This window comes from Rhodococcus sp. S3 (assembly GCF_058211795.1).
Window position 1 is genome coordinate 1,607,357 of record NZ_CM177074.1, and the last position, 57,671, is coordinate 1,665,027.

Below are 57,671 nucleotides of genomic sequence, written 5' to 3' on the forward strand. Positions count from 1 at the left end.
CCGCTGGTCCCCATGCGGCAGTACGGCTCCGATCGGCTGCAGCCGTTGCGCACCACCCTTGTCGAGGACGGTGCCGTCACCGGCCAGAACTCGACGCTGACGAACTATGCCGAGGCGCATGCCCTCGTCGATACGCTCGTGAAGTGCGTCGAGGATCCTGCCTACGACGGCAAGACCTTCGGTGTGGTGGTGCTGCAGGGGCAGCTGCAGGTCGACATCATCCAGAACGAACTGCTGGACCGCCTCACGCCGGAGCAGTGGGAGGAACGCAGGCTCCGCGTCGGCACGCCCCCGGACTTCCAGGGCGACGAACGGAATGTGGTGTTCCTGTCGATGGTCGTGGCGCCCGAACAGAACATCGCGGCGTTGACCCGGACCGAATACCAGCGACGGTTCAACGTGGCGGCGTCGCGTGCCCAGGACCAGCTGTGGTTGTTCCACTCGAGGACCATCGACACGCTGCGCCGCACCGACCTGCGGTACTCGCTGCTCACCCACATGCGGACGACGTCCCCGCGGCCGGCCGAACCGATGCCCGACGGCGTGACGCGCGACGAGCGGCACGAGGTGTTCGACAGCCTCTTCCAGCAGGACGTCTTCCTCGACATCGCCGCCCGCGGCTATCACGTGAACCCGCGCGTCGAGGTGAACGGACACTTCATCGATCTGGTCGTGACCGGGGCGGCAGGCAAGCTGGCCGTCGCCTGCGACGACGAGCAGTGGCACACCAGCCCCGACCGGCAGAGCGCCGATCTGGAGCGGGAGCGTGAACTGCACCGCAGCGGCTGGAAGTTCTGGCGGGTCCGGGAATCGGAGTACTACCTCGACCCGGTCGCGGCCATGGCCGGGCTGTGGGAGGAGTTGGAGCGTCGCGGAATCGCGCCGGGCCGGGTGGATGCAACGGTCGTCGACGACACCGTGGATGCGGGTACACGAACGATGACGGGGATCGACGACTACTGAGACGACTCGGCCGCCCCAGCGTTCGCGGTGGCCATCGGATGGAGAAAGATCCCCGAAGGCAAGGCATCCGGGGATCTTTCGTGTGCAGATCTATGACGGCATCGCGATGAACGTCAGCGGATCCGACTTCTCGAATCGGCCGCTGACATTGCCCGCGAGGCCACCTTCGAGTGCCGTGTCGCCCAGGAGATCGAGCTTGCCCGCCGGTACGCCCTCCGAGAGGTCGAGATCGCTCAGGTCGACCCACACGATGTTGGGGCGCGTCGTCGACTCGAACACGTAGCGCTTCTCGGCGAGGTCGGCCACCGTCTGCCAGATCGTCTGCGAGGCATACGGTTTTCCGGGTTCGGGCACGCGGAACGGCTGCGCGGCATTGCGGATCACGCTGAGAACGCCTGCGATCGCCTGCACCTGGCTCTGCGGTTCCGGCAGACTGCCGACGTAATGCGCTGCGCGAGCGAACCTGTCGGACGCATTGCCGGTGCCGGGGAGTGGTGCGTCACCGCCGAATCCCTTCACCTTCTTCAGCAGTTCCAGCTGTTCACCGTAGGCGGGAGAGTTCGTCATGACGGCGTAGTCGCGGCTGTGCCAGACCGTCGGTGTGCCGTCGAGGTATTCGATGATCGCGGAGTCGCCGGTCGCGTCGTCGAGTGCGAGATGCACGGCGGGTACCTCACCGGTCGCCGGGTCGCCCAGCGGAACGACCTGGACGCCGGTCTTCTCGATCCAGTCGACGGCCTCGGCGACGGTCGCGAAATTGTCGAGGAAGTACTGCATCCACACCGCGACACTGAGCGCGGGTCGGCTCTTGTCGTGGGTGCCGTAGTCCGATTCGGTGAGCCACAGGATGTGTCCGCCGAGGCCGGCCTCGTTGAGTCCGTCGACGGTCATCATGTCGTAGGCGCCCGCGACCACACTGCCGTACTTCGAGGTCCACGAGAGTTGTCCACCGACACCGTCGTCGCGGGTGATGCCCCGGGGGAGCGCCCACAGATTGGTGGCGGTTTCGCGGTGGTAATCCATGTTGCGTCCCACGAGCACTTGACCGGACGGGCCGTTCCACACAACTCGTGTGCACATATGCGCCACCTTCAGGCGGTAGATCCGTGTCGACGAATTATCTCCTCGTGAATCGACGTACTCCGGTTCGCATTCCTGTGTCGATTCACAAGCGATATCGAGGTTGTATCACGAGGTGGTGCGAGAAATCTGGAGAAAACTCGGTTCGCCGGATTAGGCGGGAGGGTGAATTCTCCTCGTCACCCGTCCGACGACAGTGCGTCGAAGACCGCCTTCGCGCGCACCTCGTCCTCGATGCCGAGAATGTCCGCCCAGAAAAACCCCGCCTCGGTCGTGTAGGCGTGGCCGTGCCCGCCGGGGACTTCGGCGGCAAACACCATGTCCAGGGTGACCTGCCAGAACGTCACGAACGGAATCCACGTCATCCCCTTGTCGATGTCGGCGCCGCGTTCCTCGCGCAACCAATCCGGGCGGTGCTGAACAAGCTGGGAGGACCACCACACGATCGGATCGCTGGGATGCTGCCAGTACACGATGCGGGGAGATTCCCAGTCGCGGAGGCCGTCGAGATCGGTGAGGTCGTCGGGAGTCGCAGCGAATCGCACGTTCTGGCCACCGTAGATGACCGGAAGAATTTCGCGACTTCCCGGATCGCGCGAATCGGTGATACGTCGCCACTGCTCCGTGAAATTCGGTGTGCCCACCCACAGTGCGCCGTCGGTTCGGGTGATCATGTCCTGCACGCCGGCGAAGGCCGATTGACCTCCGTACGAGCCCAGCGATTCCCCGAAGACGAGCAACTTCGGCCGGGTTTCCGGATCGAGAACACTCCACCTCGCGTACACCGCCTCGAACAGCGCGCGACCTGCATTGCGCGGTGACACCCGATCGGCGAGAAAAGCCAAGGGGCTGGCCAGGAACGAATACTGCATGGCCGCGATGGCCGAATCTCCGTCGGAGAGGTATTCCAGTGCGGCGGCGACGTCCTGGTTTACCCAGCCACGACCGGTCGTCGTGGCCACCGCGAGGTACTCGCGGTCGAAGGCACCGGTGCGGTCGAGTTCGGCAACGACATGCGAGGCGAGCACCTCCATCTCGTCGTAGTCCGTGTAACCGTCGAGACTGTCCAGGGAGCGGTAACCGGCGTAGACGCGGATCGGCATCATCGCGGGTTCCCCGGTCACCGCGGTGATCTCCTCCGGAGACGGACCGCCTGCGACGAACGTGCGGCCCTCACGGCCCAGCGAATCCCACGGTTCGAGCGACGCGTCCGACCCGGATCGTTCCGGTGCCTGCGGCTGCTCGACCCCGTCTGCAGTGCCTTCGTCCACAGCCATCGCCGATCCGTTGGCGATCCGCGCGATCTCCACCGACAGCAGACCTTCCACCGCCCAGAACACGATCAACCCGACCAGCACGACACTCACGATGCGCGCCAGGGGAGCCGGCAACACGCGGACGACGAGTCCGGTGACCCACTGCGCCACCCGCCGCAGACCGCGACCGATGACGAGCAGGAGCAGCGTCACCACCACGGCGACGAGCAGCACACCCGGATAGTCCCAGCTGCTGCCGGGTTCCATCCCGACGAGTTCGCGGCTGATGTCCTGCCACCACGAACCGAGGACGAGGAAGGTCGGCACCACCACGACGGCGACCACTGCGAGCAGGTACCAACCGACCTTCTTCACGGTCGCCGACCAGTTCGTCTCGAAGCCGCACTTGCGGACGATCCACGCGAGGAGCACGCCGATGCCGTAGCCCGTGATGACGCTGATGCCGGTCGCGACACCCTGCAGGTACCAGGGGCGTGGAAGCAGGGACGGCGACAGCGACCAGCAATAGAACAGCAACGCGACGGCCAACCCGACCGGATGGAACCGTCCCAGCCATCGCAGGATCCCGTCCTTCAGTCGAACCGAGAACGATGGGGATGGCTCGGGAGGTGCGGGCGGTGTATCGAGGGTCGTGGTCATCGGCGGTCGCTTTCGTCGGTATCCGGGCGCAGGAAGGCATGGCGAAGAGACGGAATGCGAAGCCGTAGGGGAGAAGCTAGCAGAGCCTCGGGCGGCGTGCCGTGTTCGACTACTCGTCCGCGGTGTTCAACTGCTCGACGGCCTCGGCGATCCGCTGCGTGTCGGCGAGCGTCCACCCCTCAGGTGACGTCACCGCGGCCCAGCCGTAGGGGATGAGGTCCTCGTAGTTGTGCCCGTGGCCGACGGGTGGCGAGGTGCCGACCATGATGTCGGCTGCGACCTGAGCGAAGGTGACGATCGGATACCACCGCATCGAAGGTGAGCGATCCGAGCCCGGAGGTTCGGCGAGCCAGTCGGGTCGCTCGAACAGCAGTCCCGGTCCCCACCACACCACCGGATCGGACGCGTGCTGCAGATACAGGATCCGCGGGTCGCTCCACGGTCCGCGCTGGTCTTCGAGCGTCTGAACGTCGGAGGCGAACCGCACCGCGACGCCGTCTTCATAGACGGGAAGGACCTCGGGGCTGCCGGGGTCACGATGGTCGACGATACTGCGCCACAGCTGGTTCGAGTTCGGAGGGCCGACGAACAGCGCGCCGTCGATCTTGCTGCGCATGTCGTCGAGGCCGTCGAAGGCCGCCTCGGCGGATTGAGATCCCAGGCTTTCGCCGTAGACCACCAGCTCGGGTCGCTGATCCTCCGGCAGTTCCGACCAGCGTTCGTGGACCCCGTTGATCAGTGCGTTACCGGCGGCCTTGGCAGCGGAACCGTCGACGAGGAAAGAAATCCAGCTCGGCAGGAACGAGTACTGGATCGCGGCGATCGCCGAGTTGCCGTTGTAGATCGCTTCGATCGAGTCGGCGGCGAACGGGTTCACCCACCCGGTTCCGGTGGTGCCGGCGACCACGAGGATCTCGCGCTCCCACGCCTTCGTGCGGTCGAGTTCGTCGAGGATCAGTTGCACCTGCTGGTCGGTGGTGCCGTCGGCTTCGAGCCCGGCATACACCCGTACGGGTTCGAGAGCGGGAGCGTCGTTCAGTTCGGTCAACTGCTCGGCGTCCATCCCACCGGCGACGAACGTGCGTCCCTGACGCCCGAGACTCTCCCACGACGACGTCGACGCCGGGCTGCCCGATCGCTCGGGAACTTGCGGCTGCTCCACGCCGGGGTCGGTGCTGTTGTTGTCGTCGGCGAACACGATCCGCGCGGCCGTCGAGCTGCTGGCGAGCAGAACCTCGTCGACGAACACGACCACCGCGACCGTCAGGATCACCGGCGCGAGAACGTGCGCGGCAGCAACCGGAACCCGCAGCCGTCTGGCGAGGAACTCTGCGAACCGTCGTGCGATCCACCGCAACCCACGCGCGATGTAGAGGACCGCGGCGAAGATCGCGATGCTCACCAGGCCGGTCCGAAGGTACGCGAAACCCGTCGTGTCCTCGATGCCCATGAGGGCACGGATCTCGTTCTGCCAATTGGCCGCGACGAGCAGACTCCCCGCGAGCGTTCCGGCGGCGGCAAGTGCGACCACGCCTTCGGCGATGCGCCGGACGGTGTGGCGTTGCCGCCACCACGTGAGCCGCGGCGCGATCCACCGCCGCGCGGGGAAGGCGACAAGCACGCCGATGCCGTAACCGACGATGCCCGTCACGCCGCTGATCAGACCCTGGAAATACCACTCGCGGGGGATGAGGGAGGGACTCAGGCTCCACGCGAAAAAGAACAGGGCGACGACGAGACCGAGAAAGTCGAGGCCGAAGACGGAGAGGTGGCGCCGACCCGTATTGCCTTCGCGCGGAGTTGTCTCGTCTGTATCGACTTGCGTGCTCACGGGAGCGACCCTAACCCGGTCGGTGACCCACCGCGGGCCGAGCGAAGCCGGCCTCTCGTCGCCTTTGAGCTCAGGTTTGTGCGCTGCTGGGCGCGACGTATCCGGGTCCTGACGCCGCTGCCAGCGCCGTAGTGAAGGCATTCCGGCTCGGTGATGAGGGTCCGTCCGCCGGCTGGGACCCATGGAAAGTAGACGACACTTCCATGCAATCGCTGGGTGAGTCCACGAGGAAGGCGTTCTAGTTGCTAACCTCGATCTTTCTTGAGTCCGGCGTGCCGGCCTGAACAGTTTCGGATTGGGTGTGGAAACCGCGGATCCGGTGTGTGTCCACGATCGACTACCCGACACAGTCGGGTGACGTCGGGGTCCACGGCCCCGAACTGAGTGTCCTTTCGTCTCAATGAGGAAGATATGCGCAGGTCAAGCAGGTGCAGGTAGCGCTGCGAGCCGGTTCAGGCCAGCCACGAGAACCTCGACATCCGGAGCTGTGACAGCCAGTCGCAGCCGGACCCGACGGGCATGCCGGACGACCCGGCCGGCGATCGACAGCAACCGCAGCCGCAGCCGTTTCGGCTCCCACCGCCGGGCCGGAATCGCGGTGAATGCGAGCATCTGCATCCACGCGAGCAGCTCGCATGCCAGTTGCACGAGCGCCAGCCAGATCCGGTTCTGATCGAAACCGTGCAATGGAAGATTCTGCAGCCCGCTGGCTTTCGCTGCCCGGATCCGGTCCTCGCACCGGGCCCGACGCCGGTGCCGTAGCTCCAGGTCAGGCAGTTGCCCGCGTCGGGTGTTGGTGACGAACGCGGTCAGGCGTAGGCCGTCACGGTCGGTGAACCGCAACTGCGCACCCGGATGCGGCCTCTCCTTCCTGACGATCACGCGCATGCCTTTCGGCCACGTCGACAGGTCGAGCAGGTCGGTGATCTCGGTGACCCAGGCGCCGTCGCGGACCTGTCCGTCCGAGTCGTAGGCCGAGGTCCAGGCCTGCTCCGGGACCAGATCGAGGGCGGCGGTCATCGTGTCGGTCAACCCGAATCCGACCGAATACGAGAGCCTGCGTTTGGTCAGGTACTCGATCAGCTGGTGGGTGCCGCCGGCACCGTCGATACGCACCAGCACCTTCTTCCCGACCCGATATCCCGGGTCGAGCGGCAACTGTGCCAGTGCGTCCTGCACCACGGTGACGTGATCGGCGGCGGTATTGGACCCGGAGTTACCCGGCCGCAGCAGCATCGCGACGGGTTCACCGGTACCGCCGGTGCCATGGTCGACGAACGCGCACAACGGATGGAAACCGAAGCCACGCTTGAACGTCGGAGCGGCCTGTTCCTTCTCGGAATGCGCGGTGACCAGGGTGGCATCGATGTCGAGGACCAGCGGATGGGCTTCGTCGATGGCGTGGTCGGGAGCCGATGTGCCGGCAGCGGCCCAGGCGTGGGCTCGGGCGGTGGCACGGGCCCGGCCGATCGCGGCGAGCGCGGTGTCGGCGTCGGCGGCCAACACGCTGATCAGGCGGGAGACGGTGGGATCCGAGGCCACCGCACCGAAGATCTCCGGGTGGGCTCGCAGTTGTGCGATGTCGGCGAGGCAGTCCCCACCGATCGCCAATGCCGTCGCGAGATCGAGCACGATCTTGCCGGGATCGTGTCGGGCCAGCGGTTTTCGATATGGTGCGAGTTCGGTCGTCAATGCCGTGGTGAGGCCGGTCTTCTCCGCGGTGCGCAGCAGCAGAGCCGCGCCGGCATGGGACACGACACCGGTTCCGGTGGCCGATGCGGACACGCGTGGGTAGGGGGACGTAGACTTGCTCACCGGAATGGTGCTCCTCGAACTGCGACGGACATGACCCTAGACAAGTCATATCTTCGCAGTTCAGGGCACCATTCTTTGCATGCGACACTCGGTCGGTTCGCTATCTCCGTGAAAGCCCGAGGCTAATGGTTCAATAGGGATCATTCGACTGATGCGCCGAAATATCGCCGGCGCGTGGTCTCTGATGGGGTAATCAGGAGGATTTGTGAGTGACGGTTCGTGGAGCGGCGACGATTTCGATGCTCGTCTCCGCCGCGAGGCAATGGCATGGTTGACCATCCGCACGAATGACGGTCTCGATCCGATCAGTCGACAGGACCTCCTCGACTTCACGATCGATGGGGAGATGTTCCGGCTCATGGACCCGACGCGCGGGATCCGGAAGCCGAAGGAGCTTTCGTCAGCTCTGTCCATCAGTACGACGTATCGCGCGCCCGGTACGAAGCGTCCGTACGAGGATCAGGTCGGCTCGGACGGACTCTTGCGCTACAAGTGGTCGACGACCGACCCGAACAACATGGACAATCGTGGTTTACGCGCGGCCATGAACGAGGGCGTGCCACTGATCTGGTTCTACGGCGTCGGTCCGAGCTTGTTCCAGCCCATCTATCCGGTGTTCATCATCGGGGAAGAACCTGACGAACACCAGTTCGTCATCGCCACCGAAGTCGCTCGCGATCTTCATCGTCCCGATTCCCGAGCGGAAGAGCAGCTTCGGCGATATGTCGTAGCAGAGACAAAGCGTCGGCTCCATCAGCCGGTTTTTCGTGCAACTGTGATGCGTGCGTACGAAACGCGATGTGCGGTCTGCGCTCTCGGTCATAGTGAGCTGTTGGATGCTGCGCATATTGTGCCTGACTCACACGAGGCAGGTATTGCGTCGGTGACTAACGGGCTCGCTCTGTGCAAGATCCACCACGCTGCGTACGACGTGAACATCCTTGGCATTACGCCGGACTTGGTCGTGGAGATCCGGAGGGCCCTTTTGGACGAGATCGACGGCCCGATGCTTGAGCATGGCTTGAAGGAGCGGCATGGACAGAAGCTGATGGTGGTTCCGCCGTCTCGTAGTGAGCAGCCTGACCGAGAACTCCTGGAAATTAGTTACGTCCGCTTTCTCAGCGCAGGCTGAGAGCTGACAGCAGCAGTCCCGCGTAGACCAGGACGATTGGACCTGGTGCACGACTCGGTGACAGTTTCGATCACGCAGCCTGTGCGGTTGGTGTAGTCATGATGTCTCGAACTCGACAGGCGTCAATCTGCCCAGTGGGAGCTGACGTTTCCAACGGTGATAAGTCCGCGCGATCCTCTTACCGCAAGCGGGTGGTGCCCCAGTGACGATCGCGACGCGCAACTGCTCGCAAGTGACCCAACGCTGCCGGTCGAGGACGTTGCGCTGGAGCAGCGCAAAGAACGATTCCATCGCGGCGTTGTCGCCGGCCGCCCCGACCCGGGCACATCGTCCTGACCAAGCCGTGACAGCCCCAGAACGCGAACGAATGCCGGCTGCGAAATTGCGATCCGCCATCGGGATGCACCACGTACCCGGCGACCGAACCTCGCCGAGCCACTGCGGATTCGAGGGCGGCCACAGCGAGTCGAGACTTCATCCGGTCACCAATCGAGTAGCCGACGATCTGGTTCGAGCAGACGTCCTTGATCACACAGGCGGAGCTTGCCCTCGTCGGTGCGGTGCTCGGCGGGGGTACTTCCCTTCGCGCAGTTCAGCGCTCTCACCGGCGGTGGTGCCGGGTGTGATGCGGTCTTCGACGTCGGCCTTTCGCATCCAGTTGGTCGAGCAGGATGCGCTGATGCCGAAGTCCGCGGCGAACTGCCGCAAGTGCTGGCCTGGTTCGCGGTGGCGGGCCACGCGCACGACGTCGTCGCGGAACTCTTTCGTGTAGGGCTCGGGCACGAGGTCGATCCTTCCAGCAGTGCCTGACGACACCGCAGTTCAGATGTCATCGATCCGTGCAGCAGTCCCGGTGCTCTGGCAACGCTGCCGAGAAATTCAAACCCGCAGTGCGCCGGCATCCATCGCAGAGAGCAGCTTCGAACTCGGGTGCGTAGCGCGGGCAGTCCGTCACGGATATCAGCGACCGTCAGGTCGACGTGCAAGCGCAGCCATCCAGGCCCGATCCGTTGTCGCGGCGGAACCAAGCCCAGGGTCCACGCCGCGAGGTGCGGCTGGCCTTCGAGCCGGCCCACGTCCACCAGCGCCGGTCGTTCCGATCGTCGCGCATGATGACCAACGCGCCGTCGGTGACTTGGTCGGAGCGGTGCACCCGCTGACCGTCAAACGCCGCTACGGCTCGCCGCGTCAACGTCACTCCGGAGGGTATTGCACCCAGCAGGATATCGCGAATGTCGCGCGCGATCTCGAACGATGCACCGTCGGGCAGGGGATCCCACTTGGCGTGGTCTTGGATATGGGTTGGCTCGACGAACACGTGCCGTCGCTTCCAGGCGATGCGGGTGACCTTCTACGACCGTCCGCCGAGTAGCAGTATATGGGGCCCTCGACGTCGTCGGTGAGCACGCTGGTCTCCACAGAATCGATCTCTTGCCGGCCCGGCCTATACCGTGAACTCTGGGGCAGTGGCAAGGCGGTGCGGTGCGCCAACTCGGTCGGTCCCTTGATGAGCTCCACTACAGCAGGCACCGGCGGTGCACTCTTACTGCGACCCGCCGCTGGGCGGAACCGGTAACAGTGCTCGCTTGCATGCCGATTAGTCCAACAAATCCCAGTCGAGAATGGACAAGTGATGAGCACGCAAGCGGGATGGTACGCGGACGGCAATAGCCCGGGCGTCGAGCGGTGGTGGGACGGAAATCAGTGGACAGAGCAGACTCGTCCCATGACGGGGCCGGGATTCGGAGCACCGGCTCCCGTCAATCCGGAGAGGAATGGGATGGGTCTGGCCTCGCTGATTCTGGGGATCGTTGGTCTCCTGTTCTGCCTGATGCCGATCACCGGGTTCATCGGCTTCATTCTCGGCATCATCGGGCTCGCTCTGGGTCTGGCGGGTATCAGCCGTTGCCGTAAGAACAAGGCGACGAACAAGATGACCGCGATCTCGGGCACCATCCTCAGTGCCCTTGCCGTGATCTTCGGAATTGTTGGCATCGTCATATTCTTCACCGCCGTCGACCAGCTCGGGAGCGATCTCGACCAGATCGGAACCGACCTGCAGGATTACAGCGATTGCATCAGTGAGGCAGAGAATCTCGACGAAATGAACCTGTGCGAGTAGCCGCGGTTTCGGCTCTTCACGCTGCCTGAGCAGTTCGGCAGGGACACCTCACCGCCCTGCCGTGCTCGTCGTCCGGTAGCCACCCGTACTCGTCGCACGCACTGCACTTCGCCGGTCGGATCCGTGGAACAGGCAGTCCCTTCCACATCGGTAGCCACGCGTGCGCGTATCGCATCGGATCGCTGGCGCGGTGCGCCGCCTTCGCTGCCGCCACCAGCGTCGGGACGCCGTGCGACGCGATCAACGCTTCGATCGCGGCTACGGCATCCGGCCTGAGGTACGCGAATGTTGCTGTCAGTCCCGATTCTTTACATGCCGCCGCCAATCGTGCGATCTCGGAACTATGCGATGCGTTCGAGACCCGGGACGTGCGGTTGGTTTCCGTCCTTGGTGAATCAGTACTTAAAAGACCGCCTGACTTTCCGACGTCCGCACTGCCGCGGGTCGGATTTTCAGGCCCCGGCTGGACATGCGGTTCCTCGTAGATCGTCTGAATGGTGATCCACTGACCGCGCTCGTTCTGGATCTTCTCGCGGATCAGGTAACCGAGTTCGGCGAGCTCTCGGAGAGCGGAGCGGATGGCGTCGCGACCTTCCTTCGGCGACTGGCCCGCGATCGAATCGGACCGGGTACGCCAGTCGTCCGGCTTCGACAGCAACCAGATGAGCACACCACGTGCTCGGAAGGATAGGCGCTCGTCGTTGATGACGGCGTTGCTGAGGATGGTGAAGTTGCTGGCCAGGCGCGGTCCACGACGCACGCCGCCAGCCAGGGTATTCTGGCCCACGTTCGACTCCTGCATAGTCGGACATCCGGCCCGTCGGGAGTTGCCGCTCCTGGCGGGCCTTCTTCACTTGTGACGCCACGCGGATCGGTGACGATCTTGAGATCTTGGCACTCCTTCGGTTGTGCGCGCAAGCAGATCCTTCGAAGTCGCTTCAGCGCAACGGTTTACATGATCACGCGGGCCGCGACATCTCTGCGGCGATCGCCATAATCCTCTTCTGTCAGAGTTATGAAGCCGATCGGACCCAGTCGCACGCGTCTCGATGCCGAGCGAGCGCCGCAGCATCAGGGTGATGAGCGGAGCTTTTCGGTACTCGAATCCGCTTGCCCGCGAAGGCTGCATACTCGCTGCTCTCGAGCTGGGGAGCCACTGCGACTGTGAGGTCGCTGCGCACTGTCCACAGTTGCAGGTCGAACAAGGTGTGGAGGTCGGCGCGGAGGAGCAGACCATTGGTCACATGGTTGCTGTGCTCTCCGAAGTAGCGGTCGATATGGGCTGCTTCCAGGACTGCCTCGACGTCGCATCCCGTGACTGCGCAACGACGTTCATACGCTGCCAGCAGTGCGCGACGGAACTTGGGCTGACCGTATCGCACAGCAATGGCTCGTTGAGCGCGTTTACGGACGTCATCGCCCTTCTCATAGGTGGGAAGGCTGGCGGGCAGCTCTACATCGACGACGGGGAAGTGGGCGAAAGCAAGATCGGCTTCCGCGCCGAACAGAGAGCGCAAGCGACTCTCGGCAGGCGGGTCGGACACTTGATTTGCCCCGGCCTGCGCCGCGAGATTCCTCCCGAGCAACTTCTGTAGCTGAGCCCAGGTGGGCGATGAAACTACGTCCTCACTGATTGTGTCGAACTCGAATCGGTGGGTGTAACCGCCGGTCCGAACGTCGCTCCAGTGTGCGGGCGGCGCGCCGGGAGTGATTTCGTAGAGGCCGGAAGTTGCTCGTGCATACGCGACGAACCCGTTGCCCTGACCCGTTATCCAGAAGTAGATGTCGTCACCGGGCACAATCTTCTTGAAGTACGACGGGCTACGCACATCCCAGAAGCCATCGTCCCGCGCGTAATCCCAGTGTTGTGGCGTCTTCTCGTTGATCTTGACGATCCAGCTGGTCATTGCCCATGCGCCTTCTCAGGTTCGCATCGGGTGGGGGCATGTCCTGCTGCGGAAGCCCGTCGGGCCGTGCTCGGTGTTCGATACTCGTCGTGAGGTGTCAGTCTGCGATCAGTGCGCGGAGCGCGTCGCGCGTTTCGGCGTCGGTCGAGTAGATGACGGTGCCGATCATTCCGCGGGTGAGCAGCACCTTGTAGACGTTGCGGACCAACCGGTCGAAGCGCACGTCGGAAATTCGCGTGCGGTTCTTGAAGTCCGGATCGCGGTTGGCCTCGCGGACCGTGGTGAATCGTCCGTTACGCCAGACCAGATCAGGTCCGAGGATGACTCCATTCCAGTCGTATTCGAAACCCTGGGCGGTGTAGACGCAACCGACCTGGCCGAAGCCTCCGTCCTCGGTAGCCCACAACGCAGCTGGGGGAGCGTCGCCGACCCGGCGGTCGCTCTTGCTGTTCCACGGACGCGCCCAGCTGCCGATCCGAACGTCGGGAACCAGATTTCCGGCCTTGTCTGCATTACTCCACGGCCAGCAGTAGCCCGCCGTCATCCGCGCCGAGTATCCGCGCTCCCGCTGCTGGGAGAGGAAATGTTCCATCTCTTCGGGGCTGTCCGCAACACGAACGGTGAACTGCGGATCGCCCTTCCACTCGAACGGCCCTCCGTCCTCCAGATCGAGCAGCCGTTTCACCCATAGCAGATACTCTTCGCTACCCCCACAGCGGAACTGTTCTCCCAGGTGGATGTGCTGCGTCTCGAGCCCGAGTGAGGCTGCATAAAGTTCGATCTGGGCGAAAGACCCCATCTCTCCGGGGCGTACTACCTGGTGCTCGTCGAGAAGGAAGACAGGGACGCGCGCGGCCGCGATGAGTTCGTCGACCTGCGGTCGGTCTGTGCGGAGTTCGGCTCGGGTGTAGCGGTCTACGGAAGTTTCGCGAATGCGGTGGGCCTCGTCGAGGATGAGGACATCCAACCCATTGCGGTCTGCTGTCATGAACTGGTTGAAGTACTTGAACATCTTCTGCACGCGCGGCGCACGGTGTCCCGCAACCTTCCGGAGGGTTTGTGTGAACGATCGAGACCCGGTCGCGTGTAGGACGGTTCGTCCGCGCCGCGCGAGCTCGCCGAGCAGTGACAACGCCACCACGCTCTTACCGCTGCCGGGACCGCCGGTGACGATGATGACGCGCTTGCGATCGGCGGCGCGAGACTGCTCCACCTCGTGAAGCACGAGGTCGACGGCGAGCTGTTGGTTTCCGAGCAGATGGAACTGGGGGCGGTCGCGTACTTCTGCGGCGGCAACCTCGAGGAGTTGCCGGGAGGGGGCGATCGCCGACTTCATCAGAGCGTCGCCGGCGGAATAGCCGGGCGCAGGGGCGAGACGACTCCGAAGGAATGCGATCATGTCCCCGCGCTCGGCAGCGGTGAACATGCGTCCCGTGACGCTCATCGGATAGGAACGCAAATCGGCGACGGCACTCTGATCGGTGGCGTTGTGGAGGTATGCGATACCGGCAAGAGCGTCGGGTTGATCGGACACTGTACGGGCGAAGTCCACGAGATAGTCGCAGTACCCCTTCACCTGCGCGGCCGGGTGCAGCTTCGGTCCTCCGGGCATCCCGGCTACCTCGACAAGTTCGGGGTTGTCCTCGTACCGCCGCGCTGCCGACCATTGCTTCAACTCGACGACCACATACGAGGCCGCACCGGTCTGCGGATGCGTCCCCGCCAGGACGACGTCGGCACGCTGGGACGTCAGAGGGAGGTGATATTCGAGCAGCATCTCGACGTCGTCCAACCCCGCGTCGACGAGGTCGCGAGCGAGAACGGGCAGGCTCCGTGCCCAAGACTTCTGCTCGGATTCTCCGGCGCGTCGTCCCGTGCGAAACAGCATCTGTTCCAACAACTGCTCCGCAAGCGATTCTGGACGATCGAGGTCGACGATCCGGCGGGCGGTAGTACGAAGCAGCGTCACAGTCAGGTCCCCAAGGCAGCACGAATCCACTCGTGCGGGTGGGGGCATGTCCGTGGCTGCTCGTCGCAGCGGAAGTCCGTCGGGCCGCAGACAGAACTATATCGGTGAGGGTTGCCGCAACTCGTTCAGGGCGAGTGCGGCCGGTACGTACCGGACGATCTCCACAGTAACGAGCCGGAAGGCAAGGCCGCATAGACGCCGTGAGCAGCCGACTCCGTTCGTTTGTGCAGGACCGGGATGCGGGTGAGGCTGGAAACGTCGGCCAAGAAGTGCCGTTCCAAGGCTCGCGTCACATGGTCCTGCACCGGGATGCTCGCCGACTTGTCGAGGTTGCATCGCGCGTCGGTTGCCACCAGGTTGGCAACACCGTCGATGGGGATCATCGACCACGGCACCACGTGATCGATGTGGACTTCGGATCGCAGACGACCGTCGCAGTAGAAGCAGCGACCCGACTGCAGGTCACGGAGCGGGTCGACGAGAGCGCGCAGCGCGGAGCGGTCGGTGCCGAAGAGAAATCCGTCCATGTCCTCGGCATCGAGTTCGGCGCGGTTGAGATCGATGACATCGTGGGCCCATACGGAGCGGACGAAGGTCCTGAGCAGCACGGATGTGCGGCGAAGCCCCTCGGGCACACCTGGGCGCAGCACGATGACGGCGATCCGGTCGACGTCACTCACGGTCATCTTCTTGTGAAAGCCGGCCGCGTCGTATAAGAACTCGTCGCGGGTAGCCCTGTGGGGGACGGTCTGAAGATGTGTGAGCGGTTGTTGCGCGATCGTTAGCCGTACGGAGCGAACGAGTCGTCGATAGACCGGATGGGCGGACTCCCGAGCTGCCTCCGCGGTGCGAAGCCCATCGGATATCAGGATGTCTCTGACCTCTGCGATGCGATCCGGGATCGAACGTCCGCGCCGGACCTGAACGAGCCGTCCGTGGCGGTGGAACGACCGAACCTGATTCCAGTAATAGCCGATGATCCGGTGCGCGATCTCGTCGATCGGAACGGTGAGACTCCCGTCGGGAGCAGCGGTGTTCTCGACACAGATGTCGACGAGTGCCATGACGGTCGCGAGTTTGTACGTGGAATTGCGGCGACCGGCTTCGAGGAGTTGCACGACGCGACCGGCGACGTCGAGAGGATCAAGTGCCGCGTAGCTCATCCCGGCACAATATCCGCCGCTCGAGCCGTGAGGCTTTCGCGCTACGAATTCGAAACCGGAGGTCGTGCGGTGAGAGCGCTCGGTCGATGCGGTTCTTCTGTCAATCCGAATCGTTCATCGAAGATGTCCTGCAACGTGAGAGCGATCTACTGCTCGGCTCAAGCATGGGCGAGCAGCATCGTGGCGTTGGCCACTGTATGGGGGCGGATCCGAATGGAGACAGGGACGACGAGCGACCGGCAATGATCGAACTCGAACCCGAATTTGATATGTGGACGATAGGGGAGTGCAATGGGCTTCCTCGCGCGCCGAACCCGGGTTTGCTCACGCTACACGCGGGGCAAGCCTCGGGTCAGCGCGCGAGAGTTGTGGGGGCGCACGCGGCCTGGAGACAGGATCCCGGGCCTTCTGGGCTACGACCCCTTCCACTACGTCGTGTACACCCGACCGTCGTTGCCGCAAATGACTGCGTCGAGATTCTTAGCCTGAATCCACTGACGTGATGCCGAAGCCCATTCCGGCCGGGCGAGTGGATGTATGGGCAGTTGCGGACATGCGGTGACCGCTGGTTTGCCCAGCTTTTCCACGGTGCGGTTCCGGTCGTGCCGTCTCGGCGGGTCGGTCGGTGTTCAGGCGATAGCTGGCGGGCTGTGGCCGATGGTATTGGTCCACAATCGAAGCCATGCGTCCGACCAGGGCCAGTGCGTGGGTAGCCGCGAGATCGGTTTTCGTTGCGGTCGACACAATCGGGCCGGGATATCGACGATCTTGCGCCGTAGCGTCGCCCCACGGGCGCGAACATGCCCACCACCTGCAAGAAGGCCGGTGGCGCGCAGCAGGTTGTGGGCGATCGCCGCGCAGAGCACCCACGCGGAGTTCGCCCCGAAGCGCCCGATGGCATGTGCGCCAGGGGTCCGTCGATGAGGTCGGCGAAGACGGTTTCGATGATCGCGTGCCGGCGATGGGTGACATCGGCGTCGGTGGCCGAGGTAGTGGTGTTGGTGAAGAACGGATGATGCCGCCACACCGGGAACAACGCGTCGGGGTAGCGGGCGTCTTTGACGCGGCGCACGATCAACCGGGCGGTAACCGGAGTCGTGGTGGAAGCAAAAGCGGTGTAGGTGGTTTCGGCGACCTCGGCATCTTCAGATCCACGCTCCGGTGTCCGGGTCGCGGACCGCTCCGGGGTACTTCACCGGGGTCCACGCCTCGTCGGCGATGGAGTCGATCGCGCACCGGACCGCGGTGTTCTTGTCCAGGACCAGCGAGAAGCACACTTTCGCGCGCAGGCACGCCGAGATGACCGAACGGGTGCCGTAGGCGGAATCACCGCAGGCCGTGATGGCACCGGCCGCGCCCGCTGCCCGGGCGGTGACGATGGCCTGGGTGACCATCCGACCTGCACCTTTACCGGATCCGGCTTTCCCGGCGCGTAGTCGCATGCCGGTGATGATCGGTGTGGAGTCGGCTGTGCTGATGGTGGTGGCCAGCGGGGACAGGCCTTTGCGCAGGATCTGTTTGCCGGCGATTTTCGTGTGTCCGTAGCTCGCGCCTTGTTTGGCGCGGTCGTAGACCGGGCGCAGCAGCGAGTCGATGTCGAGGAACGCCTGCTTGGCCAAACCGGGCAGGATCTCGACTCGGGCGGTGAGTGCGATCAGGTGTTCGCGGAGCACGGATTCGAGCTGACGGGCATGACCGAAGCTGAACTCGCGTAGCAGTGTTCCCACAGTCGAGGGTGCATAGACACCTGCGAACAGGTGTGTCATGCCGCCCGAGCGCAGCAGGTCGATATCGTCGATGCTGTCGGCGCCTGCGCACATCCCGGCGATCAGGGTGAGCAGTTTCGGTGCCGGGTTCGCCGCTCCGGAGGCGACCTTGGTGGTGGTGATCGAGATCTTCTCTGAGAGCAGGTCCGGCAGGCGGGTGTGCTCGGCCAGGGTCATGATCGGGACCAGGCCGGCGCACGAGACGAGGTTGTCCTCGTCGAACATCGCGGAGCCGTCGATGAACTTGTGGGGCACTTTCACCGGAAGTGCCTTTCGTGAACTGGTGGATTTGCTCTGTGAGAACTCCAATCTTCCCAGTTCAGGGGGCACTTTCTTCAGTTCGACACGCTGCTACGCAGTCGGTCCTTCGGTGGAATCAGGGTAAGGGCAGGAATGAGATCGGTGTTGCCGAGGCGCGTCACACATGTGCGACAAAGTACCTCCCGCAGGTGGTGTCGGTTGCGTCAGAAGCTCGCGTCTTTGCTGTCATCGGCGTGCATGCAGCTCGGGAGGTTTCACAATTGTTCCACCTGGGTCTCGACGGAGAGCACCGATACGCCGAGTTCGTTCACGACGGCCGTCCGCGAGCGTTCGTCTATCTCGACCATCCGTCGAGTGGCGGCAAGAAAAAGCGATTCGCGACGGCCGTGACACCAGAGCAGCTCGATCGCCTACGCACTGAGTTCGCGGCCACCACGATCTGACGCTGCGCGAGATCCTGGCCGTCGATGCCGACGCGACAACGACTTGGGTGTTCCAGCCCCGCTATCCGGGGGTGGAACCACCCAAATCAGGAGGAGCTGCACCAGCTCGCAATCCACGTCCGCAGGGATAGCTCTACAACGAATGCACGTGATGGTCGATCATCGCTGCCAGGGAATTCTGTACGGCTCTGGCTCGTCCTCGACCGGAGTTGCGGCAGGTGGCTGATGATCCCAACGCCAGCGGTAATGCTTCGATGCTTTCAGTTCGATCACCTCCGGTGGGAGAGTGCGAAGGATCCGTTCGATGTCGCGCCATTCGGCTGTGCCTGCGTCGACGCGGGCCGCGAAGGCTCGGAGCGCGTCGGATGCGGCGTCGGTTTCGGCGAGCCGGCTCATCAGTGCTTCGTCGACGTCGATGCGCGTATCCCAGTCACCGTTGCTCACCTGGTCGGCGCGGATGCGGCGGGTGTCGATGGCGTGTCCGGCGTCCTGGATCCTGCGGACGGCTGCTTCCAGGTGGGGCGGGACGTCCCTCATACGGCATCCGCCCAGGGGTCGTCGCCGACGACATAGCTGGATTTGGGGGCGTTGTATGTCTCGCATGCATCGGCCACGCTGGCGATATCCATGGCGAGTTCGGCTTTCGTCTTGGTGTCGGTGTAGACGTCGGTTATCGGTGCAAGCTTCTCTTCGAACTTCTCGTTGAGATAGCCGGACGGAGATGCCATCGCCGCAAGGAATCCTTCGAGCGCCTCGACGATCTCCCGCACGCTATCCACGAGATCATCGATCTGCGAAGCCGCTTGTCTGATGATCTCGACAATGGCGTTCACCTGGATGTACGTGCCGATCCAGGGGATCTTCTTGACGGCGAACTTCAATGCCTGGGTGGTGTTCTCGAGTGAGACTTCCGCTTCCAGCATCGTGGCGAGTCGCTGAACCCCGCTGATAGCTGCCTGTCTGACCTTGTCGGAGGTGAAGAAACACATCTCTTTCGCTACTCGGCCTACCGGGCCTTCCCACTCCATAGCTGCTGCCTGGCGTTCGGCGTGTTCGGTGAAGCTTTGAGCCGCGGCGCCGTCCCAATGCGGATCGAGTTGTTCATAGCCGGCGCGGACGTTGGAACCGCACGTCTCCATACCTTCGGCTGCGATGCGGTATGCGTCGCCGCTACGCTTCAGTTCGTTCCAGTTTCCCGTCAATGGCTCCACGAACTGCAGGAGCGGACTCCATCCCGTTGCAGCGTGAATCGCGTCGTCTACATCTCCGAGCCAACCTGCTGCGTCCGCGATGACTTGCCGAATATCCTCGGCTCCTACTTCGGACAGCGGAAGGTCTACTTCCTCTGCCTTCCGGTAAGTCACCGGGTCGAGGAACGGAGCTGCGGGGCCGGGCGCTGGGGTGTACGAGTCGTAGTGGGCGTCGATCAGCTCTTCGAACAGTATGTTCGCGTTGAGAGCGTCATATGTTTGGGCCTCTTGGTCTGCGTACATCCACGCAACTCGGTTGAGCTCCACACCGGTCGACCGAGTAACCGCCGCCAAGCCGCCGTACCGGGAAGACATGAAGTCCGCGGTCGCTGCCAGAGGGGCGCTCAATAGTGCAAGTACACCTGCGCCCAATCCTTGCTGAACACTGCATTCCGCACGTATGTAGTCGGTGGAGGCCGAGGCGTCGTCGGCAATGTCATCGAATAACACAGCGGCTCCGGCTACTTCTTCGGGAGCTGCCTTGAATGTTTCGCCCATGACACTTTCTGTCTTCTTGATGCGCTTCGTTTGGTGGGTCGAAGCGTCGAAATGATGTCGTCTGCAACCCCGCCCTCGTACGCGCCATCGATATCCTGGTGGACTTCGACCATCAACACCATGGTTTCTGCGGTGGCGTAACCTGGCGTCGCCACGACGTCGAAGCGGGCCGAGCCTGGTTCGCACGAACTGATTCGCGGGATATCGGTAACGAGGGCTGAGACGCGGACCGCGGGCCGCCCTGCGACTTCGAACCATACGGGGCCGGTGTACTCGACCGTCGGCAATGTTCCGGCATTGTCGTCGAAAATCCACTCGACGGCGCGGACCTCTTGTTGCGCTACCGATTTGAGGTCCAGGTCCCGCGAACCTGCCGCGCCGGAGATCGCAAGCCAGCCCCCGTCTTCCTCCGGGCAATAACCGTAACCGAAGAACCCGACAGCTCCATAACTGGCCTTGTCGTTCTCGTTGGACCATCCGGCGATAGAACGGTAGTCGTTGGTCCAGTCCGCCGGAATATCGTATGTAAGACCGTATCTCGTGCTGATCGGTTGCGGCGCACCTGGAGCGGCGGTCATCTGAGGCGGTGGGCGCAGCATCGAGGGGAACCCCTCCTGCAATGGCGGGGGAGAGGTTCGTGGACCCACCGGTGCCGATGGCGCGGAGGTAGTCGGCACCAAGGTCGGAACCGAGGGGACGTCAGGGCCGACAATCGAGGACACCCGCGGTAGCAGCAGGATTGCTGCCATCCCTCCTGCAATAGGCAGTACGGTGCGCAACAGAAACGACTTCACGTGCCCCCTCCCGACTGGATCTCGACCCCCTCGAGATCAGCGCGGAGACTGTAACAGGTGCCGCGGTTCGTCTCGTCGAGTGCACTCGACGAGAGCTCCATCGACTGGGATCTGCACAGTGCTGCGGTGTCAATGAGTCCAAAAGTCGATCAAGACGGTCGGAGCGTTGCGATGATGTCGTCGGCGACGTCGACGTCGTACGCGCCTTCATTGACCTGCACCATCAACACCATGGTCTGCGCCGTCGCATAGCCCGGGGTGGCAACGATGTCGAACCGGGCGGCGTCGGGTTCGCAACCGCTGACCTGCGGAATATCAGTGATACGGGCGGAAATTCGAACGGCGGGGCGGTCAGCGATCTCGAACCATACGGGGGCGGCGTACTCGACTGTCGGCCGCGTGCCGGCGTTGTCGTCGAAGATCCACTCGACGTCTCGGATCCTCTCGGTAGCTACGGTTTCGAGGTCGATACCTCGCGAGCCCGCCACGCCGGACATCGCCAGCCAGCCTCCGTCCTTTTCGGGACAGGACCCGTAGCCGAACGAACCGACGCTGCCGTAGACGGCATGACCTTCCTCACCGGACCATCCGGAGCTAGCGCCGTGGTCGTTCTTCCAGTCCGCCGGAATCTCATAGGTGAGGCCGTATCTGGTGTCGATCGGTTGCGGTTGCCCTGGCTCGACGTCGATCTTCGGTGGGGGAAACAACATGGAGGGAAAACCCTCCGGAAGGGGAGGTCGCGTGGTCTGCGGTGTGGAAGGGCCCGATGCCGCGACGGTGGTCGGCACCAAGGTAGATACGGACGGGACTTCGGGACCGAGAAACGAGGACACCCGAGGAAGTAGCAACAGTGCTGTTATCCCGCCGATTATCGGCAGCACTTTACGCAGCAGAAACGACTTCACGCGCCCCCTTCGAGTTGATCTCGACCCCCTCGAGACCAGCGCGGAGACTGTAACAGGTGGCCCCATTGGACTCGTCGAGCGCGGTGCGTGGCCGCACGTTGCCGCCCGTGGATTTCGCAGGTCGGTCGAGGTGGTGCTGGCCTTGGTAAGTTGCTTACGTCGGCCGGAGTGTCCCAATGATCTCGTCTGCGACACCGACATCGTATGCGCCGTCGATGCCTTCGTGTATCTCGACCATCAGCACCACGGTTTCCGCACTGGCGTATCCAGGTGTCGCAACAATGTCGAATAAGGCGGCTTCGGGGTCACACTCGCTGACCTGCGGGATGTCCGTGACGTGGGCGGAGAGTCGGACGGCCGGACGGCCGGCCACCTCGAACCACACAGGTTCGGCGTACTCGACCGTCGGTAGTGTGCCCGCGTCGTCATCGAAGATCCACTCGACAGCTCGAATCTCCTTCGACGCGACCGCGAGAAGATCGAGGTCCCGTGAACCTGCGGCACCCGACATCGCCAGTTGAGCGCCGTCGTTCTCCGAGCAGTAACCTTCGCCGAAATGCCCGATTGCCCCGAAGATCGCCCGGTCGTCCTTGTTCGACCACCCAGCGATAGAGCGGTAGTCGTTGGTCCAGTCCGCCGGAATGTCGTATGTGAGACCGTATCTGGTGCTGATCGGTTGCGGACCGCCCGGCGCGGCGGTCATTTGAGGCGGTGGACGCAACATGGAGGGGAACCCCTCCGGCAATGGCGGGGGAAGGGTTCGTGGGCTCGTTTGTGTGGATGGAGCGGATGTCGTCGGTACCAAGGTCGGTACCGATGGAATCTCGGGACCCAGGAGCGCGGACACCCGAGGAAGTAGCAGCAGCGCCGTTATCCCGCCGACTATCGGCAGCACCCTGCGCAGCAGAAAAGACTTCACGTGCCCCCTCCGTCATGATCTCGGCCCCTCGAGACCAGCGCGGAGACTGTAACAGGCGCAACTTGACGCGCTGAACCGAGGTTCGCTCGCGCTACACGCGGGGCGAGCCTCGGTTCAGCGCGCGAGAGTTATAGGGACGAAACCGTTCTCACGCCTATACGAGACGTCACCAGTGGATGGCTGCCACCGAATCCAGTGGCTCGGTGATCGCCTCCGTCGCGACCTGCAGATCCGCATCTCGCAACGCCTGCGGGAACCGCAGCCGGGCGCGTTGTTCGATCTCGGCCAGCGGAACCTGGAAGAGCCGGAACTCGTCGAGGTCGAGCACCTCGATCTGATCGAGGTGCTGTCTCAGTAGGAAGCCTCGGGCCTCGAGCTCGCCGTTCTCCATGAACACGAGCACCTTCCAGAACTCGCGGGGGATCTTCACCCTCCTGAACTCGCGGTCATCGTCCGCGAACACCGGGCCGCCGAACGCCGACACCTTCAGGTCGTCGACGTCGACGTCTGCGAAGACCGCGTCTTCGAGTTTGCCCCAGACGCCGTCGCGGGCGCTCTGATTGAAGTCGTCCATCTGCGGGGTGATGTTGGTGTAGATGAACGAATCGGTGTTCGCCTTCGTTGCTTCGCTCGTGCTGCCCCACAGCAGGTCGGCGCGTCGTGCGAGGTGCCCGCGATCGAGTCGGTTCGCTCGGTACAGTTCGTTGCCGGCCTGGACGTCCGCCGCCAGACGTGGATCCTTGACGAAGTCGATGTTCCTTCGGCTGAGCTTCTTCCTCGAATCGCCGTCGATGTTTCACGCCACCCATGCGGCGAACCGACGCGACTTGCGCATCGCCAGCGAGAAGTGCGTGTAGTGCAGCACCTCGGAGCCGTCGTTCGCCTTCGCGATGTCGGGCTTCACTTCGGGAAGCGGGACGGGCGTCGACAGGAAGTTCGGGCCGAAGCCGACGTTCGCGACCGCCTCTTCCGAGGCCGGCGGGGTGAGGGTCACACCCAGCTTCTCGAAGACGGATTGCTGCAGGCACGCCAGCGCGTGCTCGTCGGAGCTGCCGTTGGCCTCCCCGGCGAAATGCAGGCCGGCAAAGACTGTGGTCGCCGCCGCGTCGGTTCCGGACCGGAACATCCATGCCGCTCCGGAGTCGCCGCCGCTGCTGATCTCACCGTCGGCTGCGGGGTGCTTCGAAGCGGGTCCGATCTCGAACGCACCGATGGACTTCGTGCCGAGCCCGCAGATCTCCGGATCGAACTGCCGATCCTTGACCGTCGCCACGGCACAGTCCCCGGCCGGCCCAGGTGCGACCACACGAGTCGTCCTATCCGGTTGTCGTCGCGTCTTCCGGGGCGGCGTCGCTGCTTCCGGGGCGCGATGGAATGCGGGTTCGTACGACCGCTCGATCACATCGGTCAGAACCTTCACACCGTTCACGGTGATGCTCTCGGGAAGCGGGGAGGTGCCCAATGCTTCGAGAGCTTCGGGCTCCGATACCTTCTCATTCACTGTGAACTGCACGGCGAGCTCGCCGGTGGGTTTGCCGTCCACATGCTTGTATCCGACGCCGACAGACGAGACGTTCGGATCATCGAGGTAGTCGGCGCCCTTGTTGCGGAAGAACTTTCGCGCAGCGACGGTGAGTTCGTCCTTCTCGGGGCGGGGTGTGCGATTCGTCGGACAGGGAGAGTGCAGCGGCCTCGGCTTCGTCCAACAGCCGCCACTGTCCGGGTTGCGTACTCATTCTCGGGACTCCGAAGCGCGGGTAGTGGTGTACTCGAATTCGAGATGACCCATCACTCGATTTTTGTGGAATGAACCCCGCTGAGCGGGTCGAATCCACCGAGGATCGTCGAAGGAGCGACCGCATGCGTCCGACCGGCATCACCACGAACATCAACGTCCCGGACATCGGGGAGGCGCGGAGCTTCTACGCGGACTATCTGGGGCTGAGCGTCGAAGAGATGAATCTCGGATGGGTCGCGCGGTTCACCACTCCCGACGGTCGTGCCACCGTCCAGTTGGTCAGCGGTGACGAATCGGCTCCCGTGGACTCGGCGATCTCCGTCCATGTCGGCGACGAGGTGGAAGCGGCCTACGAGGAGGCGCAGCGTCGGGGGTTCGAGATCGTGTATCCGTTGACGACGGAGCCGTGGGGAGTGCGGCGGTTCTTCGTGCGCGCACCGGACGGCACGGTCGTCAATATCGTCAGCCACTCCGACGACCCGCGGTAAGGGGACGAGGACGCCGTTCCGATCCGGTGTTCTCGACGGCGTATATATCGGTCGAGAACACCAGATCGTCCGGCTCGTCGCGCCGTCGCGTGCGGAGGCGAGGAAGTACCCAGTCTTGTAGTACGTCGGCATACATCTGGCGCATCGTCTGGTGCGGACACTGATTTGTGTGGGTTCGACCCCGGAAAGCGGGGGGCAGATCCACATTAATCAGCTCAGGCCGAGGTCGATGGCAGCCAGCCCGGCCTGCGTGCGGTTGTGGACGTCGAGCTTCGTGTACACGTGCTCGACGTGATTGCGCGTCGTCTTGTGCGCGATGCCCAGCTCGTCGGCGATCTGTCGGTTCGAATACCCCAGAGCGACGAGTCTGAGGATCTCCACCTCGCGACCCGTCAGTCCCGCAGGCCAGGGCGCGCGTCGCTTCGTCGGGTGCCCCGCCGCGAGCAGCACGGCCTCGACCGCTTCGGTGTCGAGTCGACCAGCCTGCGCGTCGCGGCACATCCTGGCCGCCGCGGCCTCGGCCGTCAGTGCCTTGCGGTGCGGTCGAGGCTCTCGTAGCCGCTGATAGGTCTCCGCGGCGGCGAGGATTCGCGCGGTCACGCTCAGGTCGGCAGCCCGGAGCCCGCCGGGATATCCGGAACCGTCGAGTCGCTCGCGGTGCGTCACCGCGACGGCGACGACGGGTTCGAGCCCTGCGACGCGGCTGAGGATCCGTCCGGTCAGATACGGATACAAGCGGACCCGCTCCCATTCCGCGGTGGTGAGCGGACCGGCCTTCTCCCAGATCTGATTGGGCACACCCATCCGTCCCAGCCCGTGCACGAGACCCGCGCGGTAGAGGAGTTCGACCTCCGCGACCGGAAGTCCGCGATGCCGACCCGCGGCCGCCGCCAGATCCGCCACACGTCTCGAATGCCCCAACAGGTAAGGGCATTTGAGGTCGACGAAATCCGCCATCGCGCGCAGCATCTCGTCCAATTCGGGTCTGCTCAGGATGTAGTCACGATCGGACGCCTGGGCCAGCGCCGCCGACCATGCGTCCTGTTCGAGCACACCCGCCGTGATCGCGTCGACGTCGTCGACGAACACCTGCGCCACGCGCGGGCCGAACTGGGTTCCGCTTCGCGCACGAGCGACAGCGACCGCCTGCGCGGACCCACCGAGACGGACGTACACCTCGGCGACGTCGGCCAACTGCACGATCTGCATCTCGACCGGAATCTCGTCACCGCGAACGCCAGAAGGTAGCCCCGCACCGTCCCAGCGCTCGAAGGTGAAGGTCAGCATCGCGCTCACCCGAGGGTCCAGCCCGACGCGATCGGAGAGAACACTCGCGGACCCGCAGTGGGACCGGATGAGATCGGACACCTGCCGGCGCGCAGTGAACAGGAAGGCTGTGGCATGGAGGAAGCGCTCGGCGTATGGCAGTCCCCGCCCGCTGTGGCCCATCAGCATGCGGAAGAAGGGGGGCCCCGTCATGTCCACCGCGTACGTGTCGGCGCGGAACGCGATGTCGTCGCCGAACATCCGTGCCAGTTCGTGGGAATCCGCATGGCAGCCGATCCAGGCGACCAGGTTGGCGTAGAAGACGACGTCCCGCTGGTCGGCGCTCAGACCCATCCGGTCGGCGATGCGTGTGGCGATCACTGCCGAGCGCAGCATGTGCTCCATCGGCTGACCGAGACCCAGATCGATCGCGAGGGACAGCGCGGCGACCAGCTCCGCCCGTCGCGGATCGTCACCCGTGGACGTCATGGACTCAGTGTCCTCGCACGATGCCCGGTCCGAAAGATGAGGCAGCGGCCTCATGACGTGCGGAGGCGGCGGGCACAGGATCGAAGTACCCGCAATCGAGGAGGACGACATGACCATCACCCCGCAGGCAGCCGCCCAGCAGTCCTGCGAACTGCCCCGGGTTTCCGGAGAGCGTTTCGCCGGCTACGCCGTGATCGGCGCGCCGTTCGCGAGCGGCCACTATCTCGCGCTGCGCAGATTCCCGACCAACAGCATCGGCGCCGGCTTCACGTCCGTGTGGCACCGCGACCCGGACGGCGCATGGACGGTGTACAGCGACGTCCCGGCCGAACTGAGCTGCCCGCGCTATCTCGGTCGCGCGCTGAGCCGCACCGAGCAGACCGACGTGCGCGCCGATTGGACCGACCCCGCCGACCTGCACGTGACCGTCGGTACCGAACTGGAGTGGGATCTCCGGATGACCACCTCGCCGGCGACCACCGTCATGAACGCAGCGGGCAGTCTGATGCCCGACGCCCTCTGGCACAGCCCGACGGTGCTGGCCGCGATGGGTCGCGCCGCCGGGCCGGTGCTCGGCGCCGGCCGGATGCGGCTCGGTGGGCACCTGCCGAACGGGCAGTGGTTCCGGGCCAACCCGCGGCAACTGTGGGTCGCGCACACCGAGCGTGCCGTCGTCCGTGGAGTGGATCTCGGACCGGAAGGTCCACTGACTCACCAGGACCGCTTCGGCGACTTCCGGCTCCCGCAGCGGGGATTGTTCGCGACGGTGCAGGTCTGGCTCGAACCGTTCGACGCCCGGCGCCACCACCCGGCACGTCCCGACACGGTGTATGCGGACGGCGAGTGATCGGTGGGTGTTCCCGGCGGTAACAGCCTCTGGGGCAGAAGTGCCGCAAGGTTTCGTTCGAAAGTCGAGGCAACTCTTGCGCAAATGACACACAATGGATTTCGGTAACGAGTCGTCAAGTGGGAAAGGCAATTCAAGGTCAATTCACCCGCCCGCTCCGGTCTGGCTGACACTTGCGGGAGGCCTGGTGTTTTCGGGATGCGCGATGATCGAAGCAGTCTTGGGAATCCATGCGAGAGACTACGAGCCCGTCGAGGTTCGATCCGCCCCGCCCACACGGACGGACGACGACGCAGGGGGCGGCGTAGAACTCGGAAGACTGCTTGCCGTAGCGACTTTGACGCCTGCGCAGGCCGCGCTGCTCGTCACCGATACGGTCCATCAACTCGAACTCGCGCACACCCGGGGCCACCATCCGATCCGCCTCCGAGGCGACGCCGTGATGGTGTCCGAGGATGGTCAGCTCACCATCGACTGCGTCAAGAACGCGGGCTCCTGGGACGAGGTGCGCGACGCGACGGCCGGACTTCTTCGCCGAATCGTGACGAACTGCCGCAACGAAGCGCTCGAGGAGAGGGTGGACGCGGCGATCGCCGAGTCGTCGGATCTCGTCGGCCTGGCGAGACGCGTTCGTTATGCTGCCGCAACCGAATTCGACGAAACCGAGATCGAAAGGAAACGATCGCAGATCGCTGCGCTCGTCTCGGTGGTGAAGGGGCATGCTCGTCCGGTGGACGGTACGGCGGAACGGGCAGACGTGCCGCGCGTGACGGAAGAGAGGACCTTCGTCCCGAATCGACGTCGCCCGCCGGCTGGGACGGTGTGGCATCGCAAGAAGCGACGGCTGCCGCGACGCCGGACGGTCATCGCGCTGGTCGCGATCATCGCGCTCGTCGGGCTGGCGTGGGTAGCTCCCGCAGCGTGGTCGGAGCTGAATCGGGGCTGGCACACCCTTCTCGACCCGGTGGACTCGTCGATGGACGACCGGATCGATCCGGTCTCACCACCGCCGCCGGTGCCCGAAGTCGCACCGGGATCGCCCGTGCCGGGGCCCGTCGGCACCGGTCTTCCCGGAAGCGCCGGACCGATCACGCGGGTCGCCGCGAGCTTCGCGAACGGTCCGTGCGAGCCGGGACGATCGTGCACCGTCCGCGTCGACGTCGGGCTCGACCCTGCGGCGAATATCGGTACGGTCACGTGGAATCTGACCGTCTACGACCGATGTACGGGCGTGACACTGCCGGGCCGGGCGATCACCCTGCCGGTGCCGGCGGGAAGCCCGGAGGCCTACGGCATCGGAAGCGTCGACCTGCCACCCGGGTCGGCGCTCGCCGTCGCCGCGGCCACCACCGTTCCTGCAGAGGCCGCGTCCGAGCCGGTGTACGTTCCCACCGAGAATGCCGCCTGTGCGCCCGGGGGCTCTCGTGACGGCGGATAGGCACCCGTCCGATCCCTGGCTCGTCACGGCGGCCGTCGCCCTGGTCGCTCTCGGCATGCTCAACATGATCTCGACGGGCATGTCGTCGCTCGCAGTGCGTCACGCCGCGCTCGCGGCCGTGGGGCTCGGTGCGATGTGGGCGACCTCGCGCATGCGGATCGCCGCTCTGAGCCGTTTCGGGTGGGCACTGTTCGCCGCCTCGGTGGTCCTGCTCGCGGCGGTGCCGCTGGTGGGTATCGCGACCAAGGGCGCTCAACGCTGGCTGGATCTCGGCGTGTTCACCCTGCAGCCCTCCGAGATCGCCAAGCTCGCGCTGGTCATGGTGCCCGCCGCGATACTGGCCGGCGGGTACACGCTCGGCAGGTTCGTCGGTGTCCTGATCGTGTCGGCGGTGCCGATCGCCCTGGTGGCGCTGCAACCCGACCTTTCGACCGCCGTGGTGCTCGTGGCCACCGTGCTGCTCATGCTGATCCTGGCGAGAGTCCCGCTGCGGTCGCTGTTCCCGCTGTTCGCGCTCGGGCTCGCGTCGCTGCCGATGGCCGTGCTGTTCCTGCGTCCGTATCAGCTCGAGCGGATCCACGTCTTCCTGTCGAACGACGCCGACCCACAGGGATCGGGTTGGGCCGCATGGCAGGCGGACATCGCGATCGGCAGTGCGGGGTGGTGGGGCCTCGGCCGCGAACCGGACTACGACCTGCGGGCCCAGTACCTCCCCGAATCGGAACACGACCTCGCCTTCGCGAGTCTCGTGTACGGGTGGGGCCTGGTGGCCGGCATCGCCGTCGTGGCGGCCGTCGTGATCATCGTGTGGCGTTCCGTGGTCGCCGCCCGCGTCGCACGCACTCGGGAGGCGGCACTCGTCGCAGCGGGTATCGGCGGTGTGTTCGGGCTGCATACCGTGGTGTCGGTGGCCCAGAGCCTGTCGCTGTTGCCGCACACCGGCATGCCGATCCCGATCTTCAGCTACGGAGGCACCGCCTCGATCATCGGGTTCGTCTCGATCGGCTTGGTGCTCGCGGTGCGCCGCGACGGCGTGACCCGGCCGCTGTGGGTGACCGAACCAAAGAAGCGCCGTCTGCCGCGCGGAGTGTCGGTGGGTGCGCTGACGCTGACGGCCTCGCTCGCCGCGATGTCGGTGTTCGCGTGGCAGATGCAGACCGCGCACGGCACCGAGTTCCGCGCGACGAGCGACACGCAGATGCTCCGCTGCATCCGTCTGCCCGCCGAGCGTGGTCAGATACTCGACCGGACCGGCGTTCCCGTCGCGACCAACGTCGCCGAGTACACCGTCGCGGTGGTCGCCCGGATGTTCGCCGAAGGTGCCCCGTCGGCGCGCTACGAACTCGCGGCGCTCCTCGGCATGCCACTGGAGAAGCTCGACGAGGAACTGCGGAGCAGTACCGGCGGGGAGATCCAGGTCGTGCTCGGACGCGTCGGTCCCGAACAGGCCCGGGCGATCGTGGACGCTCGGCTGCCCTGGGTGCTCGTCTACCCGACGGGCCGCAGGCAGTACCCGCACGGGGAGATGCTGGCGTCGCTCCTCGGATACGTCGGGATCGCGGACGAGCAGGACATGGAACTCTGGCCGACCCTCGCGCTCGGATCCCGGGTCGGCAAGGCCGGGCTCGAGCGGCAGTACGACGCGTTGCTGCGCGGCGTCGACGGCAAGCAGTGCGTGTACGTCGATCCGTCAGGACGTCCGGTGGGCACGGGGGAGCGGGTGGATCCGATCCGCGGCCACGACCTGCGGTTGCATCTCGATGTCGGCATGCAGCGGGCCGCGACCGACGCGCTCGCCCAGACGGTGCGCACCAGCGGAGGCGACCTCGGCGCCGCGGTCGTGATGGACGCCCGCACCGGCGCGGTGCTGGCGCTGGCCAGCGTTCCCGGCTACGACAACAACGTCTACGGACCCCCGGCCGACCTCGCCGCGATCGCGGCGCAGACCGCGGCATCGGGTCCGGGCCGCATGCTCAACCATGCGGTGCAGACGGCAGCGCCACCGGGGTCGACGTTCAAGATCGTCACAGCGTCGACGAACGCGGCGTTCGACGTGCTGTCCCCGGATGCCTTCCTGGCGGGCGGCGCGGCCTACACCTACGGCGGTCACACCTTCGCCAATTGGCAGCCGATGGGCCCGAACAACCTGCTCGGGGCGATCCAGTGGTCCGACAACGTCTACTTCTACCAACTGGCCGACCTTCTCGGTCCCTACCGCATCGCGCAGATCGCTTCCGAGCTCGGCGCGGGTGCCCCCTCGGGGATCGATCTGCCGGCCGAGTCCGCAGGCTTCCTCGGTACCCCGGACAACGTCGAGAGCATCGGAGGTGCCTGGTATCCGGGTTCGACCCTGCTCATGGGTATCGGCCAGGGCACCGTCACGGCCACGCCGATCCAGGTCGCGCGGTGGACGGCGGGTATCGCGTCGGGTCAGATGGTGACCCCGAAGCTCGCTGCCGCCTACGGACCCGGCGACGCGGTCCCGATTCCCACCGAGCAACCTCGGCCGTTGTCGTTCGCCGACAAACTCGAACCGGTGCGCGCCGGCATGCGGGCGTCGGCCTCGGCCGGCACCGCCGGTCAGCTCGCGAGCCTGCCGGTCACGGCCGCCGCCAAGACCGGCACGGCAGAGGATCCCTCGGCACCGGGTAAGGGACTCAACGCCTGGTTCTCCGCGGTCGTACCCGCCGAGTCGCCGGAGGTCGTGGTGACGGCGCTGGTGCGCGGCGGCGGTTTCGGATCGGCCACCTCGGGACCGGTCGTCAAAGGTCTGCTCGAGCGTTACCTCGCGCAGCTCCGGACGCCGAATCCCTGACAGGTCAGGCGGCGTAGGCGGCGATCACGTCGGCGTGCTCGATGCACGAGGTCGCGCCCTCGGCGACGCAGGTGAGCGGCCGCTCGGCGGTCTTCACCGGCAGGCCGAAGGCCTCCTCGAGCAGTTGCGGCACGCCACGCAGCATCGATCCGCCGCCGATCGCCAGAATGCCTTCGGCCATCACGTCGCTGATCGCGCGCGGCGGCAGGTCGTCGAGGCAGCTCGACAGGGTCTGCACGATGCTCATCGTGGTGGGCCGAACCGCATCCATGATCTCTTCGGTCTCGAGCGTCACCAGACGCGCGCGGCCGGTCGCGGCGTCGCGACCCTCGACCACGAGCGACCGTTCGTCGGCGGTCTCGGGCGCACCCACCTTGGCGCGCTCGGCAGTGAGTTCGCCGACGATGATCTGGTGTTCCGCGCGGAGATACCGGAGGATCGCGCTCGTCAGGTCGTCCCCGGCGATGCGGCAACTGCGGTGCGACAGGACACCGCCGTAGCAGAGAGCGGTGACTTCCGAAGTGCCACCGCCGATGTCGACGACGAGATGGGTTCGGGGCTCGAGCGGGTCGATCCCACACCCGATGGCACCGGCGACCGGCTCGGGAATCAACCCGACCTTCCGCAGACCGGCCTCGTGCCCCACCTCGAGCAGCGCACGACGCTCGAGCGGCGTGGCCCCGGCGGGAGCTGCGATGACGCCTACGGGTCGGATGCCGTAGCGACGTCGGGGCGCGAGCTGGGCGAGCACGGCCGTGACGAATGTCCGTGCCGTTTCGAGATCCACGATCACCCCGTCGCGTATCGGGTGGACGGGAGTGATCCCACCGGGTGTGCGGTCGACGAGGTCGCTCGCCTCCTTGCCGATCGCGAGCGCTCGGCGCGGTTCCTTCGTCCGCACCATCATCAGCGACGGCTCGTTGAGCACTATGCCCTCGTCGGGCGTTCCGACTACGGTGTTGGCTGTTCCGAGATCGATACCGAATCCACGCACGTCGGCCTCCGAGGGGATCCCAGCGAAATTTTCCGGATGGTGTCCAACGGCATCGTTATGATGTCGTGTACCGCTCAGGTTACCGCCGCCGAATTCTGTTACGCGCGTTGTTCACCGGAATGATATGCCGCGTTGTGCCGCTGAGTGCCCCGCTCGTCTCGGATGACCGGATCAGGCGGGATCGAGTTGCAGCACAACCTCGACGCGACCGCGTTCGTCGCGTGTCGCGACGGCGTGGCCGGTGCGTTCCTCGTCGTCGAGTTGGATGCTCATGGGAGCACCGGCGCCGAGAAAGTTGCGCCACCAGGACTTCTCGTCGGGCATCGCGACGCCGATCGTCACGGAGTCGCCCGAACGTCGGTAACTGATCGGCAACGTGATCTTCCTGCCGGATTTTCGACCCGTGTACGTGATCGGTGCGACATAGTTACGGATCCGGTTACCGATGACGGGTAGACCGGCGCCTCCCATGACCATGGAGTTGAAGGGACCTGCGAGACGGAACAGTGAACCGGCAATTGTCATGTCTACCTCCCGCAGACACGGTACGGGAAGGCGTAACCGTCCGACATCGGTTCGACTTCGGCCGGCCCACGACGATCTTCGCGCAGTGGGCCGGTGCGCACGTCGACGAGTTCCGCTGAGGTCTACTCCTCTGCCGGCCTCTACCCCTCTTCGGAAGCAGTGCTGGGAGGAGCCGGTATCACCGCGGTCGTCAGGGTGATGCGCATTCGGTCGTCACCGGTATCCGTGCGATACGGGGCGAGGATGTCGGCGAGCCTGCTCTGGATCTCCGCGAGATCGTCGGTCGTGACGTAGAGCGGGGTGGTCCCGAAACCCAGATAGTCCCGCAGGCTCCGATCGTCGTCCCCGATGAACTTGTCGAAGCTCTCGCCGAGCGCACCCAGGAAGGTGACGAAGGCATTGCGCAGTTCGGCGTCGCTCATCGCCGCGAGGTCGTCGTGGCCGACGTGTGCCATGCGGTCGCCGAGCGCGAGGGTGCGTTCTACGGTTCCACGCACGCGACGTTCGTCGACGACGGTGACGATCTCGGCGTCGATCAATGCTGCGACGTGCCGGTAGAGCGTGGCCTGGGTGACGTCGGGTAGTGCCGACCGGAGTTCGCTCGTGGTCAGCTGCCGTCCTCCGAGTTGCTGCACGATCCGCAGTCGAACCGGATGCAGCACGACTTCCGCGATCGGGGACGTCTTCGCCATCGGTACCTACCCATCATTGTTATCACCGTGATAATGTTCTCAGTGCTGTAGTCAGTTTACCGTCGACGGAAGGTCCGACGTCATGGCCGAAACGACATACGACAACGCAACCCTCCACCTGTCCTTCTCTCGGTGGGAAGCCTTCATGGTCCGCCGATCCGCGATGGAGGTGCCGATCTCGGCGATCACCGGCGTGGAGGTCCTTCCGGGATGGACGTCCGAGATCCTCGGCATCAGATCGGGCATGGTGATCTCCGGCTTCTTGAAGGTGGGCACCTTCCGGCACCCGCGCGGCATCAAGCGCCTGGTCGCCATGAAGCGAGGTCATCCGGTGCTGCGTGTCGCGCTGGGCGGCCCGGGCGTCGAGTTCGACGAACTTCTCCTGAGCTCTCCGGAGGCGTACACCCTCGCGGACGCCCTGCGCTCGGCCGGGGTCCGATGAGCGGCGGCCTCAGTCGGTGAGTTCCGCGAACAGGGCCCGCGCCGCCTCCACGGTCGCGTTCTCGTCGCCGGCGATCACGGCGGCGACCAGAGCGGTGTGTTCGGGTTCGAAACCGAGACCGGTGACGCGGACGTGCCGGTCGATGGTCCGCCGGATCGACGGGAGCAGCGAGTCGTAGAACTCGAGGTACACCGCGTTGTGGCTCGCTTCGACGATGCCGCGGTGCAAGGCGACGTCGGCGGCCACCGCGGCGTCGGTGTCGGATCCGGCGAACAGCCGGTTGCGTGCGGCGAGCAACTGCTCGAGCCGGGCCACGTCGTCGGGGGTGCGTCGTCGCGCGGCCAGGACGGCGGCGGTGACGTCGAGTGCCTGCCGCAGTTCGAGGACGTCGCGTTCGTGGGCGGTGGCGAAGTATTTGCCGAGGGTGCCGGTGACGTCGGAGGTCGCGATGACATAGGTGCCCGAGCCCTGGCGGCGTTCGAGCATGCCGGTGTGGACGAGTGCCTGCACGGCCTCGCGGACGGTGTTGCGTCCCGTGCCGGTGAACTCGCACAGCTGCGGTTCGGTGGGGATCTTCTCGCCCACCTTCCAGCGACCGCTGCAGATCTCACTGCGCAACTGCTCGGTGACCTGCTCGATCAGGTTCGTCCGCTGAACAGGTTTTCCCAAAGTCATCCCATCATCCTATGATTTCCGGTGTGAGTCTTCTGCGTGGCCGGCTGCTGGTGTTCTGTGCGATCGCGATGTCGGCCCTCGTCCTGAGGCTCGCGGTCACCTCGTTCAGTCCCCTCGCCGCGCGAATCAGCGAGGACATCGGCTTCTCGTCCACCGTCGTCGGCGTGTTCGGCATGATCCCGACCGCCATGTTCGCCGCCTTCGGCCTGGCCACCCCGATGCTCGCCCGCCGATGGGGACTCGAACGCACCGCACTGATCGCGATGCTCATGGCGGGTGCGGGCATGGCGACCCGCGCGCTGATGACCGACACATGGTCGCTGCTGATCCTGTCGGGTGTCGCGCTGGGCGGAATGGGCATCGGCAACGTCGTCATCCCCCCTCTGGTCAAGCGCTACTTCTCCGACGGGCTGGCGCTGGTCAGTTCGGTATACATCGTGGGCGTACAGCTGGGCACCATCGTGCCCGCTTTCGTCGCGGTACCGCTCGCCGACGCCTTCGGATGGCGCATCTCGCTGGGAGTGTGGGCGCTGGTCGGATTCGCGGCGGCCCTCCCGTGGATCTGGGTCCTGCTGCGGCGTCGCGGTGCCGACACCGGGGAGGCGCTGCCCGCCGACCAGCCTGCGCCCGGCAAGGTGTGGCGCTCCCCGGTGGGCTGGGGAATGGCCGGCATGTTCGGGATGACATCCCTCGTCACGTACTCGATGTTCACGTGGATCCCCGACATCCTCGCCGACGCCGGGGCCAGTGCGGCATTCGGCGGCGCGATGGTGGGATTGTTCGCCCTGCTCGGGCTGGTCTCCGCCTTCGGTGCTCCCTCCCTGTGCGCACGGATGGAGAATCCGTTCCCGGTGGTCGTGGCGTGCGGCGCGTGTTTCCTCGTCGCCTTCGCCGGTCTGTGGATCGCACCGATGAGCGCCCCGATCCTGTGGATCGTGCTGCTCGGGCTCGGACCCAGCACCTTCCCGATGGCGCTGACCCTGATCAACCTGCGCTCCCGCACCCACGCCGGTTCCGCCGCACTGTCGGGCTTCACCCAGGGCGTGGGCTACACCGCCGCCTGCCTCGGCCCGCTGCTGTTCGGCGTCTTCCACGACCTCACATCGGGCTGGACGGCCTCGTTCGCCTTCATGACGGTCGCCGTCGCGGTGCTGGTGACCGGTGCCTACCAGGCCTGTAAGCCGCGGGTGGTCGAGGACAGCTGGAACGCTCGCCCGATCTCGGTGGGTTAGACCCCGCTCAGCGGGGCCGGATCCACCGAAATCGTCGTTCGGTCCTGAGCCTTCCGGGAATATCCCATTGAGCGGGCGCGTCCTTGGCTCGTCTCGCGCGGGTTGACAGAGTCGCGGTGATGGGCGTCACACCTTCGGAGTGATGCCGATCGACCCCGTCCCTGCGACCCGAGGAGTACTGAATGGAGCAGCCTGCGCCGGCCCCGACCGAGGAAACGAACACGGCACGCGACGTACAGAGCGCGCCGTCCGGTGACATCGCGCAATTGCGGAAGGTCACTCTGTCGAGCCTGCTCGGCACCACCATCGAGTACTACGACTTCCTGCTCTACAGCACGATGGCCGCCCTCGTCTTCGGCGACCTGTTCTTCCCGTCGTCGAACTCGGCGGTCTCGACGATCGCCGCCTTCGGAACACTCGCGGCCGGATACGTCGCACGACCGCTCGGCGGCCTGGTGTTCGGGCACTTCGGCGACCGGCTCGGACGCAAGTCGATGCTCGTCATCACGATGGTGATGATGGGTATCGCCAGCTTCGCGATCGGCATCCTGCCCACCTATGAACAGATCGGCATGCTGGCGCCCGTCCTGCTCGTGACGCTGCGTGTCGTGCAGGGCGTCGCCGTCGGTGGCGAGTGGGGTGGGGCGGCACTGATGGTCGCCGAGCACTCCGACGACCGTCGTCGCGGTTTGTGGACCGGGCTCATGCAGCTCGGTTCGCCGATCGGATTCCTGCTGTCGACGTCGGCCGTGATGCTCGCGACCCTGCTGCCGGACGAGTCGTTCGAATCGTGGGGATGGCGACTGCCGTTCATCGCCAGCGCCGCGCTTCTGGCGATCGGTCTCTACGTGCGCATGAGCGTCGTCGAGAGTCCGGTCTTCGAGCAGGCCGCGGCGAAAGCGGAGGTCGCCGCGGAGGCGAAACCGCCGGTACTGCAACTGCTCCGACGCCCACGCCCGCTCATCCTCGCGTGTGCAGTGGGTATCGGCCCGTTCGCGATGACGGCCCTGATCACGTCGCACATCATCGCGTACACGACATCGGTGGGATACAGCTCGTCGACCGTCATGCGGATTCTGGTGCTGATGTCGGTCGTCTCGATCTTCGCGATCCCCGGCTTCTCGGCGTTGTCCGACCGCGTGGGGCGTCGCGCCGTGAGCCTCACGGGTGCGGCCGTCGCGGTGCTGTACGCCTTCCCGCTGTACATGATGATCAACACGGGTTCGATCACACTGCTCACGGTCGCGTTGCTGTTCGGGCAGGTCGTGCAGTCGGCGATGTACGCGCCGCTCGCACCGATGCTGTCGGAGATGTTCGGCACCGACGTCCGGTACACCGGGGTGTCGTTCGGTTACCAGTTCGCCAGCCTGATCGGCGCCGGATTCACACCGATGATCGCGGCGAGCCTGCTGGTCGCGTCGGACGGATCCAGTCTCCCGCTGAGCCTCATCCTCGTCGGCACCGCATGTGTGACGATCCTCGCCGCGTGGATCGCATCGGAGACCCGGGGCAAGAACCTCGCCGCGACCCGGACCGAACAGAACTGACGTCGATTTCGGTGGGTTCGACCCCGCTGAGCGGGGACGAACCCACCCAAGTCCTGTGACTGCTCTACTGGAAGGAGACACCGAGAGCAGAGGAGGACCTCGATGAACGACACGAAGCCGAACACCGTCTCCGCGGAGTGGCTGTACGAGCAGTTGGGGGACGAGGACCTCGTCATCGTCGACGCCACCGTGCACCTGAGCACACCGCCGGACGGGTCCGTACACATCGAGCCCGGGTTGGCGACCTACCTGGAGGAACACATTCCCGGCGCGGTCTACGCCGACCTGTTCACGGATTTCTCCGATCACGAAGCGCCACAGCCGTTCACCGCGGCGTCGTCGGAACGGTTCGCCACCGCCGCCGGCGCGGTCGGTATCGGGGAAGGACGCCGCGTGGTGCTGTACGACCAGAAGAACGGCATCTGGGCCGCGCGACTGTGGTGGCAGTTGCGGCTCGAAGGTTTCGACGACGCCGCCGTGCTCGACGGCGGGCTGCCCGCCTGGAAGGCTGCGGGCTATCCGGTCTCGGACGAGCAGGTGGTCCCGCACGGCGCGACGTTCACCTCGCAGCATCGACCCGAGCTCGTACGGTCGACGGAGGAGATCGCGGCGTCGCTCGACGACCCGAACACGCTGATCATCAACGCCCTGGACCCTGCGACCTACCGCGGTGAGAGCCCGTCCTACCCGCGGCGCGGACATATCCCCGGCAGCATCAACATCCCCTTCGGTGATCTCGTCGACCCGTCGACCGGACGCTTGAAGCCGGCGGGGGAACTGCGCGAGATCTTCGACAAGGCGGGTGCACTCAACCCGGACGTCAAACCGGTGACCTACTGCGGCGGCGGTATCGCTGCCTCCGGGCTCGCGCACGCGCTCGCCGCTGCGGGTCGTTCGGACGTCGCGGTGTACGACGGTTCGCTCAACGCGTGGACCGCCGACGAATCCCTGCCGCTCGTGGAGGGCCCCGACCCCCGCTGATTCCCGAAACTTCGGTGTTCTCGACGTCGTATAGCGCCGTCGAGAACACCGAAGTTGGTTTCACCGTTGCATCAGTTAGAGCAAACATGATCTAATCGCTGCCACAAGCGAAAGGCGGCGATGATGATCGCATTTCTGAACTCGACGGCGTTCACTGCACTCGGTATGCCCACCACGTGGGCCGAGGTGTTCGGCTTCGTCAGCGGCGCGTGGTGCGTCTACCTGGTGGGGCGGCAGTCGATCCTCAACTGGCCGATCGGGATCGCCAACAACCTCGTGTGGATCCTGCTCTTCGCGACCGCCGGGCTCTACGCCGATTCCGGACTGCAGGTCGTGTACATCGCGCTCGCCGTGTGGGGGTGGAGCAACTGGGCGCGGGGCAGGGACGGGGATGCCCTGCCGGTGACGGGCACGAACACGACCGAGTGGAGCGTGCTCGCGGTCGTCGGTGTCGCTGCGGTGATCGGGCTGACGGCACTGCTGGAGGTCGCGACGAACTCGACCGTCGCGTTCTGGGACGCGACCACCACCGTGTTGTCATTGCTGGCGACGTGGGGGCAGGCGAAGAAACGGTGGGAGTCGTGGCTGCTGTGGATCGCCGCCGACCTGATCTACATCCCGCTCTACCTGCACAAGGGACTGACGCTCACGGCGTTGCTGTATGCAGGGTTCCTGCTCCTGTGCATTCGGGGTCTGGTTGCCTGGCGACGCTCCATGGCGGCCGAGCGGGAAGTCGTGGAGGTGCGCTGATGTATCGGCACGCACTCGTCATCGGGAAGTTCTACCCACCCCACGTCGGTCACCATCACCTCGTCCGGCGTGCCGCGGAAGTCGCCGAGCGCGTCACCGTCGTCGTCATGTCCTCTGCGGCGGAGACGATTCCGCTGGGTGACCGCGTGTCATGGATGCGCGAATCGCACGCCGCCGATACGACGGTCACCGTGACGGGGATTCCGTGCGACGCACCGATGGACCTGGAATCGGACACCGTGTGGACCGCGCAGGTCGCGTGTATGAAAGCGGCCGCGCGTACCGTCACCGATGTTCCGGTCGATGCGGTGGTCTCCAGCGAGAAGTACGGTGACGAGCTCGCTCGACGCTTCTCGGCCACGCACGTGTGCGTCGACCCGCTGCGTGTCGCGCATCCCGCCTCCGGCACAGCCTGCCGTAATGATCTCGCCGGGCGATGGGACGATCTCGACGCACCGGCCCGTGCCGGCCTCACGACCCGCATCGTCGTCCTCGGCTCCGAATCCACGGGCACCACCACCGTGAGCCGAGAACTGGTGCGTCGATTCCGAAATCGCGGTGGTGTGTGGGAACGAACCGGCTGGGTGCCGGAATACGGACGACAGGTCACCTACGACAAGCTCGGCACCGGAGAGGTGAGCGACATAATCTGGGCCGGAGATGATTTCGAGAACATCGCCGTCGAACAGACGCGACTCGAGGAGCACGCGGCGAGGGAGGGTGCACCGTTGCTCGTCTGCGACACCGACGCGTTCGCAACGACCGTGTGGGAGCGACGCTATCTCGGCAGCAGTGAGCGGGCGTGGCGCGGTGTCCGCGACCGGCGAGCGCTGTACCTGCTCACCGACCACAACGGGGTTCCGTTCGTGCAGGACGGCATCCGGGACGGCGAACACATCCGCGCGCAGATGACGGAGTGGTTCGTCGACGCGCTCACTGCCGCGGGACGCTCCTGGGTGTTGCTCACCGGCAGTCTCGAGGAGCGGGTCGATCTGGCGGAACGGGTGGCGGATCAGGCCTTGCGGCTGGGTTCGCAGTTCGGCGCGCCGCTGTAGCGTCGGAATTCGTCTTCCCCCTCTCACGTTATACCGGATCCTCGGCCCTCATGAGGATCGAAAATTGGGTTCATACTCGCCCACACAGCATTGAAGTCGCAGGTGGGGAGCTGGAATGGGCTACGTACAGAATTTTCGGGAGATCGACCGCACGGCGGTGTCGATCGTGGGTGGCAAGGGAGCGAGCCTGGGGGAGTTGTGGCGCCTCGACGACGTCGACGTGCCCGACGGGTTCTGCGTGACGACGGACGCCTATCGAACGGTGCTCTCCGAGCTACCGCGTGTCGACGACCTGCTCGAGCGACTCGCGAAGGCCGAACCCGACGACATCGCAGCGCTGAGCACGCAGATCCGTACGGAGATCGAAGAGTGCACGATCCCCGGCGACATCGCGGAGGAGATCGCCGCGCGGGTCCGCGAACTCGGGGAGGACGTGCCCGTCGCGGTGCGCTCGAGCGCGACCGCCGAGGATCTGCCGACGGCGTCGTTCGCGGGGCAACAGGACAGCTACCTGGACGTCCGGGGCGTCGAAGACGTTCTCCGGCACGTGCGCAGATGCTGGGCCTCGCTGTTCACCGAGCGTGCCGTCGCCTACCGGGTGAACAACGGCTTCGACCATCGGAAGGTACACATGGCGGTGGTCGTGCAGCGGATGGTGTTCCCGCAGGAATCGGGTGTGCTGTTCACCGCCGATCCCGTCACCTCGGATCGCACGGTGTCCTGCGTGGATGCGGTCGCCGGGCTTGGCGACGACCTGGTGTCGGGTCTGGTGAACGCCGACGCGTACGCGGTGCGTGCCGGCGAGGTCGTGGACCGGACGCAGCGCCAGGAGGCACCGGTGCTGAGCGACACGCACCTCGTCGAACTCGTCAAGCTGGGCAGACGCATCGAAGCACACTTCGGGCGTCCCCAGGACATCGAATGGTGCTTGGCCGCCGGCGTCTTCCACATCGTGCAGAGCCGCCCGATCACCACGCTGTTCCCCGTCCCGGAGGCCGGCGACGACGACAACCACGTCTACCTTTCCGTCGGTCACCAGCAGATGATGACCGATCCGCTGAAACCGTTGGGAATCTCCATGTGGCAGTTGACCAGCCGTGCGCCCATGCGACACGCGGGTGGGCGGCTGTTCGTCGACGTCACGCCCATGCTGGCCTCACCCACCCAGGGGCCGGGCATCGTCGGGATGATCGGCAGTTCCGACCCGCTCTTCGGCGACGCGCTGCGAACCGTGCTCGATCGAGGATTCGTCCCGACGCGCCCGGACGATCCTGCCGCCGCGCGGGTCGGTCTGCCACCCGCCCCGGACGAGATCGACCCTGCCGTCGTGCCCGAACTCGTGGCGCGCAACGAGGCCGCGATTGCCGAGTCGGCGCGTCTCATCGAGAACGAAACCGGTTCGGCGCTGCTCGATTTCATGCGCGCCGACATCCGCGAGCTGCAGGAATCGTTGTTCGGTAAGGAGGTCGGAGAGGTGCTCGCCGCCGGTATGCAGGCCGCCGAGCGGCTCAACGAGCTGGGTCGGGAATGGCTGGGGGAGAAGAACGTTGCGGACGTCATCTCCCGGTCTGTTCCTTACAACGTCACCTCGGAGATGGGGTTGGCGCTGCTCGACGTCGCCGATGCCGCGCGCCCGTACCCGGATGTCGTAGCGTTCCTGCGCCAGGTCGACGCGGAGGGCTTCGACGACGCACGCTTCCTCGACGCACTCGGCGCGCGTGAGGGCGGACCGCAGGTACGAGCGGCACTCGAGGACTTCCTCGACAGGTACGGCAGGCGGTGTGTCGGGGAAATCGACATCACCCGGCCCAGGTGGGGTGAGCGCCCCACGATGCTGGTGCCGATGATCGTGAGCAATCTCGACAACTTCGAACCCGGTGCCGCGACACAGCGTTTCGACGAGGGTCGCCGCCAGGCGGAGGAGAAGAAGCGCGAACTCTTAGAACGCGTGCGGGGCCTCCCAGACGGAGAACAGAAGGCTGAGGAGATCGAGAGGCTCGTCGACCGGGTCCGTGCCTTCGCGGGATATCGGGAGTACCCGAAGTACGGCATGATCGGCCGCTACTTCGTCTACAAGCAGGCGCTGCTGCGCGAGGCGGAACGTCTCGTCCGAGCCGGAGTCGTCGACGACGAGGAGGACATTTTCTTCCTGAGGTTCGACGAACTCGAGGACGTGGTCCGCGCACCACGACGGGTCGGCGACCTCGTTGCCGAGCGGAAGCGGGAGTTCGCATCGTTCGCCACGCTCACGCCGCCTCGGGTGCTGCTGTCGACAGGTGAGACCCTCACCGGTGTGTACAGCCGGGACGGACTGCCCGACGGCGCGCTACCCGGTATCGCGGTGTCCACCGGTGTCGTGGAGGGTCGCGCCCGCGTGGTCACCGACATGGACCGGGCCGATCTCGAACCCGGTGACATCCTGGTCACGGCGTTCACCGACCCCAGCTGGACCCCGGCGTTCGTCACCGTCAGCGCGCTGGTGACGGAGGTCGGCGGCGTGATGACCCACGGCGCGGTCATCGCGCGCGAGTACGGGCTGCCGGCCGTCGTGGGTGTCGAGGACGCGACCCGCATCATCCGCGACGGACAGCGCATCCGCGTGCACGGCACGGAAGGGTACGTCGAGATCCTGTCCTGACCGGCGCCTCCGCAGCGCGACGTGTGAGGATTGTCGTCGTCGTGCAGCGGAGGAGGCCGAGTGAAGAGTGTCGAGGCGGCGGAGAGCAGGACGTTGCCGGTCTACGAGGCCGGTGAGATCGACGTGCCGTTCGTCATCGCGGGCATGGACGAGCTCGTCTCCCGCGAGATCCGCTTCGAGGCGCATTCGCATCCGACGCACGAGTTGCTGTGGAACGACCGGGGTGCGTCCACCGCGACCATCGGTTCGCGCACATGGACGATCACCCCGACCATGGGCCTGTGGATTCCGGCGGGCCTGCTGCACTGGGGTGTCCTGCCCGCCGGAACCTGGTACCGCACCGCGCATTTCGGGATCAACTCGGCCCCGTCGTTGTCCGACGGACCGGTGGCGGTGGAGATGACATCCCTGCTGCGACTGCTGCTCGACCGGCTGACGGACGATCGTCTCGGCAACGACTCGCGCTCGCTGACCGAACGCATGGTGATCGACGTGCTGGCGCCGGCCGAGAACGAACTGATGGTGCAGGTGCCCTCGTCGCCGGTCGTGCGGCCGATCGTCGAGGCGATCGCCGAGGACCCGAGCGATCCGCGGACGCTCTCGGACTGGGCGGCCGAACTGGTTGTGAGCACCCGCACCATCACCCGCGCCTTCCGGTCGGAGACCGGACTGAGTCTCGGCCGGTGGGTTGCGGCGGTCCGTGCACAGCGAGCGGTGATGCTGCTCGGTCACGGCACGGATGTCGACGAGGTCGCCGAGCAGGTGGGCTACCGGTCGGCGAGTGCGTTCGGGGCGGCCTTCCGGAGGGTCACCGGCGCGACACCGGGGATGTTCCGCGTCAGCTGATGTCCCGATCGCTACAGGAGGTGTCCCGACCAAGCGATTGCGCCGGATTCGGGCGAACATTACGGTTTAGGCAAACCTCGCCTAACTGGTCTCGACCGTAGGGCCGAGGGCCCTACCCGTACGAGAGTGAGTTCTGCCTCCATGCGTTCGAAGCGCTTTCTGACGATCGCCGCCGCATCAGTCGCGGTCGCCCTCGGTCTCACCGCCTGTGGATCCGATTCCACGGAGAGCACCGACTCCGCTCCTGCCACCGACTCGGGCGAGTACCCCATCACCATCGAGCACGCGCTCGGCACCGTGACCCTCGAGGAGAAGCCCGAGCGCGTCGCCACGGTGAACTGGGCCAACCACGAGGTTCCGCTGGCCCTCGGCGTCGTGCCCGTGGGTATGGCAGCCGCCAACTTCGGTGACGACGACGGCAACGGGATGCTCCCGTGGGTCGAAGAGCGACTCGAAGAACTCGGCGCCGAGACCCCGGTCCTGTTTGACGAGACCGACGGCATCGACTTCGAAGCCGTCTCCGACACGAACCCCGACGTCATCCTCGCCGCCTACTCGGGTCTGACGCAGGAGGACTACGAGACCCTCAGCGAGATCGCGCCCGTCGTCGCGTACCCCGAGGCGCCGTGGGCGACCTCGTGGCGCGACATGATCGAGCTCAACAGCGCCGGCCTCGGCATGGCGGAGGAAGGCGAGGAACTCGTCGCGAGCCTGGAACAGGAGATCGCCGACGCCGCCGCCGCGCACCCCGAACTCGAGGGCAAGGCCACGATGTTCCTCACCCACGTCGACACCGCCGACCTGAGCCAGGTCAGCTTCTACACCGCCAACGACACGCGAGCGGCCTTCTTCGAGGATCTCGGTCTGGCCACCCCGAAGAGCGTGGCGGACGCCTCCACCGACGACGCGTTCTCGAAGAAGGTCAGCGCCGAGCAGGTCGACGTCTTCGACGACGTGCAGATCATCGTCACCTACGGTGACCAGGCGCTCGTCGACGCGCTCGAAGCCGACCCGCTGCTGTCGCAGATGCCCGCGGTCCGCAACGGTTCGATCGTCTTCCTCGACGGCTCCGGCCCGCTCGGTACCGCAGCGAACCCGACGCCGCTGGCGATCTCCTGGGTCCTCTCCGACTACGTCCAGCTGCTCTCCGACGCAGCTGCCAAGACGAACGCGGAGTGACCGCACTACACGACGAGTCGATGCCGAGCGCCCCCGAGAAGTGGCGCTCGGCCATCGGCAATTCCGTCTGGCTTCTCGTTCTGCTCGGTGTGCTCGTCCTGCTGGTGATCGCATCGATCACGATCGGTTCGCGCAACGTCGACTGGGCCGACATCGTCGCGGCCCTCGGCGGCGCCACCGACAACATCGGTCAGGGCGCGATCGCCAAACGCATCCCGCGCACGGTGCTCGCGCTGCTGGTCGGCGCGGCGCTCGGCCTCGCCGGTGCCGTGATGCAGGGGGTGACCCGTAATCCCTTGGCGGACCCGGGCATTCTCGGCGTCAACATGGGTGCCTCGCTCGCCGTCGTGATCGGCATGGCGTGGTTCGGACTGTGGACGCAGACCTCGATGATCTGGGTCGCGATCATCGGTGCCGCCGCTGCTGCGGTGTTCGTCTACACGATCGGGTCGCTCGGGCGCGGGGGAGCGACGCCCCTCAAGCTCGCCCTCGCCGGTGCCGCCACCTCGGCGGCGCTCGCGTCGTTCGTCACCGCCGTGATCCTTCCGCGCGGCGACATCGCCGGCAGCGTGCGGTCGTGGCAGATCGGCGGCGTGGGTGGAGCGAACTACGACGCCATCTCCCAGGCGTTGCCGTTCTTCGTCGTCGGCTTCGCCATCTGCCTGCTGTCGGCGCGCAGCCTCAACTCGCTCGCGCTCGGCGACGACATGGCCGCCGGGCTCGGCGAGCACGTCGTTCTCGCCCGCGGCATCTCGTCGCTCGGTGCGGTGCTGTTGTGCGGGGCGGCGACCGCCATCGCCGGTCCCATCGCATTCGTCGGCCTCGTCGTGCCGCACCTGTGCCGGTTGCTCATCGGCATCGACAACCGATGGCTGCTGCCCTTCTCCGCTCTCGTGGGAGCGGGACTGCTGACCGCCGCCGACGTCGTGGGCCGCATCGTGGCGCGACCCGCCGAGATCGACGTCGGCATCATCACCGCGCTCATCGGAGCGCCCTTCTTCGTGTACATCGTCCGACGGCAGAAACTGCGCGAACTGTGACCGCCACACTCGAGACCATCGACACCGGCACCGACGACCTCGCCGCGAGCCGGATACGGCGCGGACGCCGACGCCGTCTCGTCATCGCCGTGCTCGCAACCCTCGTGGTCGCGGCCTTCGCGGCGAGTCTGATGTTCGGCCGGACCTTCTACCCGCCCGCGGACGTGCTGCGCGTCGTCCTCGGACAGGACGTGGCCGGCGCGAACTTCATGGTCGGCCGCCTGCGGCTTCCCCGCGCGGTCCTCGCGGTGGTCGCCGGCATCTGCTTCGGCCTCGGTGGCATCACCTTCCAGACGATGCTGCGCAATCCGCTCGCGAGCCCCGACATCATCGGCATCAGCTCCGGCGCGAGCGCCGCGGCGGCCTTCGTCATCATCGTGCTCGGACTCGGTGGCACCGGGGTGTCGGTCGTCGCGATCGTCGCCGGTCTCGCCGTGGCTCTCCTGATCTACGGACTGTCCTATCGCGGCGGGGTGGCGGGCACGCGCCTGATCCTCATCGGCATCGGTATCGCCGCCATGCTCGACAGCGTCACGTCCTACCTCCTGAGCACCGCGGCGACGTGGGATCTGCAGGAGACGATGCGCTGGCTCACCGGCAGCCTCAACGGTGCGACGTGGGGTGCGACGGTGCCCGTCGTCGTCGCCCTCCTGGTGCTCGGGCCCGTGCTGCTCGTGCAGACACGCAACCTGTCGATGGTCCAGCTCGGCGACGACGCGGCGCAGGCACTCGGCGTGCGGGTCGAACGCACACGCGTGTTCGCGATCGTCTCCGCGGTCGGACTCATCGCGTTCGCCACCGCCGCGGCCGGACCCATCGCATTCGTCGCCTTCCTGTCCGGCCCGATCGCCGCGCGGATCGTGGGGCGGGGCACGTCGCTGTTCGTCCCGGCGGCACTCGTCGGGGCGCTGCTCGTGCTTGTCGCGGATTTCGTCGGCCAGTACGCCTTCGGCACGCGCTACCCGGTAGGCGTGGTGACGGGTGCGCTCGGTGCGCCCTATCTCGTCTACCTCATCATTCGTTCCAATCGCGCGGGAGGCTCGCTGTGACCGCAACGCACACCCTGATCGCCGAGAACCTCGAACTCGGCTACGGCAACCGCACCGTCGTCGAGAATCTCGATCTGAAGGTGCCGCCTGGTCGGATCACGTGCATCGTCGGCGCCAACGCGTGCGGGAAATCGACGCTGCTGCGGTCGATGTCGCGATTGTTGTCGCCGCGCGGCGGGCACGTCCTGCTCGACGGCAAGGACGTCCACCGCTTGCCCGCCAAGAAACTCGCCCGCACCCTCGGTCTGTTGCCGCAGTCGCCGATCGCACCCGAGGGCATCGTCGTCGCCGACCTCGTGGGCCGCGGTCGGCATCCTCATCAACGGGTGCTCTCACGCTGGAGCCGGGAGGACGACGCGGCCGTGGCCGATGCACTCGCCGCCACCCACACCACCGAACTCGCCGAGCGTTCCGTGGACGAACTGTCGGGCGGTCAGCGGCAGCGCGTGTGGATCGCGATGGTGCTGGCGCAACAGACCGACCTTCTGTTGCTCGACGAACCCACCACCTTCCTCGACGTGAGCCACCAGGTGGAGGTCCTCGACCTGCTCACCGACCTCAACCGCGATCGCGGCACGACGATCGTGATGGTGCTGCACGACCTCAACCTCGCCGCGCGGTACGCCGACCACCTCGTCGCGATGGCCGACGGCAGCATCTACGCCTCGGGGGACCCCTCGGATGTGCTCACCGGTGAGACGGTGAAGGCGGTCTTCGGTCTGGACAGTCGCGTCATCTCCGATCCGGTCTCCGGCAAGCCGCTCGTCCTGCCCGTGGGCCGGTACCACATCATGTGATCGTCCATCCGCTACAGGAATGGTCATCCGCTACGGAAATTTCTGCAGCGGATAGCAGAAGTCGTAGCGAATGCGCGGGAGAGGCCGGAGGGTTCGTCCTGTTCTCCGCGCGAACTCTGCTCTCCCTGTCTCGTGTCCCTACAATCCGGGAATGGGGAACAGGTCGGTCACCAGTTACGACGTCGCCCGTCGCGCAGGGGTGTCGCAATCGACGGTCTCGCGTGCCCTGCGCGACGACCCGCGCGTCGTGGAGAAGACCCGCCTGCGCATCCGGGCTCTCGCGAAGGAGATGGGGTACGTCCCGCACGTCACGGCCCGGAGCCTGAATACGGCGGTGCCGCGGTGATACTCCACGATCTCGGCATCGGCTCGGTGCGACTGCTCACCAACAACCCCGCCAAGATCGCCGGACTCGAGGACAACGGCATCGTCGTCGCAGGGCGGGAGCCGCTGCACGTCGGCGTCGCACCGGCGAACGTGCGGTATCTCGAGACGAAGCGGCGACGGATGGGGCACATGCTGCCCGCGGCGCAGAACTGAATCGGATCCTCGCTGCACGAACCGAGGTTCGCCCCTGCTGCAGCAGGGGCAAACCTCGGTTCGGCGAGCGAACCCGGACACTGTCGGAATTCTCGAACGCACACTTACCGCGCGTCCTACGGTTGTCGGCATGGGCACGCCCGGCATCGACCAGTGGGTCCTCCACGTCGACCTCGACCAGTTCATCGCCGCGGTCGAGGTGCTGCGCAATCCGGAGTTGGCGGGCCGGCCGGTGGTGGTCGGCGGTCGCGGCGATCCCACCGAGCGCGGAGTGGTCTCCACCGCGTCGTACGAGGCACGGGAGCACGGGGTGGGGTCGGGGATGCCGCTGCGCGTCGCGGCTCGCAAGATCCCCGACGCGGTGTTCCTGCCCGTCGACGCCGATACCTACAACGAGGTGTCGCAGGTCGTGATGGACACCCTTCGCGGCTTCGGCACGGTCGTCGACGTGCTCGGCTGGGACGAGGCGTTCATGGGTGTGCAGACCGACGATCCGGAGGCGTTCGCACGCGCGGTGCAGGCCGCCGTGCTCGACGCGACCGGTCTGCACTGTTCCGTCGGGATCGGCGACAACGTCCTGCGCGCGAAGATCGCGACGGGGTTCGGGAAGCCACGCGGGATCTTCCGGTTGACGCGCGACAACTGGTTCGAGGTGATGGGGGAGCGCTCACCCGATTCGCTGTGGGGTATCGGTTCGCGCACGGTGAAGAAGCTCGACGCCATGGGCATCCGCACGGTCCGCGAGCTGGCGCGTGCCCCGGTCGACGAGATGGCAGCGCGGTTCGGACCCAAGATCGGTCCGTGGCTCGTCGGCCTCGGCGCCGGTGCGGGCTCGACGGAAGTGTCGGCGGAACCGTGGGTGGCGCGGTCGCGCAGCCGGGAGACGACCTTCCAACACAACGTCGGCGACTGGAACGCGATCACCGAGTGCGTACGCGACCTCGCGGCGCGGGCCGTCGACGACGTCCGCGGGGAGGGACGGCAAGGAGTGCGGGTCGCGCTGAAGGTCCGCTACGCGCCGTTCGTCACCCACACCGCGAGCGTCGCTCTTCCGTCGCCCACCACGGATCTCACGACCGTCACGGACGCGGTCGTCGGACTGCTCGACCGCTTCGATCACGAACGCGAGGTCCGGCTCGTCGGAGTGCGGGTGGAGATGACGCCACCGGAGAACGTGCGGTCGCACTAGCGGCTGGCAGACTGGGCCCGGTGCGATCGGTGACCAGGACACGGGGACCTCTACGACCACCGGAGGCCGCCGCAGCGGCGGTCTTCGGGACGTTGACGGCTGTGCTGTCGGTCGTCGCGGGACTGATACCCGTCGGTGTCGCCCAGGTGCTGGTCGCGCTGCCCGTCGCCTTCCTCGCTGCGACCGGCCGCCTGCGCGCGATCGTCGCCGCGACGGTCGCCGCCGGGGTCGTTGCGCTCGTGGCCGGTGGGCCGTTCGCCGTCGCCGCGGTCGTCGTCCTGTCCGGTATCGGAACGCTCGTCGGGTTCGCACACCGCCGGTGGGGTCACGCGGCGGTGTTCGCGGTGCTGGCCGGATCCGTCCCGGCCGGGTTGCTGCTCGCGGCCGCCGCCTGTGGTCTGCTGTTGCTGTTCGACCGGACCAGGGTGCTGCTGCTCGAGGCACTCGAAGCGTCGATGCGCGGCACGATCCGGGCGTTCGAGGCAGCGGGTGCGGGACAGCAGTTCGTCGACACCTGGGACCGGACCCTCGAGATCATGGTGCGGCTGTGGTGGGTGTGGATCGGTGGCGCAGTGCTCATCGGCACAGTGGGCACCGCACTGCTGTGCTTCGGGATCTTCCGCGTGGTCGCCCTGCGCAGTACGTGGGCGACCCGGTCGGTCGACTGGCCCGAACAGGACCCCACGGCCGACCCGGCACCGCTACCCGTCGCACTGCGCCTCGTCGGCTACCGGTACCCGGGAACCGACCGTGACGCCCTGTCGGACATCGACCTCACGATCGAACCGGGGGAGTTCGTCGCGATCGTCGGCGGCAACGGCTCGGGCAAGTCGACCCTCGTGCGGCTGCTCGCGGGACTCGAGCCGACCGTCGGCCTGGTCGACCGGCCCGGACCCGTCGGACCGGGACGCCCCGGTGGCACCGCGATGATCCTGCAGCACCCCGAGAGCCAGGTGCTCGGTCGCACCGTCGCCGAGGACCTGCGGTGGGGGATCGACGACGTCGACGTCGAGGATCTGCTTGCCCGCGTCGGCCTCGCCGGGATGGAGGATCGCGCGACGGAGGATCTGTCCGGCGGGCAACTGCAGCGACTGGCCCTGGCGGGCGCCCTGGCCCGGCGACCCGCACTGCTCATCGCCGACGAGATCACCGCGATGGTCGACGCGGACAGTCGCGCGGACCTGATCCGCCTGCTCGCGGACGTCGCGCACGACGGCACCGCGGTCGTGCTCGTCACCCACCTCGACGACGAGGCCCGCGCCGCCGACCGCGTCGTACACATCGCCGACGGCCGGATCGTCCCGGGGGTTGCGGCGCCGCCACTGCCGGCGCCGGTCCCTGCGACCGCCCCGTCCTTCCCACAACCGGTCCTCGAACTGCGCGACGTCACGCACGTCTACGCGGCCGGCACACCCTGGGCGCACACCGCCCTGCGCGAGGTGTCGCTGACGATCTGCCGCGGCGAAGGGGTGCTCGTCGTGGGGGAGAACGGTTCGGGCAAGTCGACGCTCGCGTGGATCGTCGCCGGACTGATGCGCCCCACGCACGGAACGGCCGTCCTGCACGACACCCCGACCGCCGACCTGCACGGGGAAGTAGGCATGGTCTTCCAGCAGGCCCGGCTCCAGCTGCAGCGACCGACCGTCGCGCAGGAGATCTCCGAGGTGGCCGGACTCCCGCACACCGACCGCGGTTACGTCGCCGCCGTCCTGCACCGGGTGGGTCTGCGTCCCGAACTGATCGACCGACCGATCGACCGGCTGAGCGGAGGAGAGATGCGGCGGGTCGCGATCGCCGCCCAACTCGCCCGCACCCCGCGGGTGCTCGTGCTCGACGAACCGCTGGCCGGACTGGACCTGAACGGTCGCCGCGAGGTCGTGTCGATCCTCGCTCACCTGCGCGCGGTCGAGCATGTCACCGTCATCGTCATCTCTCACGATCTGCACGGCATGGAAGAGGTGTGTTCGCGCACCGTGGTTCTCGAGGACGGACGCATCGTGGAGCAGACGGGAGCGGTGATCGCATGAGTCGCACACGTACGCGGCAGCGCCGCCCCATCATCCTGCTGCGGCCCGTGCCGCGGGAGACACCCCTGCACCGGGTGTGGGCCGGTACGAAGGTGCTGTCGGCAGCGGCGCTGTCGGTGGCGGTGAGTTTCGCGCCGAGCTGGACCGGGCTCGGCATCCTGCTCGCCGTGCTGGTCGTGGGCGTGCTCGTCGCGCGGATCCCCCGCGGGGTGGTCCCGACGATCCCGTGGTGGGTGTTCGCGGTCCTCGCCGTCGGCCTGGTCCTCAACGCTGCGGGTGGCGGACTCATCGCCTACGTCCGGACGATCGTGCTCGGCGTGGGTCTGCTGGTCCTCGCGTCGCTGGTCGGGTGGACGACGCGACTGTCCGATCTCGTCGACGCCCTGCCCGTCCTGTTCGCCCCGCTGCGATTGTTGCGGCTGCCCGTCGACGAATGGGTGACGGTGTGCGCGCTGGCGTTGCGGATGCTGCCGACCGTGCGTGCCGAGATGCGCGTGCTGTTCGCCGCCCGCAAGGTCCGCGGCCGACCCGGCTTCCGCAATCCGGCGGGCTGGTGGCACGAGGTGATCGACGCCGTCGGCGCGGTGGTGTCGGTGTCGATGCGGCAGGTCCGCGATCTCGGCGACGCACTGTCGGTGCGGGGACCACGATCGGCGACCCGCCCGCCACTGCGACTGCGGCTCGGGGACGTCGTCACCGTCCTGGTCGTGGTGGGCGCGTGCACGGCGATCACCGTGTGGGGCTGACCCGTCAGTTGCGGTTGTCCGAAGCACTGTCCTTCGAACGCGAGCGGATCCGCTTGACGAGCGCGTAACCGATCACCGCGACGACGACGGCGATCACGACGTACTGCAGCGCCGAGGCATACGGTTCCACGGCGCTCCAGTTCTCGCCGAGCTGATAGCCGGCCAGCACGAAGATCGAGTTCCAGATCAGACTGCCTGTGGTGGTGAAGGCGAGGAACTGCCAGATCGGCATCTGCGTGACACCGGCGGGGATGGAGATGAGACTGCGGAAGACGGGCACCATCCGACCGAAGAAGACGGCCTTGCGTCCGTGCCGCTCGAACCACGCGGTCGACCGGTCGAGGTCCTCCACATCGACGAGCGGCAACTTCCGCACGGCCTTGCGGATCCGGTCCTCACCCACCCAGCGGCCGATCGAATACAGACCGAGAGCGCCGACCACCGAACCGAGGGTCGTCCAGAACAGCGCACCGAACAGGGTGAAGCTGCCCAGGCTCGCGGCGAACCCGGCGAGCGGCAGGATGACCTCGCTGGGCAGCGGAGGGAAGAAGTTCTCGAGTGCGATGGCGATGCCGGCACCGACACCGCCGAGGCGGTCCATCAGATCGAGCGCCCATCCCGCGAGACCGTCGGTGGGGGCTGACTGTGAATCCGCGACACTCATCCACCCGACCCTACCGAGGGGCGTCGAGGTTTCCGCTCGTACGGATCGAAACGGTTCCGGTCCGTGTGACCGGGGAGAAGGATGGGCGGTGTACTTCGCTCTCCGCCGGAGGGCCGATCCGGAAGGTGAACTCCAGTGACGATCGTTGTCGTCGCGGGCAACCCGAAGCCCGCATCCCGCACCCTCGACGCCGGAGCCCGCCTCGCCACGGCTCTCACCGGACGAGAGCCCGATCACGTTGTGGACGTGATCACACTCGGTGCGGGACTGCTCGGCTGGGGCGACGGGAAGGTCGCCGCGGCTGTCGAGACCGTCGCGGCCGCCGATCTCGTGGTGTTCGCGAGCCCCACCTTCAAGGCCACCTACACCGGCGTGCTCAAGTTGTTCCTCGACCAGTTCGCCACCGGTGACGGGTTGCGCGACGTCGTCGCCGTGCCGCTCATGCTCGGTGCCGGGCCCGCTCACGCACTCGCGCCCGACCTGCTGCTCAAGCCCGTCCTGGTGGAACTGGGCGCCACGACCCCGGCGCCCGGCCTGTATCTTCACGATTCGACCTACACAACCGATACCCGTATCGCGGACTACGCCGAACGCTGGTCGCCGGTGCTGTCCGCCGCACTCCGAAACGAGGCCGCCTCATGACCACTCTCGACGGACCGTCTCTGCGTCAGGCATTCGCGCACGTCCCCTCGGGCGTCGTCGCGATCTGCGCGGAGGTGGACGGAGAGCGGATCGGGATGGCGGCGAGCACCTTCGTGCCGGTGTCCCTCGAGCCGCCGCTGGTCTCGTTCTGCGTGCAGAACACCTCGACCACGTGGCCGCGATTGTCGTCGCTCCCGCACCTGGGCATCAGCGTGCTCAGCGAGGAGCACGACGGTGCCGCGCGGGTGCTCGCCGCGAAGAACGGCGACCGCTTCGCCGGAATCGACATCGAGAGCCGCGAGGGCGGTGCCCTGTTCGTATCCGGCACGAGCGTGCGCATGGACGTGACGGTGGAGCAGGAGGTCCCGGCGGGCGATCACGCCATCGTGGTGCTGCGCATCAACGAACTGCTCACCGACGCCGACGTCGAGCCCATCGTGTTCCACCGCAGCTCGTTCCGTCGCCTGCTCGCCTCCTGACCCGTATACGACCGACTTCGGTGGATCCGCCCCCGCTCAGCGAGGGTGGATCCACCGAAGTCGTTTTCAGTCCTCGCGTTCGAAGGTCACGAGTATTCCCTCGACGCCGCCGGGGCCGACCCGTCCCTTGATGTCGGCGGAGGTGATCGCCTTCAGGCGCCAACCCTGGCGGGCGTGGTCGTTGAGGATCTTCTCGAGTTTGTCGCCGGACATCTTGCCGCCGAACATGCCTTCGCGGATCTCGACCACCTTGTACGAGTACATGGCTCCACAGTACGACTGCCCGGCGGAACCGATCCGCTACGAGACCGGGACCTGCGAGAACAGTCCGGCCGGCCGTGACAGGCCGTAGTGATCGCGGAGCGTGGTGCCCTCGTACTCGGCGCGGAACACTCCACGACGCTGCAGGATCGGCACGACCTCGTCGACGAAGACCTCGAACGAGCCGGGCAGGTAGGGCGGCATGATGTTGAAACCGTCCGCGGCGCCTGCCTCGAACCACGCGACGATGCGATCGGCGACGTGTTCCGGTGTACCGACGACCGTGCCGTGACCGCGAGCCCCGGCGAGTCGGTGCAGCAACTCGCGCAGCGTCAGACCCGGCTCACGCTCGACGAGGTCGAAGATGATGCGTGATCGGCTCTGCGCTCCCTGCACGTCCTCGGGGCGGGGCAGAGCGTGCAGCGGCACCGGTCCGTCCAGCGGGAAGCCCGACAGGTCGACGTCGTCGAACCGCGCCGACAGGTGCGCCAGTCCGACCTCGGGGATCGACAGATCGGCGAGCTCCTGTTCGATACGTCGCGCCTCGGCCTCGGTGGACGCCACGATCGGCGACAGGCCGGGCAGGATCTTCACCGCCTCGGGATCGCGGCCGAACCCGGCGGCCTGCTGCTTGACGTCGCGGTAGAACAGGCGCGCATCGTCGAGGTCGACCTGTGCGGTGAAGATCGCCTCGGCGTAGCGGGCGGCGAACGCGCGACCGTCGGCGGACGATCCGGCCTGGACGAGCACGGGTCGACCTTGTGGGGAGCGTGCCGCGTCGAGCGGTCCACGCACCCGGAAGTGCGTGCCCGCGTGGTCGATCCGGTGCACCCTGCTCGCATCGGCGTAGACACCGGCGTCGCGGTCGAGCACGACCGCGTCGTCCTCCCAGCTGTCCCATAATGCTGTTGCGACGTCGAGGAATTCGGCGGCGCGGGCGTAGCGGTCGGAATGGCCGGGCCGGACGTCGACGCCGAAGTTGTACGCGGCGGCGGACGACCAGGACGTCACGATGTTCCAGCCCGCACGTCCACGGCTGATGTGGTCGAGCGAAGCGAACTGGCGCGCACGGTTGTACGGCTCGGTGTAGGTCGTGGAGACCGTGCCGATGAGCCCGATCCGCTCGGTCGCCAGTGCCAGCGCCGACAGCAGTGTCAGTGGTTCGAAACTGCTCTGGGCAACACGGTCGTAGTGGCGTCCCACGGCCGGGACGTCCGCGAAGAAGATCGAGTCGAACTTCCCGCGTTCGGCCGTCTGCGCGATTTCGCGGAAGTAGTGGACGTCGTCGACCCGTTCGGGTGCCGTACCGGGCAGGCGCCAGGACGCCTCGTGGTGACCGGCGCCGGTGATGAACACGTTGAGATGGAGCTGAGAGGGCAAGGAGGGCACCTTCCGAAGTCCCGACAGAAATCCCTACCAGTGCAGTCCATTTCCGGCGCGGAGCGAACCGTTGCGATCACAGTGATTCCTGATGTGTCCTCCGTGGAGGCCGATTGCGATCATCTCGATCACAAGGGTGGTTCGTCCGTGCGGGCACTCCCTACTGTCGGCGGCCATGACGAGCAATCACATGCTTCGACGCCGGACCGGGGTGAGCTGATCGTGGCGACCATCCTCGACAGGACGCGCAGGACGACGACCCCGGACGCGGCGGACACACCCGCGACGACCGGACCATCGGGACTGATCGATCCCACCGCGATCAGTCGGAAGACCCGCAGTTCGTCCCGTGTTCCGCGTTCGGTCCAGCGACTGCTCGGGCCGGTCCTGCTCGTCGTGGCGTGGCAACTCGCCGCGTCCAGCGGCCTGTTCGGCGAGAACGTCCTTCCCCGACCGCTGTCGGTGCTCACCGCGGCGTGGCGACTGATCGCCGGCGGGGAACTGCAGGAACACATGACGGTCAGCCTGTTGCGGGTCGGCAACGGTCTGCTCATCGGCATCGTGCTCGGTCTGGTCCTCGCGCTGGTCTCCGGACTGTCGCGGGTCGGTGAGAACTTCGTCGACGCCAACATGGAAATCCTGCGAGCCGTACCGAATTTCGCGCTCGTTCCGCTGCTCATCGTGTGGTTCGGCATCAGTGAGACCCCGAAGGTCCTGCTCATCACCCTCGCCGTGGCCGTCTCGATCTACATCAACACGTTCTCCGCGATCCGGAGCGTCGACGCCGGACTCGTCGAAGCAGCACGATCGTTCGGTGTCCAACGCCGCGAACTGATCCGCCGGGTCATCCTGCCGGGCGCGCTGCCCGGCTTCCTCATCGGCCTGCGACTCGCCCTGACCGGTGCGTGGCTGTCGCTGATCTTCGCCGAGACCATCAACGCCAAACGCGGTCTGGGACGGATGATGAGCGACGCCCGCGAATACTTCCAGCTCGACGTGGTCTTCGTCCTGATCGCCGTCTACGCGATCCTCGGTCTGCTCTCGATCTTCATCGTGCGTGCCCTCGAAGCCCGCCTGCTCACGTGGAGGAGGTCGTTCGATGGCAACTGATGTGACCGAACGGACCGCACTCGATTCCGTCGTCGTCGCCCGCGGCGTGCGACGCGTGTTCGGCGAGCAGGTGGTGCTCGACGGACTCGACCTCGACATCGCCCCCGGAGAATTCGTCGCGCTGCTCGGCCGGAGCGGCTCCGGCAAATCCACCTTCCTGCGGGCACTGGGAGCCCTGGATCCCGACGTCGAAGGGCACCTCCGGGTGCCGGCGAAACAGGCCATCGTCTTCCAGGATCCCCGGCTGCTGCCGTGGCAGAAGGTGCTGACGAATGTCAACATCGGGCGACCGGACAACGCGCGGACCCGAGCCGAGGCACTCGACGCGCTCGCCGAGGTCGAGCTCGAGAGCAAGGCGAAGGCATGGCCGCGGACG

51 protein-coding genes and 4 pseudogenes (2 of these 55 running past the window's edge) are annotated in these 57,671 nt (G+C 66.2%); 29 read left to right on the forward strand and 26 right to left on the reverse strand.

Features of this window, described 5'->3' with window-relative positions:
• Positions 1-963: the 3' portion of an AAA domain-containing protein gene (locus AC0LPE_RS07515; RefSeq protein WP_490605939.1), read on the forward strand. Its footprint begins 3,381 nt before the window's first position; the window shows 963 of its 4,344 coding nt (coding positions 3,382-4,344); its start codon lies beyond the left edge, outside the window; it ends in the stop codon at positions 961-963.
• Positions 964-1,053: 90 nt separating this feature from the next.
• Here AC0LPE_RS07515 and AC0LPE_RS07520 read toward each other — a convergent pair whose 3' ends face one another.
• The 4 genes from AC0LPE_RS07520 to AC0LPE_RS07535 all read right to left on the reverse strand — a co-directional run bounded on the left by AC0LPE_RS07520 (position 1,054) and on the right by AC0LPE_RS07535 (position 7,605).
• The gene (locus AC0LPE_RS07520; RefSeq protein WP_230826024.1) at positions 1,054-2,043 is read right to left on the reverse strand and encodes a linear amide C-N hydrolase; all 990 of its coding nucleotides are present in this window, start codon (positions 2,041-2,043) and stop codon (positions 1,054-1,056) included.
• Positions 2,044-2,222: 179 nt separating this feature from the next.
• The gene (locus tag AC0LPE_RS07525) at positions 2,223-3,959 is read right to left on the reverse strand and encodes an alpha/beta hydrolase (protein WP_490605940.1); all 1,737 of its coding nucleotides are present in this window, start codon (positions 3,957-3,959) and stop codon (positions 2,223-2,225) included.
• Between the two features lie 109 nt (positions 3,960-4,068).
• Positions 4,069-5,790, reverse strand: coding sequence for an alpha/beta hydrolase (locus tag AC0LPE_RS07530; protein WP_490605941.1), 1,722 nt, complete (start codon positions 5,788-5,790; stop codon positions 4,069-4,071).
• Positions 5,791-6,210: 420 nt separating this feature from the next.
• The gene (locus AC0LPE_RS07535) at positions 6,211-7,605 is read right to left on the reverse strand and encodes an IS1380 family transposase (RefSeq protein WP_268655883.1); all 1,395 of its coding nucleotides are present in this window, start codon (positions 7,603-7,605) and stop codon (positions 6,211-6,213) included.
• Positions 7,606-7,810: 205 nt separating this feature from the next.
• Here AC0LPE_RS07535 and AC0LPE_RS07540 point away from each other — a divergent pair, with 205 nt between their 5' ends.
• Complete coding sequence (locus AC0LPE_RS07540) at positions 7,811-8,737, forward strand: HNH endonuclease (RefSeq protein WP_231412010.1); 927 nt, start codon at positions 7,811-7,813, stop codon at positions 8,735-8,737.
• Positions 8,738-8,833: 96 nt separating this feature from the next.
• On the opposite strand, the pseudogene AC0LPE_RS07545 reads toward AC0LPE_RS07540, so the two are convergent.
• Positions 8,834-9,303: pseudogene (locus tag AC0LPE_RS07545) on the reverse strand (transposase); the annotation flags it as partial.
• 404 nt (positions 9,304-9,707) lie between these two features.
• Positions 9,708-10,055 carry a hypothetical protein gene (locus tag AC0LPE_RS07550; protein ID WP_039584756.1) on the reverse strand — a complete coding sequence of 116 codons (348 nt, stop codon included), beginning with the start codon at positions 10,053-10,055 and terminating at the stop codon, positions 9,708-9,710.
• Positions 10,056-10,370: 315 nt separating this feature from the next.
• Here AC0LPE_RS07550 and AC0LPE_RS07555 point away from each other — a divergent pair, with 315 nt between their 5' ends.
• Entirely contained in the window at positions 10,371-10,859 is a 489-nt protein-coding gene (locus AC0LPE_RS07555) for a DUF2510 domain-containing protein (protein ID WP_490605942.1), read from the forward strand.
• 16 nt (positions 10,860-10,875) lie between these two features.
• Here the strand turns inward: AC0LPE_RS07555 and AC0LPE_RS07560 are convergent, their stop codons facing one another.
• The 5 genes and pseudogenes from AC0LPE_RS07560 to AC0LPE_RS07580 form a co-directional block, all read right to left on the reverse strand.
• Positions 10,876-11,661 (reverse strand): replication protein, encoded by a 786-nt coding sequence (locus tag AC0LPE_RS07560; RefSeq protein ID WP_490605943.1) that lies wholly within the window; start codon positions 11,659-11,661, stop codon positions 10,876-10,878.
• Between the two features lie 211 nt (positions 11,662-11,872).
• The gene (locus tag AC0LPE_RS07565) at positions 11,873-12,766 is read right to left on the reverse strand and encodes an HNH endonuclease (RefSeq protein WP_490605944.1); all 894 of its coding nucleotides are present in this window, start codon (positions 12,764-12,766) and stop codon (positions 11,873-11,875) included.
• 97 nt (positions 12,767-12,863) lie between these two features.
• Positions 12,864-14,735, reverse strand: coding sequence for a DUF2075 domain-containing protein (locus tag AC0LPE_RS07570; protein WP_231412006.1), 1,872 nt, complete (start codon positions 14,733-14,735; stop codon positions 12,864-12,866).
• Positions 14,736-14,860: 125 nt separating this feature from the next.
• Positions 14,861-15,898 (reverse strand): DUF8808 domain-containing protein, encoded by a 1,038-nt coding sequence (locus tag AC0LPE_RS07575; protein WP_490605945.1) that lies wholly within the window; start codon positions 15,896-15,898, stop codon positions 14,861-14,863.
• A gap of 629 nt (positions 15,899-16,527) precedes the next feature.
• Positions 16,528-17,925 (reverse strand): annotated as a pseudogene (locus AC0LPE_RS07580) (IS1380 family transposase).
• A 188-nt stretch (positions 17,926-18,113) separates the two neighbouring features.
• Here AC0LPE_RS07580 and AC0LPE_RS07585 point away from each other — a divergent pair.
• Complete coding sequence (locus tag AC0LPE_RS07585) at positions 18,114-18,368, forward strand: hypothetical protein (RefSeq protein WP_490605946.1); 255 nt, start codon at positions 18,114-18,116, stop codon at positions 18,366-18,368.
• Between the two features lie 159 nt (positions 18,369-18,527).
• Here the strand turns inward: AC0LPE_RS07585 and AC0LPE_RS07590 are convergent, their stop codons facing one another.
• The 7 genes from AC0LPE_RS07590 to AC0LPE_RS07620 all read right to left on the reverse strand — a co-directional run bounded on the left by AC0LPE_RS07590 (position 18,528) and on the right by AC0LPE_RS07620 (position 24,007).
• Complete coding sequence (locus AC0LPE_RS07590) at positions 18,528-18,905, reverse strand: hypothetical protein (protein WP_490605947.1); 378 nt, start codon at positions 18,903-18,905, stop codon at positions 18,528-18,530.
• Positions 18,902-20,116 (reverse strand): hypothetical protein, encoded by a 1,215-nt coding sequence (locus AC0LPE_RS07595; protein WP_490605948.1) that lies wholly within the window; start codon positions 20,114-20,116, stop codon positions 18,902-18,904. Before AC0LPE_RS07595 ends, AC0LPE_RS07590 begins: the two co-directional genes overlap by 4 nt.
• Positions 20,080-20,715 carry a DUF8017 domain-containing protein gene (locus AC0LPE_RS07600; protein ID WP_490605949.1) on the reverse strand — a complete coding sequence of 212 codons (636 nt, stop codon included), beginning with the start codon at positions 20,713-20,715 and terminating at the stop codon, positions 20,080-20,082. The genes AC0LPE_RS07595 and AC0LPE_RS07600 overlap by 37 nt, the downstream gene beginning before the upstream one ends.
• Positions 20,716-21,059: 344 nt before the next feature.
• Complete coding sequence (locus tag AC0LPE_RS07605) at positions 21,060-21,815, reverse strand: DUF8017 domain-containing protein (RefSeq protein WP_490605950.1); 756 nt, start codon at positions 21,813-21,815, stop codon at positions 21,060-21,062.
• Between the two features lie 154 nt (positions 21,816-21,969).
• Complete coding sequence (locus tag AC0LPE_RS07610; protein ID WP_490605951.1) at positions 21,970-22,518, reverse strand: DUF8017 domain-containing protein; 549 nt, start codon at positions 22,516-22,518, stop codon at positions 21,970-21,972.
• Positions 22,519-22,900: 382 nt separating this feature from the next.
• Positions 22,901-23,527, reverse strand: coding sequence for a DNA/RNA non-specific endonuclease (locus AC0LPE_RS07615; RefSeq protein ID WP_490606322.1), 627 nt, complete (start codon positions 23,525-23,527; stop codon positions 22,901-22,903).
• A 3-nt stretch (positions 23,528-23,530) separates the two neighbouring features.
• Complete coding sequence (locus AC0LPE_RS07620) at positions 23,531-24,007, reverse strand: hypothetical protein (protein ID WP_490605952.1); 477 nt, start codon at positions 24,005-24,007, stop codon at positions 23,531-23,533.
• A gap of 587 nt (positions 24,008-24,594) precedes the next feature.
• On the opposite strand from AC0LPE_RS07620, the gene AC0LPE_RS07625 reads away from it, so the two are divergent.
• Complete coding sequence (locus AC0LPE_RS07625) at positions 24,595-24,960, forward strand: VOC family protein (RefSeq protein WP_423661024.1); 366 nt, start codon at positions 24,595-24,597, stop codon at positions 24,958-24,960.
• 210 nt (positions 24,961-25,170) lie between these two features.
• Here the strand turns inward: AC0LPE_RS07625 and AC0LPE_RS07630 are convergent, their stop codons facing one another.
• Entirely contained in the window at positions 25,171-26,715 is a 1,545-nt protein-coding gene (locus tag AC0LPE_RS07630) for an HD domain-containing phosphohydrolase (RefSeq protein WP_490605953.1), read from the reverse strand.
• Positions 26,716-26,824: 109 nt separating this feature from the next.
• Here AC0LPE_RS07630 and AC0LPE_RS07635 point away from each other — a divergent pair, with 109 nt between their 5' ends.
• From AC0LPE_RS07635 to AC0LPE_RS07645, 3 genes are all read left to right on the forward strand, one after another.
• On the forward strand, positions 26,825-27,562 hold the full coding sequence (locus tag AC0LPE_RS07635) for a hypothetical protein (protein WP_490605954.1): 738 nt from the start codon (positions 26,825-26,827) through the stop codon (positions 27,560-27,562).
• Between the two features lie 94 nt (positions 27,563-27,656).
• Entirely contained in the window at positions 27,657-29,000 is a 1,344-nt protein-coding gene (locus tag AC0LPE_RS07640; protein ID WP_490605955.1) for a hypothetical protein, read from the forward strand.
• Positions 28,960-31,815, forward strand: a complete 2,856-nt coding sequence (locus tag AC0LPE_RS07645; protein WP_490605956.1) for an FtsW/RodA/SpoVE family cell cycle protein — start codon at positions 28,960-28,962, stop codon at positions 31,813-31,815. Before AC0LPE_RS07640 ends, AC0LPE_RS07645 begins: the two co-directional genes overlap by 41 nt.
• A gap of 4 nt (positions 31,816-31,819) precedes the next feature.
• Here AC0LPE_RS07645 and AC0LPE_RS07650 read toward each other — a convergent pair whose 3' ends face one another.
• The 3 genes from AC0LPE_RS07650 to AC0LPE_RS07660 all read right to left on the reverse strand — a co-directional run bounded on the left by AC0LPE_RS07650 (position 31,820) and on the right by AC0LPE_RS07660 (position 34,026).
• Positions 31,820-32,809 carry a rod shape-determining protein gene (locus AC0LPE_RS07650; protein ID WP_016692119.1) on the reverse strand — a complete coding sequence of 330 codons (990 nt, stop codon included), beginning with the start codon at positions 32,807-32,809 and terminating at the stop codon, positions 31,820-31,822.
• 171 nt (positions 32,810-32,980) lie between these two features.
• Positions 32,981-33,334 carry a hypothetical protein gene (locus AC0LPE_RS07655; RefSeq protein WP_490605957.1) on the reverse strand — a complete coding sequence of 118 codons (354 nt, stop codon included), beginning with the start codon at positions 33,332-33,334 and terminating at the stop codon, positions 32,981-32,983.
• Between the two features lie 140 nt (positions 33,335-33,474).
• Positions 33,475-34,026, reverse strand: a complete 552-nt coding sequence (locus tag AC0LPE_RS07660; protein WP_060654406.1) for a helix-turn-helix domain-containing protein — start codon at positions 34,024-34,026, stop codon at positions 33,475-33,477.
• A gap of 82 nt (positions 34,027-34,108) precedes the next feature.
• Between AC0LPE_RS07660 and AC0LPE_RS07665 the strand changes: the two genes are divergently transcribed.
• The gene (locus AC0LPE_RS07665) at positions 34,109-34,468 is read left to right on the forward strand and encodes a hypothetical protein (RefSeq protein WP_059383608.1); all 360 of its coding nucleotides are present in this window, start codon (positions 34,109-34,111) and stop codon (positions 34,466-34,468) included.
• Between the two features lie 9 nt (positions 34,469-34,477).
• On the opposite strand, the gene AC0LPE_RS07670 is transcribed toward AC0LPE_RS07665, so the two are convergent.
• Complete coding sequence (locus AC0LPE_RS07670) at positions 34,478-35,143, reverse strand: FadR/GntR family transcriptional regulator (RefSeq protein ID WP_490605958.1); 666 nt, start codon at positions 35,141-35,143, stop codon at positions 34,478-34,480.
• Positions 35,144-35,154: 11 nt separating this feature from the next.
• On the opposite strand from AC0LPE_RS07670, the gene AC0LPE_RS07675 reads away from it, so the two are divergent.
• From AC0LPE_RS07675 to AC0LPE_RS07750, 16 genes and pseudogenes are all read left to right on the forward strand, one after another.
• Entirely contained in the window at positions 35,155-36,375 is a 1,221-nt protein-coding gene (locus tag AC0LPE_RS07675; protein WP_490605959.1) for an MFS transporter, read from the forward strand.
• A 182-nt stretch (positions 36,376-36,557) separates the two neighbouring features.
• Positions 36,558-37,922 (forward strand): MFS transporter, encoded by a 1,365-nt coding sequence (locus tag AC0LPE_RS07680; RefSeq protein ID WP_490605960.1) that lies wholly within the window; start codon positions 36,558-36,560, stop codon positions 37,920-37,922.
• Between the two features lie 102 nt (positions 37,923-38,024).
• Positions 38,025-38,903, forward strand: coding sequence for a sulfurtransferase (locus tag AC0LPE_RS07685; RefSeq protein ID WP_490605961.1), 879 nt, complete (start codon positions 38,025-38,027; stop codon positions 38,901-38,903).
• Positions 38,904-39,023: 120 nt separating this feature from the next.
• A complete protein-coding gene (pnuC, locus tag AC0LPE_RS07690) occupies positions 39,024-39,653 on the forward strand; it encodes a nicotinamide riboside transporter PnuC (protein ID WP_490605962.1) in 630 nt (209 codons plus the stop codon).
• On the forward strand, positions 39,653-40,708 hold the full coding sequence (locus tag AC0LPE_RS07695) for an AAA family ATPase (protein ID WP_490605963.1): 1,056 nt from the start codon (positions 39,653-39,655) through the stop codon (positions 40,706-40,708). Before pnuC ends, AC0LPE_RS07695 begins: the two co-directional genes overlap by 1 nt.
• Positions 40,709-40,823: 115 nt before the next feature.
• Positions 40,824-43,346, forward strand: coding sequence for a phosphoenolpyruvate synthase (locus AC0LPE_RS07700; protein ID WP_490605964.1), 2,523 nt, complete (start codon positions 40,824-40,826; stop codon positions 43,344-43,346).
• 60 nt (positions 43,347-43,406) lie between these two features.
• Positions 43,407-44,192 (forward strand): AraC family transcriptional regulator, encoded by a 786-nt coding sequence (locus AC0LPE_RS07705; RefSeq protein WP_490605965.1) that lies wholly within the window; start codon positions 43,407-43,409, stop codon positions 44,190-44,192.
• 141 nt (positions 44,193-44,333) lie between these two features.
• A complete protein-coding gene (locus tag AC0LPE_RS07710; protein WP_490606323.1) occupies positions 44,334-45,371 on the forward strand; it encodes an iron-siderophore ABC transporter substrate-binding protein in 1,038 nt (345 codons plus the stop codon).
• A gap of 20 nt (positions 45,372-45,391) precedes the next feature.
• On the forward strand, positions 45,392-46,411 hold the full coding sequence (locus AC0LPE_RS07715; protein ID WP_490606324.1) for a FecCD family ABC transporter permease: 1,020 nt from the start codon (positions 45,392-45,394) through the stop codon (positions 46,409-46,411).
• A complete protein-coding gene (locus tag AC0LPE_RS07720) occupies positions 46,408-47,460 on the forward strand; it encodes a FecCD family ABC transporter permease (RefSeq protein ID WP_490605966.1) in 1,053 nt (350 codons plus the stop codon). Before AC0LPE_RS07715 ends, AC0LPE_RS07720 begins: the two co-directional genes overlap by 4 nt.
• Positions 47,457-48,257 carry an ABC transporter ATP-binding protein gene (locus tag AC0LPE_RS07725; RefSeq protein ID WP_490605967.1) on the forward strand — a complete coding sequence of 267 codons (801 nt, stop codon included), beginning with the start codon at positions 47,457-47,459 and terminating at the stop codon, positions 48,255-48,257. The genes AC0LPE_RS07720 and AC0LPE_RS07725 overlap by 4 nt, the downstream gene beginning before the upstream one ends.
• A gap of 151 nt (positions 48,258-48,408) precedes the next feature.
• A pseudogene (locus tag AC0LPE_RS07730) lies at positions 48,409-48,588 on the forward strand (LacI family DNA-binding transcriptional regulator); the annotation flags it as partial.
• Positions 48,582-48,797, forward strand: a pseudogene (locus AC0LPE_RS07735) (bifunctional 3,4-dihydroxy-2-butanone-4-phosphate synthase/GTP cyclohydrolase II); the annotation flags it as partial. The pseudogenes AC0LPE_RS07730 and AC0LPE_RS07735, both read left to right, overlap by 7 nt.
• Positions 48,798-48,927: 130 nt before the next feature.
• Entirely contained in the window at positions 48,928-49,986 is a 1,059-nt protein-coding gene (locus tag AC0LPE_RS07740; RefSeq protein WP_490605968.1) for a DNA polymerase IV, read from the forward strand.
• Positions 49,987-50,015: 29 nt separating this feature from the next.
• Positions 50,016-52,013, forward strand: a complete 1,998-nt coding sequence (locus AC0LPE_RS07745) for an ABC transporter ATP-binding protein (protein WP_490605969.1) — start codon at positions 50,016-50,018, stop codon at positions 52,011-52,013.
• Positions 52,010-52,759, forward strand: a complete 750-nt coding sequence (locus tag AC0LPE_RS07750) for an energy-coupling factor transporter transmembrane component T family protein (protein ID WP_490605970.1) — start codon at positions 52,010-52,012, stop codon at positions 52,757-52,759. The genes AC0LPE_RS07745 and AC0LPE_RS07750 overlap by 4 nt, the downstream gene beginning before the upstream one ends.
• Positions 52,760-52,763: 4 nt before the next feature.
• Here AC0LPE_RS07750 and AC0LPE_RS07755 read toward each other — a convergent pair whose 3' ends face one another.
• Positions 52,764-53,423, reverse strand: coding sequence for a DedA family protein (locus AC0LPE_RS07755; RefSeq protein ID WP_490605971.1), 660 nt, complete (start codon positions 53,421-53,423; stop codon positions 52,764-52,766).
• Between the two features lie 135 nt (positions 53,424-53,558).
• Between AC0LPE_RS07755 and AC0LPE_RS07760 the strand changes: the two genes are divergently transcribed.
• Positions 53,559-54,065, forward strand: coding sequence for an NADPH-dependent FMN reductase (locus AC0LPE_RS07760; protein WP_490605972.1), 507 nt, complete (start codon positions 53,559-53,561; stop codon positions 54,063-54,065).
• On the forward strand, positions 54,062-54,544 hold the full coding sequence (locus tag AC0LPE_RS07765) for a flavin reductase family protein (RefSeq protein ID WP_490605973.1): 483 nt from the start codon (positions 54,062-54,064) through the stop codon (positions 54,542-54,544). Before AC0LPE_RS07760 ends, AC0LPE_RS07765 begins: the two co-directional genes overlap by 4 nt.
• A gap of 66 nt (positions 54,545-54,610) precedes the next feature.
• Here AC0LPE_RS07765 and AC0LPE_RS07770 read toward each other — a convergent pair whose 3' ends face one another.
• Together AC0LPE_RS07770 and AC0LPE_RS07775 are read right to left on the reverse strand one after the other, a co-directional pair.
• Positions 54,611-54,808, reverse strand: coding sequence for a DUF4177 domain-containing protein (locus AC0LPE_RS07770; RefSeq protein WP_490605974.1), 198 nt, complete (start codon positions 54,806-54,808; stop codon positions 54,611-54,613).
• A 36-nt stretch (positions 54,809-54,844) separates the two neighbouring features.
• Positions 54,845-56,194 carry an LLM class flavin-dependent oxidoreductase gene (locus tag AC0LPE_RS07775; RefSeq protein ID WP_490605975.1) on the reverse strand — a complete coding sequence of 450 codons (1,350 nt, stop codon included), beginning with the start codon at positions 56,192-56,194 and terminating at the stop codon, positions 54,845-54,847.
• A 213-nt stretch (positions 56,195-56,407) separates the two neighbouring features.
• On the opposite strand from AC0LPE_RS07775, the gene AC0LPE_RS07780 reads away from it, so the two are divergent.
• Positions 56,408-57,295, forward strand: a complete 888-nt coding sequence (locus AC0LPE_RS07780; RefSeq protein ID WP_490605976.1) for an ABC transporter permease — start codon at positions 56,408-56,410, stop codon at positions 57,293-57,295.
• Positions 57,285-57,671, forward strand: partial view of an ABC transporter ATP-binding protein gene (locus tag AC0LPE_RS07785; protein ID WP_490605977.1) — the 5' portion only. Its footprint extends 357 nt past the window's final position; 387 of the gene's 744 nt are visible here — the first part of the coding sequence; the start codon lies at positions 57,285-57,287; its stop codon lies beyond the right edge, outside the window. The genes AC0LPE_RS07780 and AC0LPE_RS07785 overlap by 11 nt, the downstream gene beginning before the upstream one ends.

Excerpts from the sequence above, each read along its gene's own strand:
- AC0LPE_RS07520 (WP_230826024.1), bottom strand. The coding sequence starts at position 2,043 with ATGTGCACACGAGTTGTGTGGAACGGCCCGTCCGGTCAAGTGCTCGTG.
- AC0LPE_RS07525 (WP_490605940.1), bottom strand. The coding sequence starts at position 3,959 with ATGACCACGACCCTCGATACACCGCCCGCACCTCCCGAGCCATCCCCA.
- AC0LPE_RS07555 (WP_490605942.1), top strand. The coding sequence starts at position 10,371 with ATGAGCACGCAAGCGGGATGGTACGCGGACGGCAATAGCCCGGGCGTC.
- AC0LPE_RS07560 (WP_490605943.1), bottom strand. The coding sequence starts at position 11,661 with ATGCAGGAGTCGAACGTGGGCCAGAATACCCTGGCTGGCGGCGTGCGT.
- AC0LPE_RS07565 (WP_490605944.1), bottom strand. The coding sequence starts at position 12,766 with ATGACCAGCTGGATCGTCAAGATCAACGAGAAGACGCCACAACACTGG.
- AC0LPE_RS07575 (WP_490605945.1), bottom strand. The coding sequence starts at position 15,898 with ATGAGCTACGCGGCACTTGATCCTCTCGACGTCGCCGGTCGCGTCGTG.
- AC0LPE_RS07590 (WP_490605947.1), bottom strand. The coding sequence starts at position 18,905 with ATGAGGGACGTCCCGCCCCACCTGGAAGCAGCCGTCCGCAGGATCCAG.
- AC0LPE_RS07595 (WP_490605948.1), bottom strand. The coding sequence starts at position 20,116 with ATGGGCGAAACATTCAAGGCAGCTCCCGAAGAAGTAGCCGGAGCCGCT.
- AC0LPE_RS07600 (WP_490605949.1), bottom strand. The coding sequence starts at position 20,715 with ATGCTGCGCCCACCGCCTCAGATGACCGCCGCTCCAGGTGCGCCGCAA.
- AC0LPE_RS07610 (WP_490605951.1), bottom strand. The coding sequence starts at position 22,518 with ATGACCGCCGCGCCGGGCGGTCCGCAACCGATCAGCACCAGATACGGT.
- AC0LPE_RS07625 (WP_423661024.1), top strand. The coding sequence starts at position 24,595 with ATGCGTCCGACCGGCATCACCACGAACATCAACGTCCCGGACATCGGG.
- AC0LPE_RS07630 (WP_490605953.1), bottom strand. The coding sequence starts at position 26,715 with ATGACGTCCACGGGTGACGATCCGCGACGGGCGGAGCTGGTCGCCGCG.
- AC0LPE_RS07635 (WP_490605954.1), top strand. The coding sequence starts at position 26,825 with ATGACCATCACCCCGCAGGCAGCCGCCCAGCAGTCCTGCGAACTGCCC.
- AC0LPE_RS07640 (WP_490605955.1), top strand. The coding sequence starts at position 27,657 with ATGGATTTCGGTAACGAGTCGTCAAGTGGGAAAGGCAATTCAAGGTCA.
- AC0LPE_RS07645 (WP_490605956.1), top strand. The coding sequence starts at position 28,960 with ATGCCGCCTGTGCGCCCGGGGGCTCTCGTGACGGCGGATAGGCACCCG.
- AC0LPE_RS07655 (WP_490605957.1), bottom strand. The coding sequence starts at position 33,334 with ATGACAATTGCCGGTTCACTGTTCCGTCTCGCAGGTCCCTTCAACTCC.
- AC0LPE_RS07660 (WP_060654406.1), bottom strand. The coding sequence starts at position 34,026 with ATGGCGAAGACGTCCCCGATCGCGGAAGTCGTGCTGCATCCGGTTCGA.
- AC0LPE_RS07665 (WP_059383608.1), top strand. The coding sequence starts at position 34,109 with ATGGCCGAAACGACATACGACAACGCAACCCTCCACCTGTCCTTCTCT.
- AC0LPE_RS07670 (WP_490605958.1), bottom strand. The coding sequence starts at position 35,143 with ATGACTTTGGGAAAACCTGTTCAGCGGACGAACCTGATCGAGCAGGTC.
- AC0LPE_RS07675 (WP_490605959.1), top strand. The coding sequence starts at position 35,155 with ATGATTTCCGGTGTGAGTCTTCTGCGTGGCCGGCTGCTGGTGTTCTGT.
- AC0LPE_RS07680 (WP_490605960.1), top strand. The coding sequence starts at position 36,558 with ATGGAGCAGCCTGCGCCGGCCCCGACCGAGGAAACGAACACGGCACGC.
- AC0LPE_RS07685 (WP_490605961.1), top strand. The coding sequence starts at position 38,025 with ATGAACGACACGAAGCCGAACACCGTCTCCGCGGAGTGGCTGTACGAG.
- pnuC (WP_490605962.1), top strand. The coding sequence starts at position 39,024 with ATGATGATCGCATTTCTGAACTCGACGGCGTTCACTGCACTCGGTATG.
- AC0LPE_RS07695 (WP_490605963.1), top strand. The coding sequence starts at position 39,653 with ATGTATCGGCACGCACTCGTCATCGGGAAGTTCTACCCACCCCACGTC.
- AC0LPE_RS07700 (WP_490605964.1), top strand. The coding sequence starts at position 40,824 with ATGGGCTACGTACAGAATTTTCGGGAGATCGACCGCACGGCGGTGTCG.
- AC0LPE_RS07710 (WP_490606323.1), top strand. The coding sequence starts at position 44,334 with ATGCGTTCGAAGCGCTTTCTGACGATCGCCGCCGCATCAGTCGCGGTC.
- AC0LPE_RS07715 (WP_490606324.1), top strand. The coding sequence starts at position 45,392 with ATGCCGAGCGCCCCCGAGAAGTGGCGCTCGGCCATCGGCAATTCCGTC.
- AC0LPE_RS07740 (WP_490605968.1), top strand. The coding sequence starts at position 48,928 with ATGGGCACGCCCGGCATCGACCAGTGGGTCCTCCACGTCGACCTCGAC.
- AC0LPE_RS07750 (WP_490605970.1), top strand. The coding sequence starts at position 52,010 with ATGAGTCGCACACGTACGCGGCAGCGCCGCCCCATCATCCTGCTGCGG.
- AC0LPE_RS07755 (WP_490605971.1), bottom strand. The coding sequence starts at position 53,423 with ATGAGTGTCGCGGATTCACAGTCAGCCCCCACCGACGGTCTCGCGGGA.
- AC0LPE_RS07765 (WP_490605973.1), top strand. The coding sequence starts at position 54,062 with ATGACCACTCTCGACGGACCGTCTCTGCGTCAGGCATTCGCGCACGTC.
- AC0LPE_RS07770 (WP_490605974.1), bottom strand. The coding sequence starts at position 54,808 with ATGTACTCGTACAAGGTGGTCGAGATCCGCGAAGGCATGTTCGGCGGC.